Raw genomic sequence first — 50490 nt, 5'->3', positions numbered from 1 at the left:
GATCGACCTGAAGAAAAAGTCGATCACCATGGGTAAAGGATGTTAAAAAGTGTTCACCATGTCCCCGAACACCTGTCTACCATGTCCCCGGACTGTACACCCACGGGGAGAGGGAGAAAACCCACCCCGTAGGCCCGTGCAAGCGAAACGCCGCCGGGCAAACCGGCTCCCCTTCATTGATTTTTCACCCCGAAAAAGGTACGTTTTCGCCTTCATTCCAGCGTGGACATGCCAGCATTATGCCGATTATTCAGTCTGTTGAACGTGCGTTGCAGATCCTCGACCTGTTCAACGAGCAGGCCACCGAGCTTAAGATCACCGACATCAGCAAACTGATGGGGCTGAGCAAGAGCACCCTCCACTCGCTGCTGAAAACCCTCCAGCTTCACGGCTATATCGATCAGAATCCGGAAAACGGCAAATATCGCCTCGGCATGAAGTTGGTCGAGCGCGGTCATTTTGTCGTGGGCTCAATCGATATTCGCCAGAAGGCGAAAGGCTGGCTGACGGAGCTGTCCCAGCGTACCGGGCAGACCACCCATCTGGGGATCCTGGACGGGCGTGAAGGGGTCTATATCGAGAAGATTGAAGGCAAGCTGGCCGCCATCGCCTATTCGCGCATCGGCCGCCGCCTGCCGGTTCACGCCACCGCCATCGGCAAGGTGTTAATTGCCTGGCTGGGCGAGGCCGAGCTGAACGCCCTGCTGGAGGGCTATCAGTACACCACCTTTACTCCCGCGACCCTCGCCTCTCGTGAAGCCTTAATGGCCGCCCTGGAGCAGACCCGCGAGCAGGGCTATGCCCTGGACAGCGAAGAGAACGAGCAGGGCGTGCGCTGCGTGGCGGTGCCGGTGTGGAACCACGAATCCCGCGTGATTGCCGCCCTGAGCCTGTCGACGCTCACCTCCCGCGTGGACGACGTTGAGCTGGCCCGCTTCCGCGAGGAGCTTCAGCAGGCCGGGCTCGAGCTGTCACGCGCGCTGGGCTATACCGGCTCGTAGGTGAAGTAGTCGAAGTCAGCGTGACAGCCGTCGCCGCTGATGTCCTCGCAGTGCAGCCCCACAAACGCGCCGGTAAAGAAGCCGCGCCCTCCGATGTAATCGTCTGACAGCTTCCACGCTTCATAGGTCACCGGCACGGCGTGCCACGTCTCGCCGTCGAACGAGTAGCTGTAGCGGTAGACCAGCGTATCCACGTCCACCCGCAGCCAGACGCTCTCCGCATGTTCCGGCACCGGAATGGGCTGCTCGTGCAGCGGCCACGACGGCACGTTATGGTCGAGCTGGATCACCTTGATGGTTCTCCCCTGCCCCTCCTCGTAATCCATAAAGCAGTAGCTCCAGTTTTTGCTGTTGTAGTAGCAGGTCAGCCCCGCGCTCTGCTGGAAGTGGACCGGCGAGAACTGCATCCGCGTCTCGGCCCGGAAGGTGAAGTGCTGCCAGCGGCGCGCCACGGTCGACTGGGTAAAGGTCGAGTTGAGCGAGTCGTTGCCGTAGAGCCGTAAGTAACCCGGGCGGGCGGTGAGCGAGCCGAGGGTGTCATCGAACGGAATGCGCAGGGTCTGCAGCTCCGGGTCAAGCGTACTGCCGTCGAAGTCATCCCGCCAGTTACCCTGAGCGGCTGCGGGCTGTTCCACCACCTGCGGGCCTTTCACGGTCAGCTGCGCGTGCTTGCCGCCCTCCACGTACGGCCAGCCGTCGCGCCATTCAATGCGGGCGATGCCGGTCTCGCGCCCCAGCGGGCAGTAGCCGCGCCCGCCGGAGGCCAGCAGCGGCACGCCGGGCAGGCGTAGCGGGCGGCTGGTGAGGTAGGCCATATACCATTCTCCGGTGTGGGTCTGCAGCAGCGAGCCGTGGCCGCTCTTTTGCAGCGGGTTCTCCGGCAGGTGCCAGCTGGTCATCATCGTTACGTCCGGGTGCAGCTCGTACGGCCCGTCGATATTTTTTGAACGCAGTACCACGACCGCGTGCTCGTAGCTGGTGCCGCCTTCGGCAACCATCAGGTAGTACCAGCCCGCGTGGCGATAAAGATGCGCCCCTTCGGTGTAGCAGAGCGGCGTGCCGGTAAACAGCGTTTTGCGCTCGGGCGAGAGCGTGCCGGTCTGCGGGTCAAACTCCTGCATCACAATGGTGTTGTGCGGGTTGCTGTGGTGGCGCGGCCCCCACGGACGGTAGAGGTAGTATTTGCGGCCATCGTCGTCGTGGAACAGGGACGGATCGAACCCACCGTTGCCCATCGGGATCGGCTCGCTCCACGGCCCCTCAATGGACGGCGCGGTGACGAGGAAGTTGCGGCCATTTTTCCACGGTGAGTCGACAATCTTCACGTCGGTATAGAGCAGCCAGAATTTGCCGTCGGCGTAGCTCAGGCAAGGCGCCCAGATGCCGCCGGAGTCCGGATTGCCCTTCATGTCCAGCATCGACACGCGGTCCAGCGGCGTGCTGACCAGCGACCAGTTTTTCAGGTCGCGGGAGTGATAGATGCGCACGCCCGGGAACCACTCGAAGGTCGAGGTGGCGATGTAGTAGTCCTCGCCCTGACGGCAGAGGGACGGGTCCGGGTTGAAGCCGGTCAGGATCGGGTTAGTAATTTCCATGTTGCCTCCGGTTAATGGGATGCGGCTGTCGCGGCGTCGGGTACGGCCTCGCCCTGCGCCGCGCGGTGTTTGATCAGCTGCTGGCTGATGGCCTCCACGCGGTCGTCGGTGAGCTTGTAGAACGACAGCATGATGAACATGCCCGCGTAGAGCACCACCGGCACCACGCAGAACAGAATTTTGATGGTGGTGAGCACCTCAACCGGCTGCACGCTGCTGCTGGCGGAGTAGTTCACCCAGGCCAGGATCCAGCCCACCACCGCCCCGCCAATCGCCAGGCCAATCTTCAGGCTGAACAGGTAGGTGGAGAACACCAGCCCGTCGAGGCGACGCCCGCTGCGGCTCTCCTCGTAATCCACCACGTCGGAGGCCATCAGCCACTGTAGCGGCGTGGTGGTGTTAAAGACGAACAGGAACAGGATGTTGAGGGCGAAAATCAGGGCAATATGCTCTGCTGGCGTAAAGAAAATCAGCAGGCTGATGAGCGAGTAGGCGACGATGATCCACTTGAAGGCGGTGACGCGGTCGAAGCGCCCCAGCAGTCGGGAGGAGCAGAGCGACCCGAACATGGTAGCGAGGCTGCCGTAGAGTAAAAACTGGGTCGCCATCTCCGGGTGATCCATCACGTATTTCACGAAGTAGAGCGTCGCCCCGCCGCGCACCACGTTGGAACAGGTCGCCATCATCTTGAACGCGCACATGATGCGCCACTGGCCGTTGCCGAGCAGCAGCCTGAGATCTTTCGCCACCGACGAGCCAGGCTGCACCTCAAAGGTGTAGCGCTCTTTGGTGGTGAAGAAGCAGACGTAGAGCAGCACCACGCCGGTCAGCCCCAGCACGCACATGGCGCCGAAATAGCCCACCTGCTCGTCCCCCTTGCCGATGATGCTGACCAGCGGCAGCGCGATGCCGCTGATGGCGAGCGAGCCCGCCGCTGCCAGGAAGAAGCGCCAGGACTGCAGGGCGTGACGCTCTTTCGGGTCGGCGGTGATGACGCCAGGCATGGCGCAGTAGGGCACGTTAACGAAGGTGTAGACCAGGGTCAGGAGAATATAGGTCGCGCAGGCGTAGATGATTTTGCCCTGCGCGGAGAAGTCCGGCGTGTAGAAGGTCAGCATGCAGACGATGCCAAACGGGATGGCGCCCCACAGCAGGAACGGGCGGAACTGGCCGTGCCGCGTGCGGGTGCGGTCTACCAGCAGCCCCATCAGCGGGTCGGTCACGGCGTCGAGCACGCGGGAGACTAAAAACAGCGTGCCCATAATGCCCGCGGAGAGACCAAACACGTCGGTATAAAAGTAGGCCAGCAGGAACATGGTAGCCTGCCAGACGAAGCCGCAGGCGGTGTCACCCAGCCCGTAGCCAATTTTGTCTTTCATGGTTAATTGCGTCATCAGAATTACACCCTTTGGTAGTGTGCTGAATTACAACATCGTGTTAATGGAGTGTAATGAGCTGTTCAATTAACCAGCAATGGTCATATCTTATTTCTGAATTACGTTATTTTGCTTTTGTGACGCCAACGATATATCGCAACTTATTGTTTAAATTAACAAATTACAGATGCGTAAAAGCCGCCCACGGAATATTTTCCGTAGACGACAATCGCGTGAAAAATAATTAAATGCCGAGCGCTTTTTTACCGGCGTTAATTACCTCAATAATTTTATCGGTGTCATAAATACAGCCTTTCCAGGTGCCGCCGCTCACCGACTGCAATGCCGCCCACAGCCGGGTATCGTCCGGCAAAAAGTCGTGGGCGTGCAGGTCCGGGTGCGTCTGCCGCAGCGCCAGCTCGCGCGCGCCCTCTTCCGGCGTCAGCGGGTTATCCGCCGTGCCGATGAAGTTCACGCTGCCTGTTAATGTCAGGCGGTCGACGGTAATCTCAATGATGTCGTTGTCGCGCAGCTTGCCAATCGGCCCGCCCGCCAGCGCCTCCGGCGACACGTGCCCGAAGCAGGCGCCCGTCGACACGCCCGAGAAGCGCGCATCGGTGATTAACGACACCGTCTTGCCCCACGAGATATGCTTCAGCGCGGAGGTAAGCTGGTAGGTCTCTTCCATACCGGTGCCGGACGGCCCGCCGCCGATCACCACCATGATATCGCCCTGCGCAATCTCTTCCCGCTTGATGGCCTTGATGGCCTGCGCTTCCGAGACGAACACCCGCACCCGGCCGGTGTGGCGGTAAACGCCATCGTCACCCACCACCGACGGGTCGATCGCCGTGGCCTTGATCACCGAACCTTCCGGCGCGATGTTGCCCGTCGGGAAGCAGACCGTCGAGGTCAGCCCTTTCGCTTTTGCTTTCTCCGGCGGCAGGATCACGTCATCCGGCTCCACGCCGTCCTGCTCGCGCAGGCACTGGCGGAAGCGCTTACGGCGCTCGGACGTCTGCCACCAGTCGAGGTTCTCGCCCACCGTCTGGCCGGTGACGGTCATGGCGTCCAGATGCAGCAGGCCGAGATCGCGCAGGTGGAGCATCACTTCCGGCACGCCGCCTGCGAGAAACGCGCGCACGGTCGGGTGGTAGTCCGGGCCGTTGGGCAGCACGCTCACCAGACGCGGAACCCTGCGGTTGACGCGCGTCCAGTGCTCTACGTCCGGAATAGTGCAGCCCGCCGCGTGGGCGATGGCCGGGATGTGCAGCAGTAAGTTCGTGGAACCGCCGAACGCCGCGTGGATCACCATGGCGTTTTCGATGGCTTTATCGGTGAGGATATCGCGCGTGGTGATGCCGCGGTTATCCAGCTCGCTCACCGCCCGCGCCGACTGGCGGGCGATCTCCAGCCACACCGCCTGCCCGGACGGCGCCAGCGCGGAGTGCGGCAGCGCCAGCCCCAGCGCTTCCGCCACCACCTGCGAGGTGCCCGCCGTGCCGAGGAACTGGCACCCGCCGCCCGGCGACGCGCAGGCGCGACAGCCGAGCTCGGCGGCCTCCTGCAAGGAGAGCTCGTGGTTGGCAAAGCGCGCGCCGATGGTCTGCACCTTGCCCGCATCTTCCCCCACGGTCGGCGGCAGCGTCGCCCCGCCCGGCACCAGAATGGTCGGCAGGTCGTGCATGGAGGCCAGCGCAATCATGGTGGCGGGCAGCCCTTTATCGCAGGTGGCCACGCCGATCACCGCCCGGCGCGTGGGCAAGGAGCGGATCAGACGGCGAAACACGATCGCCGCGTCGTTACGATACGGCAGGGAGTCGAACATGCCGTGCGTGCCCTGCGAGCGCCCGTCGCACGGATCGCTGACGAAGGCCGCAAACGGGATCCCGCCGTTGCGGGTGATCTCCTTCGCCGCCGCCTGCATCTGCATGCCGATTTCCCAGTGCCCGGTGTGGTAGCCCAGCGCAACCGGGCGTCCGTCCCCGGCGCGAATACCGCCCTGGGTACCGATAATCAGCACCTCTTTGCCGGTCAGCTTGTTGGCGTCCCAGCCCATCCCGGCGTTCTGCGTCATGCCGAACAGGTTGCCGCTGGGGGATTCCATCAGCATCTGCGGGGTCAGCGGCAGAGCGCCCTGCGGCCCCGCCGCGTGGGTGATCACCGCATAAAACGCATCGTCCTGCGGGGTGAAAATTTTCTCAATGGTCATCGTTATCGTCCGGCTCAGCAGAGCTTGAGCTGTTGCAGCAGGGTTTTCAGCTGCGCCTTACGCGGCTCGTCCAGCGGCGTGGCGGGCGGCAGCACGTGCGTGGAGACAGGACGACCACAAAGCACGATCGCCTCTTTAATGACGTTCACAAACGGCGTATCCAGCTGATACATCTGCGGGATTTGCAGCAGGGTCTGATGATACTCAGCCGCTTTCGCCACGTCTTTATCCCGCCAGGCTTTCAGAAGATCCACCGACACCTGCGGGGCGAAGTTGCCGCTCGCCGAAATCGCCCCGTCGCCGCCGAGCAGCAGGGTATTAAACAGATGATCGTCGTAGCCGCACAGCACGGTGAAGTGCGGATGAGCGGCTTTAACGGTGAGGATCATGCTGCGCAGGTGGGCGACGGAGTCGATGGTGTCTTTGATGCCGATAATATTGCTGCGCGAATCGGCAAGGGTTTTCACCAGCGCCGGAGTCAGATCCTGCCCGGTCAGCGCCGGGAAGTTATAGAGCATCACCGGCAGCGTGACGCTGTCGGCCACCTGCTCGAAATAGCGGATCAGGTTCGCTTCCGACACCTTCCAGTAGTAGGGGTTGATCACCACGATGCCGTCCGCGCCCGCCTGCTGCGCGTGCTGGCTGAGTTCAATGGTTTCCCGGGCGTTGGTGCCGCCGGTGCCGATCAGCACCGGCACACGACGATCGACATGATCGATAGCAAAGCGGGCAATGGTTTTACGCTCTTCGGCGCTGAGCTGGGAGAACTCGCCGCCGCTGCCCAGGAAGAACAGGCCGTCAACGCCTGCTTTGATGAGATCGTCGATCAGCGCGGCGGTGCCCTGCTCATCAAGCTGGCCGTCGGCGGTAAAAATGGTGGAGACAGGGGGAATGATTCCCGTGAACAACGCGGACTGCGGCATAAGATCTCCTTGTTGAATCATTTTGTTCTACATTATAGAACAGCGTTCATTAATTTAACGATCATACTATGACGCAGAAAAAGGGGAGGTAAATGGGAGATGAGGAGGGAGTGCGGGAAGTTTAAGCTGGATCACATTATGCGTGGGTGCGGTCTGGTGCCCCAGCCCTCTCCCGGTGGGAGAGGGCTGGGGTGAGGGGAAATTACTCCACCAGCATTTTAACAACCACTTTTCTGACCTTAGCAGGCTCCCCCACCGCGCACAGCGGCTTATGCACTTCACCCGGCCAGAACACCACAAAATCCCCTTCGCTCAGCACCACGGTTTTCTCCTGCTCGCCTTCCGGCAGGAACGCGATGTCTTTATCCGCCAGCCAGTCGGTGTCCGGCGTGCCGTGCGGCAGGGTGCTGAACGTCATCCCTTCCTGGCCCTTCAGCACAATCTGGATATCCAGATAGCGCGCGTGGTACTCGGCGCGGCGCTCGGCGAACGGCTGGGCCATGTCTTCTGACACAAGATAAAACAGGCTGTTGCCGTTGATGTCATGCTTCCCGAGCGGCGTGGCGTCGGTGACATGGGCTTTAACGTGCTCAATGGCCTGGCGCAGCGCGTCAGGCAGCCAGGACTGCAGATGGTGAATGTTGCCGATAATCATGGGAAACCTCTCGATGTAAAACAACGTTTCATTTTTGTCTTTTATACGAGAGTTAAGCCTGCCATACCAGCCCTTTTTCGACGAGGCTTGCGCGAGCGCATGTTTATTGGGAAAGGTGTTAACCCGCTGTTAATCCTGCCCAGGCAATTATGCAGCGGTTATGCATAACCTCATTTCGAGCGCGCTAAAGTTCTCACATAACCCACTGAAATAAAGAGCTTAATAACAAAACCCGCTGCCGTATCACATTTTACGACTTTGATAATTTCCGTTATAAGCCCATAATTATTTATGGATTTTCCTTAAGTCAAAAATAGTTAATTATCATTATTGCATAGACATTCTTGCCATTTCATTTAATCGTTTAAAATCAAATGGATAACCAATAATTACAAAATGTATAATTCTACAAAATAATAACAACCTCAAATAATGCCACCGGATCCTGCTTAGCTATTCAACTCCCAATAATATGAAATTAATCATTATCTGATGCGAATCATGCAAATGAAAACAAACTCATTAATATCCATTTTCGCGTGAGCAATATCACATTACGGATTATTTAACTGCCTAGTATAAATCACGAAATCAATTGAGCTTAGCCGCCATGTAATTAAACACATCACATGGCGCATGCCCTTTTTATTCTGAAAAACAGTTAAAGGAATAATTATGGAAAAGCATTACGTCGGTTCTGAAATTGGTCAATTGCGTAGCGTTATGCTGCACCGCCCTAATTTAAGCCTGAAGCGGTTAACGCCCTCAAACTGTCAGGAACTGTTATTTGATGATGTACTGTCGGTTGAACGGGCGGGTGAGGAGCATGACATCTTCGCCAACACGCTGCGCGAGCAGGGGGTGGAAGTCCTGCTGTTGACCGACCTGCTCACGCAAACCCTTGATATCGCAGAAGCGAAAGCCTGGCTTCTTGAAACGCAAATCTCCGATTATCGCCTCGGGCCAACCTTTGCCGGCGACGTGCGCGGCTGGCTGGCGGATATGCCGCACCGTGAACTGGCGCGGCGATTAAGCGGGGGATTAACTTACGGCGAAATTCCGGCAGCCATTAAAAATATGGTAGTGGATACCCACACGGCGAATGATTTTATTATGAAGCCGCTGCCGAACCACTTATTTACCCGCGATACCTCCTGCTGGATTTATAACGGCGTGTCCATTAACCCGATGGCGAAACCCGCCCGCCAGCGTGAAACCAATAATCTGCGCGCGATATATCGCTGGCACACGGCATTTGCCGACGGCGATTTTATTAAGTATTTCGGCGACGAGAATATTAATTACGACCACGCCACCTTAGAAGGCGGCGACGTACTGGTGATTGGCCGCGGCGCGGTATTGATCGGCATGTCTGAACGCACGACCCCGCAGGGCGTGGAGTTCCTCGCCAACAGCCTGTTCAAACACCGCCAGGCCGAACGCGTGATCGCCGTTGAGCTGCCGAAACATCGCTCCTGCATGCACCTCGACACGGTGATGACCCACATCGACGTGGATACTTTCTCCGTCTATCCGGAAGTGGTGCGCAAAGACGCCCAGTGCTGGACGCTCACGCCGGACGGACGCGGCGGCCTGCTGCGCACGCAGGAAACCGACCTGCTGCACGCCATTGAGAAAGCCCTCGGCATTAACCAGGTCCGCCTGATCACCACCGGCGGCGACGCTTTTGAAGCGGAACGCGAGCAGTGGAACGACGCCAACAACGTCCTGACTATCCGCCCCGGCGTGGTGATCGGCTACGAGCGCAACGTCTGGACCAACGAGAAGTACGACAAAGCGGGCATCACCGTGCTGCCGATCCCCGGCGACGAGCTGGGACGCGGCCGCGGCGGCGCGCGCTGCATGAGCTGCCCACTGGAACGCGACGGAATTTAAGGAGCCATCATGGAACGAAAACCCACTCTGGTTGTGGCCCTGGGCGGCAACGCGCTGCTCAAGCGCGGCGAGCCGCTGGAAGCGGATATCCAGCGCCAGAACATCAAGCAGGCCGCCCGCATCATCGCCGGATTAACAGAACAGTGGCGCGTGGTGCTGGTGCACGGCAACGGGCCGCAGGTCGGGCTGCTGGCATTGCAGAACAGCGCCTACGACAAAGTGACGCCCTACCCGCTGGACGTTCTCGGCGCGGAAAGTCAGGGGATGATCGGCTACATGCTCCAGCAGGCGCTGAAAAACAATCTGCCACAGCGCGAGGTGAGCGTCCTGCTCACGCAGGTAGAGGTGGACGCCGCCGACCCGGCCTTCAGCAACCCGACCAAATACATCGGCCCGGTGTACAGCGAAGCGCAGGCGAAAGCGCTGGCCGCAGAAAAAGGCTGGACGTTCAGGGCCGACGGCACCTATTTCCGCCGCGTGGTGCCCTCTCCGCAACCGAAGCGCATCGTCGAGAGCGATGCCATCACGGCGCTGATCCAGCGTGACCACCTGGTGATCTGCAACGGCGGCGGCGGCGTGCCGGTAGTGGAAAACGCCAACGGCTATCACGGCGTTGAGGCGGTGATCGACAAAGACCTCTCCGCCGCCCTGCTGGCGCGTCAGATCGAGGCCGACGCCCTGCTGATCCTCACCGATGCCGACGCGGTGTACCTCGACTGGGGCAAGCCGACCCAGCGCCCGCTGGCGCAGGTGACGCCGGAATTGCTTAAAGACATGCCGTTCGACGCCGGATCGATGGGGCCGAAAGTGGCCGCCTGCCGCGAATTTGTTGAGGCCTGCAACGGCATTGCCGGGATCGGCGCGCTGGCCGACGGCGCGGAGATCCTGGCGGGCGAGAAAGGCACGCTGATTCGTAACTGATCACTCATTTTAAAAAGGATTTACCCATGACCATCAACCTGAAAAACCGCAACTTCCTCAAACTGCTGGACTACACCCCGGCGGAAATTCAGTACCTGATCGACCTCGCCATCGAGCTGAAGGCGGCCAAAAAAGCCGGGCGCGAGAAGCAAACCCTGGTCGGGAAAAACATCGCCCTGATCTTTGAAAAAACTTCCACCCGCACCCGCTGCGCTTTCGAAGTGGGCGCGTTTGACCAGGGCGCGCAGGTTACCTACCTCGGCCCAAGCGGGTCGCAGATCGGCCATAAAGAGTCGATGAAAGACACCGCCCGCGTGCTGGGCCGCATGTATGACGGCATCGAATACCGCGGCTACGGCCAGGCCATCGTCGAGGAGCTCGGAGAATACGCGGGCGTGCCGGTGTGGAACGGCCTGACCGACGAGTTTCACCCAACGCAAATTCTCGCTGACCTGATGACCATGCTGGAGCACTCCCCGGGCAAAACCCTGCCGGAGTTAAGCTTTGCCTATCTCGGCGACGCGCGGAATAACATGGGCAACTCCCTGATGGTCGGCGCGGCCAAGATGGGGATGGATATCCGCCTCGTGGCACCGAAATCCTTCTGGCCGGAAGCCGGGCTGGTTGAGCAGTGCCGCGCCATCGCCAAAGAAACGGGCGCACGCATCACCCTCACCGACGACGTGGAAGAAGGCGTGCACGGCACCGATTTCCTCTACACCGACGTGTGGGTCTCCATGGGCGAGCCGAAGGAGGCCTGGGCCGAGCGCGTCAGCCTGATGAAGCCGTATCAAATCAACGCGGACGTCATGAAGGCCACCGGCAACCCGAACGTCAAGTTCATGCACTGCCTGCCCGCGCTCCACAACGAGCACACCAAAGTGGGCCGCGAGATCGAGATGGCGTACGGCCTGAAGGGGCTGGAGGTGACGGAAGAGGTCTTTGAATCACCGAACTCCATCGTCTTTGACGAAGCAGAAAACCGCATGCACACCATTAAGGCGGTCATGGTGGCGACACTCGGCGACTAATCACCGCCCGGCGCGCCGCGGGGTGCGCCGGGTTTCAGGAGAACATCATGGGCAAGTTCAAGTTTCCCTCCGCTTACACCATTCTCTTTTTTCTGATTGCCGTGGTTGCCGTGCTGACGTGGATTGTTCCGGCCGGGCAGTACCATATGGCGATGAACGAGGCGCTCGGCAAAGAGGTGCCGGTTGCCGGCACCTATGCGCACGTGGCATCGCACCCGCAGGGGCTGGTGTCGGTGCTGATGGCCCCGATAGCCGGACTGTACGATCCGGAATCCGGCCAGGCCGGGGCGATCGACGTTGCGCTGTTTATCCTGATCATCGGGGGATTTCTCGGGATCGTCACCAAAACCGGGGCAATTGACGCCGGGATCGAGCGCGTCACCACTAAGCTGCGCGGGCGCGAAGAGTGGATGATCCCGATCCTGATGGCGCTGTTTGCCGCAGGCGGCACGATTTACGGCATGGCCGAAGAGTCGCTGCCCTTCTATACCTTACTGGTGCCGGTGATGCTGGCGGCGCGGTTCGATCCCGTGGTTGCCGCGTCCACCGTACTGCTCGGGGCGGGGATCGGCACGCTCGGCTCTACTATTAACCCGTTCGCGACGGTGATCGCAGCCAACGCCGCCGGGATCCCCTTCACCAATGGGATCATGCTGCGCATCGCGCTGCTGGTCATCGGCTGGATCATCTGCGTGGCGTGGGTGATGCGCTATGCCCGTAAGGTGCGCAAAGATCCGTCGCTGTCGATCGTGGCGGATAAACAGGAGGAGAACCTCGCCCACTTCCTCGGCAACAAGGGCGAGCAGTCGCTGGAATTTACCCCGGTGCGCAAACTCATCCTGGTGATTTTCGCCCTCGCCTTCGCGGTGATGATCTACGGCGTGGCGGTGCTGGGCTGGTGGATGGCGGAGATCTCGGCGGTGTTCCTCGCCAGCGCCATTATCGTTGGGCTTATCGCCCGCATGAGCGAAGAGGAGCTGACGTCGACGTTTATCAACGGCGCGCGAGATTTGCTGGGCGTCGCGCTGATTATCGGCATCGCGCGCGGTATCGTAGTGATTATGGATAAGGGCATGATTACCCACACCATTTTGCACAGCGCCGAGGGGATGGTCACCGGATTGTCGACGGTGGCGTTCATTAACGTGATGTACTGGCTGGAGGTGGTGCTGTCGTTTCTTGTGCCTTCTTCGTCCGGCCTGGCCGTTCTGACGATGCCGATCATGGCGCCCCTTGCCGATTTCGCTAACGTCAACCGCGACCTGGTGGTTACGGCTTACCAGTCGGCGTCCGGCATCGTTAACCTTATCACCCCCACCTCTGCCGTCGTGATGGGCGGGCTGGCTATCGCCCGCGTGCCCTACGTGCGTTATCTGAAATGGGTCGCGCCGCTGCTGGGGATTTTGACGGTGGTGATTATGGTGGCGTTAAGCCTGGGCGCGTTGTTGTGATTTGCCGGATGGCGCTGCGCTCATCCGGCCTACGGATCGGTGCGGTGCCACCGGTTATTTCGGGAACTGATATGGGAACTATGATGGATTACGAAGAGTACTCTCCCAAAGAGCAACTACAGCTAACGGTCTGCCAGCGTCTGATCGCGGAAAAGAGCTATCTCTCTCAGGAAGAGATCCGCCGCGACTTGCAGGAGCGGGGTTTTGAGACCATCAGCCAGTCCACCGTTTCACGTCTGCTCAAGCTGCTTGGCGTCATAAAAATTCGCAATGCCAAAGGGCTAAAGATTTATTCGCTGAATCCCCAGCTGCGCCCTGCCCCCGACGCCGCGCGCACCGTCTCCGAAATGGTGGTGAGCGTGGAGCACAATAGCGAATTTATCCTTATTCATACCGTTGCCGGATATGGCCGCGCGGTGGCGCGTATTCTGGATTATCACCAGTTACCGGAAATTTTAGGCGTGGTGGCGGGAAGCAGTATCGTCTGGGTCGCGCCCCGGGTGGTGAAGCGTACCGCGCTGGTGCATAAGCAAATTAATTATTTACTCAGAATGCATTAGTATTCATAAAGAACCGTTTGCATTGAGTAAAGCGTGCATTAAATCGCTTGATCCCATAAACGAGCTGCGTATAATGCCCGACAATTTGCCGGGAGGAAGCATGGTCAAGCGTGTACGACATAACGTCTTACCGCGTCTGAAATCAGACGCTGGCCTGCCGTTTTTCTTCCCGTTGCTAAACCTATTCCCAGAGCCCCTCATTTGAGGGGCTTTTTTTTGCCCGGCGTCAGGAGATAAACATGAATCCGCTTTATCAAAAACACATCATTTCCATAAACGACCTCAGCCGCGAAGAGCTGGAACTGGTTCTGGAAACCGCGGCAAAACTGAAGGCCAATCCGCAGCCGGAGCTGCTGAAGCACAAGGTGATCGCGAGCTGTTTCTTTGAAGCCTCGACGCGCACCCGCCTCTCCTTTGAAACCTCCATGCACCGCTTGGGCGCGAGCGTGGTGGGCTTCTCGGACAGCAGCAACACGTCGCTGGGCAAAAAAGGCGAAACCCTGGCGGATACCATTTCAGTGATCAGCACCTACGTTGACGCGATTGTGATGCGTCATCCGCAGGAGGGCGCGGCGCGTCTGGCGACCGAGTTTTCCGGCGGCATTCCGGTGCTGAACGCCGGTGACGGCGCCAACCAGCATCCGACGCAGACCCTGCTGGACCTGTTCACCATTCAGGAGACCCAGGGCACGCTTGAAAATCTGAACATCGCCATGGTCGGTGACCTGAAGTACGGTCGCACCGTCCACTCCCTGACCCAGGCGCTGGCGAAATTTAGCGGCAACCGCTTCTTCTTCATCGCCCCGGACGCGCTGGCGATGCCGCAGTACATCCTCGACATGCTGGACGAGAAAGGCATTACGTGGAGCCTGCACGCCAGCATCGAAGAGGTGGTGGGCAACGTGGATATTCTCTATATGACCCGCGTGCAGAAAGAGCGTCTGGATCCGTCCGAATACGCCAACGTGAAGGCGCAGTTCGTGCTGCGCGCCAGCGATCTCGACGGCGCACGCTACAACATGAAGGTGCTGCACCCGCTGCCGCGCATCGATGAGATTGCCACCGACGTGGATAAAACGCCGCACGCCTGGTACTTCCAGCAGGCCGGGAACGGCATCTTCGCTCGCCAGGCGTTACTGGCACTGGTTCTGAATCGCGAATTAGCTCTGTAAGGGGAGACGACCATGACACACGATAACAAACTCCAGGTTGAAGCCATCAAGCGTGGCACCGTGATTGACCACATCCCTGCGCAGGTGGGCTTTAAGCTGCTGACGCTGTTCAAACTGACCGAAACCGACCAGCGCATCACCATCGGGCTGAACCTGCCGTCCGGCGAAATGGGCCGTAAAGATCTTATCAAGATCGAGAACACCTTCCTGACCGACGAGCAGGTCAACCAGCTGTCGCTGTACGCGCCGGACGCCACGGTTAACCGCATCGACGATTACGACGTGGTGGGCAAATCCCGCCCGAGCCTGCCGGAGCGCATCGAAAGCGTGCTGGTCTGCCCGAACAGCAACTGCATCAGCCACGCCGAGCCGGTTTCGTCCAGCTTTGCAGTGAAAAAGCGCGCCAATGACATCGCGCTCAAATGCAAATACTGCGAAAAAGAGTTTTCCCATTATGTGGTGCTGGCCAACTAATTGAGGTTGGTAATGAAATCCCGGCTGTTATAATGGCCGGGAACATTCTTAACGCTGTAATTCTGGAGAAAAAATGAGCAAAGCACTCGCGACGGAAAATGCACCAGCGGCTATCGGCCCATACGTTCAGGGCGTTGATCTGGGCAGCATGATCATCACCTCTGGCCAGATCCCGGTAAACCCGAAAACCGGTGAAGTACCGGCCGACGTGGCGGCGCAGGCGCGTCAGTCGCTGGAAAACGTGCAGGCTATCGTTGAATCTGCAGGCCTGAAAGTGGGTGATATCGTCAAAACGACGGTGTTCGTGAAAGATCTGAACGACTTCGCCACCGTTAACGCCACTTACGAAGCGTTCTTCACCGAGCACAACGCCACCTTCCCGGCGCGCTCCTGCGTGGAAGTGGCGCGTCTGCCAAAAGACGTGAAAATTGAAATTGAAGCGATCGCCGTACGTCGTTAATACATTTCAATAAACAGAAGGCAGCTCGGGCTGCCTTTTTTATTTCGGTTATTTTTACTCTCCGGGTAAAATGACACAGAGCCAGATCCATTATTAGACTCTCCCTCGCCTAGTAATATTCTCTAATAATGGATGAGTAATGAAACTTTCAAAAATTGCACTTGCCCTCGCAACAGTGACCGTTGCATCTTCGGCATTTGCTCACGGATATATTGAATCTCCTGCCAGCCGCGCCTATATGTGTAAGCTGGGTCAAAATATTGATTGCGGCTCCGTGCAGTATGAACCGCAGAGCGTAGAGAAAACCTCCGGCTTCCCGACCGGGGCAGAGCCAGCAGACGGACACCTCGCCAGCGCGGGTATCTCTCAATATTCACAGCTGGATAAGCAGAGCCTGAATGCGTGGACTAAAAACCCGATGACCGCGGGCCCGCATGAATTTGTCTGGCACCATACTGCGCCGCATAAAACCACCAACTGGCGTTATTACATTACCAAACAAAACTGGGATCCAAATAAACCGCTAACTCGCGATCAGTTTGAATTAACCCCGTTCTGTACAATTAACGGAAATAGCCAGGCGCCAGCCGTAACTAAATCCATGACCTGTAATGTTCCTGAACGCACAGGTTATCAGGTAATTTACGGCGTATGGGAAATTGCAGATACCACAAACAGCTTCTATCAGGCTATCGACGTTGATTTCGGGAATGGCGGCAACGTTACCCCGGACGAAACGCCTGCGGTTGTGTCCGAGTGGAGCAAAACCCTGAGCGGCCAGATTGCCGGTAATAACCTGAACGTGGGCGATAAAGTTATCGCACGCTTCTTCGACGCCCACGGCGAAGTGACCGCCATGCGCACCGAGATGACCATCGGCTCTGCTGAACAAGGCGACGCTAACCAGTGGTCCTACGATCTGGCGCAGAAGATCAACACCGCGCAGCACGACGTGCGCGTCGGTGTGAAGGATGAAGCCGGTGACATCAGCCCGGTTCACGGCGCCAACAGCGTATTCGTGAAAGACGGCAGCACGCTGCAGTCCGTTGCTATCTCTTATGAAGAGCAAAAAGCGCAGGTGAATGAGACCATTGCCGTTACCGATCTGCAATACAGCAAAATCGAACATGGCAACGCGACCGTGACCTTCCACGTGAATACGCAGGGCGACGTGAATTTTGAAGCACACGTGATGAACCACCACGGTGCGGAAAAAGGCTACCTGAAGCAGGACATGAACAACAGCAATCAGGACGTCACCATGACCCTGACCGACGTGACCGCCGGCCACCACATGCTGAAATACTACGCGACCAATAAAGACGGCACCCTGTTCGCGCAGGACGTCCTGAACCTGATGCTGGAAGGCGATGCCGCTGCGGATAGCACCGGCCACCACGACTTTACCTTCCCGGACAATATCGCGTCGTACAAGGCAGGTACCGTGGTGCTTCAGCCTAAAGACGGTAAGACCTACGAATGTAAGCCTTTCCCGTACAGCGGCTTCTGCGTGCAGTACAGCCCAACCGCAAACCAGTATGAGCCAGGCGTTGGCGCACACTGGAAAGAGGCGTGGGTTCTGAAGAACTGAGTGGCCTTTATGCCCGGCGGCACTTCGTTTGCCGGGCCTACACCACGTAGGCCCGGTAAGCGCAGCGCCACCGGGCATGTGTGTTACTGATTTCGCGTGGCGCGTAGCAGCGTCTCCAGCGGATAGACCGCCGCAATCACCACCTCATCCTGCACCTTCGCCGCGCTGTCCAGTTCGCTCTGGATCGACGCGATCTCTTTGTCGTCCAGCGTCCCCTGACGCGCCACCAGATCCGTCAGCCTCAGGCCAATCGAGGCCAGCTTATCCACCTCCAGAATGACCGGCTTAATGGCCTTCAGCTGATAGCTGTTTTCGCACAAGGCCAGCACGTCGCTGGTGTTGTTCTGCCAGCGGTTAAAGACGTGGCGCAGCGCCTCGGCGCTCTCCGTGTCTTCCGCGTCGCTCACCAGGCGGTCCACCCACTTGTGCATCTGACGCACGGTAGCGCTTTCGGCGTTCAGCGCATCTGCAAGTCTGTTAAGCGGCTCAAACTGATGGTAGTTTCCGGCCTGGAACTTCAGGTGCTGGCGGGTGTAATACTGGGCCGGCTCGAGCGCCTGGGCGAGGATTTGCAGCGGCAGGGTGTCCGCACTGTTAGCGAGGCGCGTGAACTGCACCTGCTGCTGGGTATGCTGCTGCAGCCCGACGGAAACCGTCGACCAGCTGTCCATCGCCTGCAGGCGGGTATACATGTTATCGACGTCGTTGACGTCCTGCGCGGACCACAGCCGCTCCGCCACCGCAAAGGCGCGCGGCCACAGGCGGATGTCCAGCACCGGCGCGACCACGTTTTCCGCCCACAGCGCGGCTTCGCCGCCGAGCAGGTTGGCCTGATTCGCCACGTCCGGCACGACCGGAGGGGTACCTTTCGGCACGTCGTCCAGACGCGCGCCGCTAATCGGGTAGCGGGTGTTTCCCACCAGGAAATAGCCGGTGAGTTTGTCGTTATCAACGTTGACCACCGGGCGCGTTTCACCCATCCAGGTGTCGACGGTAAAGGTCACCTGGTTGTCGTCGCGCCACTGAATGTTATTCACCGCCCGACGCGATTTCCCGGCAAAATCAATAAAACCGCGCCAGCCGGCGTCGCCTTTCACCAGCGTAAAGCTGCCTTCCACCGGCTTGCCCTTCAGGCGCGGCATGGAGAAAGCCCAGCTCTGGACGCTGTCGGTGTCCGCTATCACGTCCACGCCATTCAGCCCCTGCGGCACGATTTCGTTGCGGTAGTGATAGGCGGTGGACTGGGGCTGGTCGAGGTAGAAGCCGGTTGAGAGAATGCCCTTATAGCCATTCTGCGCCAGCTGCCCCAGCGCGTCCTGTCCCTGCCAGGACTGGATCAGAATGCTTTTCGGCAGATCGGGATGGTAGATCTCGTCCCAGCCGACCATCTGCCGGTGGTGCTTCTCAAGGATCGTCTCCAGCTTGCGGTTGAAATACGCCTGCAGCGCGTGGCTATCCGCCAGTTTATTGTCGCGCATAAATCTCTGGATCGCCGCGTTTGCCTTCCACTGGCTGTCGTCCACCTCATCGCCGCCAATATGCAGATACGGATCGGGGAAGATCGCCGCCAGTTCGCTGACCATCGCGTCGGCGAAGGTGTAGGTCGCCTCTTTGGTGGGATCCAGCACAGGCTTTAGTACGCCCCAGTGGCGCTCCATAGCGTACGGCCCCGGCGCGCTCATCAGTTCTGGATAGGCGACGGCAATCGCTGAGGCGTGGCCCGGCATATCGATTTCCGGCACCACGCGTATGCCGCGTTCGGCAGCGTAACGCACAATCTCACGCATCTGCTCAGGGGTGTAGAACAGCCCGTCGCTGGCAAGTTGGGTTAATTTTGGATAACGCTTCGAGGTAAAGCGCCAGCCCTGATCGTCAGTCAGATGCCAGTGCAGGACGTTGAGCTTGGCCGCAGCCATGCCGTCGATCTGACGTTTGATATCGGGTAACGGGATGAAATGGCGCGCCGAATCGAGCAGCAGCCCGCGCCACGGGAAGCGCGGCGAATCGTCGATGGTAACCCATGGAATCGAAGTGTTTTCGGCACCGTTCTGCATCAGCTGGAGCAAGGTTTCCATTGCGCGAAATGCGCCAAAGCGGGTGTTAGCGGAGATGTTCACGCCGTTGGCATCCACTATGAGTTTGTAGCTCTCATCGCTGTCCGGCAGCGGCTGCGGCTTCACCTTTTTAGCGATGGCGATGCGGATGGTCGGCTTGTCAGGTTTTTCGGCCTGCGGCTGTAGCGTCCAGCCGGTTTGCAGCGCAATGCGCTGGCGCAGGCGGTTGACCGCGTCCCCCAGATCGTCGCCGCTGACGCTCACGGAGAGTTGATTGTTAAGCACCAGCGCGCCCTGCGTCGTCGGGCGTTCAACCTTCGCAGGCCAGGGCATCAGGGGAAGATCGCCTGCCGGCGCGGCAAAAGCGGAGGCGCCGAGCATAAGCCCGGCGGTTAAGAGACTGTACCGTAACATGAATGTTCCTTATCTGACGGGCCAAATACAGGCAAAACATTCTGTTAACATGCGTACAAATTGTCGTCAAGCGAATGCGCCGACGGAGATCACAGGTTGTTGAATTTGGGAGGAAAGCCAGATGCCGGGTGGCGGCTTCGCCTTACCCGGCCTACGTTTGGATTGTGGCAAAATGAGCTTACTGCCACCCATATCGACGCGCATAGAATCCTTTCACCATCTGCGTCAGCACCATATAGCCCGCGAGGATCGCCACCAGCCATGGGAAGTAGCTCAGCGGCAGCGCCTGCAGTTGGAGGTAACCTGCCAGCGGTGAGAACGGCAGCGCGATACCCAGCGCCATCACAATGCCCGTCATCACAATCAGCGGCCACGCGGCACGGCTCTGGATGAACGGAATGCGGCGGGTGCGGATCATATGCACAATCAGCGTCTGGGACAGCAGCCCTACCACGAACCAGCCGGACTGGAACAGCGTCTGGTGTTCCGGCGTGTTGGCGTGGAACACAAACCACATCAGGCAGAATGTCAGAATGTCGAAGATGGAGCTGATCGGCCCAAAGAACAGCATGAAGCGTCCCAGATCGGCCGGGTTCCAACGCTGCGGCTTCTGGATTTGCTCGTCATCAACGTTATCAAACGGGATCGCTACCTGAGAGACATCGTACATCAGGTTCTGGATCAGCAGGTGCAGCGGCAGCATCGGCAGGAACGGCAGAAACGCGCTCGCCACCAGCACGCTGAAGACGTTACCGAAGTTGGAGCTGGCGGTCATTTTGATGTACTTGAGCATGTTGGCGAAGGTGCGACGCCCTTCGATGACGCCCTCCTCCAGCACCATCAGGCTCTTTTCCAGCAGGATGATATCCGCCGCTTCACGGGCGATATCCACGGCGCCGTCCACGGAGATGCCAATGTCCGCCGCACGCAGCGCGGGCGCATCGTTGATGCCGTCGCCCATAAAGCCCACCACGTGCCCTTCACGACGCAGCAGCGTCACAATGCGCTCTTTGTGCATCGGCGTCAGGCGGGCAAACAGCGTCGTGCGCTGGGCAAGCTGCGCCAGTTCGTCGTCGGTGAGGTGCTCAATGTCGCTCCCCACCACCACGTCGCCCGCGTCCAGCCCCACTTCGTGACACACTTTGGCCGCCACCAGCTCGCTGTCGCCGGTGAGAATTTTGACGGTGATGCCGCTCGCCTTCAGCGCCTTCAGCGCCGGTGCGGTGGTCTCTTTCGGCGGATCGAGGAATGCGATGTAACCCTCGAGGATCAAATCGGATTCGTCGATACGCTGATAGTCCCCCTCCCGCGCGGGCAGGAATTTGCTCGCCACCGCCACCACGCGCAGCCCCTGACGGTTCAGGTTGTCGGTGACGCGCTTGATGCGGCGCAGCATGGTGTCGTCCAGCGGCACGATCTCCCCGTTATGGCGAACCTGCGTGGAGACGTTCAGGATCTCCTGCAGCGCGCCTTTGCAGATCAGCTGGTGCACGTCCGGCTGCTCGCTGACCACCACCGACATGCGGCGGCGCTCGAAGTCGAACGGGATTTCGTCCACCTTCTGCCAGCGGCCGGAGAGCGTACGGGCGGCCTCCTCGTCCACGCCTTCCAGCACCGCCACGTCGAGCAGGTTTTTCAGCCCGGTCTGGTAGTGGCTGTTCAGCCACGCGCTGTGGAGCACGCGCTCGCTGGTTTTACCGGCGATGTCGGTGTGGTTCTCCAGCACGATTTTATCCTGTGTCAGGGTGCCGGTTTTATCGGTGCAGAGAATGTCCATCGCGCCAAAGTTCTGGATGGCGTCGAGGTGTTTGACGATCACCTTTTGTTTAGAGAGTTTGACCGCCCCGCGCGCCAGCGTGGAGGTAACGATCATCGGCAGCATTTCCGGCGTCAGGCCAACGGCCACGGAGAGCGCGAACAGCGCCGCTTCCCACCAGTCGCCTTTGGTGTAGCCGTTGATCAGCAGGACAATCGGCGTCATGACCATCATAAAGCGGATCAGCAGCATGCTGACGCGGCCAATGCCTTTCTGGAACGCATTCGGCTCGCTCTCCTGCTCGCTGACGCGCCCGGCCAGCTGCCCAAACCAGGTGTTGCCGCCGGTGGCGGTGACAATTGCCTGCGCCGTGCCGCTGACCACCGTGGTGCCCATAAAGCACAGGGTGTCGCACTCGAGCGGGTTCATCTGCTGCGGGTCGCGGCTGCGCGATACCTTCTCAACGGGCAGGGACTCCCCGGTCAGGGAGGCCTGCGCCACGAACAGATCCCGCGCCTGGATGATGCGTAAATCCGCCGGGATCATGTCTCCCGCCGCCAGCTTCACCAGATCGCCCGGCACCAGCTGGTCAATAGGCAGTTCCACCCAGGCGTTTTCGCCGAGGTCGTTAATCACGCGCGAGACGGTCGCGGTGTTGCTGACCATCGCTTTCAGGGCGTCCGCCGCTTTGGTGGAGCGGGCTTCCTGAATGAAGTTCAGCAGCGTGGAGATACCCACCATCAGGGCAATCACGCCCGCGGCAAAGAGATCTTCCGTCGCGTAAGAGATAATGCCGAGTACGGTCAGCAGCAGGTTGAACGGGTTGCGGTAGCAGAGCCACAGGTGCACCCACCACGGAGAGGGCTTCTGCGCCGGGATCTGGTTATCGCCGTGCACGGCGCGGATTTTTTCCACTTCAGACGCGTTCAGCCCTTCCGGATGGCCGCCAAAGGCGCGCCAGACTTCGTTTTCATCCATCGCCGCCACGTTCAGGCAGCGTTCGGTCAGGGACGCCGGGATCGCCGCTCCCGCCATGTTTTTGGCATTGGGCAGCGGATCGCGCTGAACAAGACGGTGTGGCAGATGGCGGCTCAGCAGCGCCTGCAGCTGCCGGGTGATATTTTTAAACATAGACATTCCTCCGCATCCGCCAGGCGGACGCAGCATTCCCTTCAGGCGTGGCAAAGCCGTACCTGTCAGGCACTCAATTTTTCAAGCAGGAACGTTTGGGACGTTGCTGCCTCACATTACCGGTGAGACAGCAAAAGCTGGCTTACCGGAAAGAACAAATTCTCCCGTTCAGGAGAGGTGCGGGATCGGGATCCATAAAGCCTCCGGTAAGTAAAAAAACAGGGTGTCGCCGCGCAGTATAAAGATTTAAGCGTACCCTTTGTGACGATTCGGGCGGTATTATACGCGCCTGCAAATAAACAGTACGTAAACCAGACTTTGCCCATAGCGAAATCGCGCTATAGCATTAGGCTCAATTGACCATTTTGTCGTTGTTACAGGGAAAACAGCATGCAGAACCGCCTTACAATTAAAGACATCGCGCGTTTAAGCGGCGTGGGGAAATCAACCGTCTCACGCGTGCTGAACAACGAAAGCGGCGTCAGCGAACGCACCCGCGAGCGCGTTGAGGCGGTCATGAATCAGCACGGTTTTTCCCCTTCCCGCTCCGCGCGCGCCATGCGCGGGCAGAGCGATAAAGTGGTTGCGATCATCGTTTCGCGTCTGGATTCCCTCTCCGAAAACCTCGCCGTTCAGACCATGCTGCCTGCCTTCTACGAGCAGGGCTATGATCCGATCATGATGGAGAGCCAGTTCTCGCCACAGCTGGTGGAAGAACATCTCGGCATGCTCCAGCGCCGTAACATTGACGGCGTGGTGCTGTTTGGTTTTACCGGCATTGACGAGGAGATGCTGAAACACTGGCAGCCGTCGCTGGTGCTGCTGGCGCGCGATGCCCACGGCTTTGCCTCCGTCTGTTATGACGATGAGGGAGCGATTATTACCCTGATGCAGCGTCTGTACGAAGAAGGCCACCGCCACATCAGCTATCTGGGCGTGCCGCACGCGGACGTTACCACCGGCAAGCGCCGCCACGAGGCCTATCTGGCCTTTTGCAAAAAGCACAATCTCCCTGCCGTGGCCTCCCTGCCGGGGCTGGGCATGAAGCAGGGCTACGAGCAGGTCGCCAGCGTCCTGACGCCGCAGACCACCGCGCTGGTGTGCGCCACGGACACCCTTGCGCTGGGTGCCTGCAAGTATCTTCAGGAGCAGCGCATTGATAACCTGCAGGTGGCGAGCGTCGGCAGCACGCCGCTGATGAAGTTCCTGCACCCTGAAATTATCACCGTCGATCCGGGCTACGCCGAGTCCGGCAGGCAGGCCGCCGCGCAGCTGATCGAGCAGATCAACGGGCGGAGCGAGCCGCGCCAGATCGTTATTCCTGCCCGTCTCTCATAACCCCCCCTGAATCGTTTATTGTGATCTTCGCCCGATTTCGGGAACGTTCCCATTTTCGCCGTCACGCTGAAGGAGTAGGCTTGCGCTCAGGTCATTACCCCCCTCAACATCTGTCATGAGGTTTCATGATGAGTAAAGTCAAACAAGCAGATATCGATCGGCTGATCGTCCTGGTCGGCGGCCGCGAAAACATCGCCACCGTCAGCCATTGCATTACCCGCCTGCGCTTCGTGCTGAACGATCCAGCCAAGGCCAACCCGAAGGCGATTGAAGAGCTTTCCATGGTGAAAGGCTGCTTCACCAACGCCGGACAGTTCCAGGTGGTGATTGGTACCGAAGTGGGCGATTACTATCAGGCTCTGCTGGCGACCACCGGACACTCTTCTGCCGATAAAGAGCAGGCGAAGAAGGCGGCGCGCCAGAATATGAAGTGGCACGAGCAGCTGATTTCCCACTTTGCAGAAATCTTCTTCCCGCTGCTGCCGGCGCTGATCAGCGGGGGCTTAATTTTGGGCTTCCGTAACGTCATCGGCGATGTGCCAATGAGCGACGGTAAAACCCTGGCGCAGATGTACCCAGCGCTGCAAAGCATCTATGACTTCCTGTGGCTGATTGGCGAAGCGATTTTCTTCTATCTGCCGGTGGGGATTTGCTGGTCCGCCGTGCGCAAGATGGGCGGTACGCCAATTCTCGGTATCGTACTGGGCGTCACGCTGGTCTCTCCGCAGTTAATGAACGCTTACTTACTTGGTCAGCAGGTGCCGGAAGTGTGGAACTTCGGCCTGTTTACCATCGCCAAGGTGGGCTATCAGGCGCAGGTCATTCCGGCCCTGCTGGCGGGTCTGGCGCTGGGCTTTATTGAGACGCGTCTGAAGCGCATCGTGCCGGATTACCTCTACCTGGTGGTGGTGCCGGTCTGCTCGCTGATCCTGGCCGTCTTCCTGGCGCACGCTTTTATCGGTCCGTTTGGCCGCATGATCGGCGACGGCGTGGCCTTCGCGGTGCGTCATCTGATGACCGGCAGCTTCGCGCCAATCGGTGCCGCGCTGTTTGGCTTCCTGTATGCCCCGCTGGTGATCACCGGCGTGCACCAGACCACGCTGGCCATCGATATGCAGATGATCCAGAGCCTCGGCGGTACCCCGGTCTGGCCGATTATCGCACTCTCTAACATTGCTCAGGCCTCTGCGGTGACCGGCATCATTATCGTTAGCCGTAAGCACAACGAGCGTGAGATCTCCGTTCCGGCGGCCATCTCCGCCTATCTCGGCGTCACCGAACCGGCGATGTACGGCATCAACCTGAAGTACCGCTTCCCGATGCTCTGCGCGATGATCGGCTCCGGCCTGGCGGGCCTGTTGTGCGGCCTGAACGGCGTGATGGCGAACGGGATTGGCGTCGGCGGCCTGCCGGGGATCCTCTCCATCCAGCCTACTTTCTGGCAGGTGTTTGCCCTGGCCATGGCGGTGGCGATTATCGTCCCCATGGCGCTCACCACCGTGGTTTACCAGCGTAAGTTCCGTCAGGGCACGCTGCAGATTGTTTAACTTCATCTTTCGGGGCGCAGTTGCGCCCCTTCGCATTTGCAGGAACGCACTATGAATACCCTTCCTCACTGGTGGCAGAACGGCGTCATCTACCAGATTTACCCAAAGAGTTTTCAGGACACCACCGGCAGCGGCACCGGCGATCTGCGCGGCGTGACGCAGCGGCTGGATTACCTGAAAACCCTCGGCATCGACGCCATCTGGCTGACGCCGTTTTATATTTCCCCGCAGGTGGATAACGGCTACGACGTGGCGAATTACACCGCCATCGACCCGTCCTTTGGCACGCTGGATGACTTTGACGAGCTGGTTGCCGAAGCGCACGAACGCGGCATTCGCATCGTGCTGGATATGGTGTTTAACCATACCTCCACGCAGCACGCCTGGTTCCGCGAGTCGCTGAACAAAGCGAGCCCGTACCGCCAGTTCTACATCTGGCGCGACGGCACGCCGGAGCAGCTCCCCAACAACTGGCGCTCCAAGTTTGGCGGCAACGCCTGGCGCTGGCACGCCGAGAGCGAGCAGTATTACCTGCACTTGTTCGCCCCAGAGCAGGCGGACCTCAACTGGGAAAACCCGGCGGTGCGCGCCGAGCTGAAAAAGGTATGCGAGTTCTGGGCCGATCGCGGCGTGGACGGCTTGCGTCTGGACGTGATTAACCTCATCTCTAAAGATCAGGATTTCCCGGACGACACCATTGGCGACGGTCGCCGCTTCTACACTGACGGCCCGCGCATCCACGAATATCTTCAGGAGATGAGCCGCGACGTCTTCACCCCGCGCAACCTGATGACGGTGGGCGAGATGTCGTCAACCTCGCTGGAGAACTGCCAGCAGTACGCGTCGCTCGACGGGCGCGAGCTGTCGATGACCTTTAACTTCCACCACCTGAAGGTGGACTACCCCGGCGGCGAAAAGTGGACGAAGGCAAAGCCGGACTTCGTGGCGCTGAAAACCCTCTTCCGTCACTGGCAGCAGGGCATGCACAACAAAGCCTGGAACGCGCTGTTCTGGTGTAACCACGACCAGCCGCGCATCGTGTCGCGCTTTGGCGACGAAGGGGAACACCGCGTTCACGCTGCAAAGATGCTCGGCATGGTGCTGCACGGCATGCAGGGCACGCCGTATATCTACCAGGGTGAAGAACTGGGCATGACCAACCCGCACTTCAGCCGCATCACCGACTACCGCGACGTGGAAAGCCTGAACATGTTCGCCGAACTGCGGGCCAACGGTCGCGATCCGGATGAACTCCTGGCGATTCTGGCGAGCAAGTCCCGCGATAATGGCCGTACGCCGATGCAGTGGGATGCCTCGCACAACGCGGGCTTTAGCGAGGGCGAACCGTGGATTGGCGTGTGCGACAACTATGAGACGGTGAACGCCCGCGCGGCGCTGGACGATGCGGATTCCGTCTTCTACACCTATCAGTCGCTGATTCGCCTGCGCAAAACCCTCCCGGTGCTGACGTGGGGAGATTATGAAGATCTTCTGCCGGAACATCCTTCCCTGTGGTGTTACCGCCGTCAGTGGCAAGGGCAGACGCTGATTGTAGTCGCGAACCTGAGCCGCGAGCGCCAGCAGTGGCAACCGGACCCGGTACAGGGCGCATGGCAGGTCGCACTCAGCAACTATGAGGACGTCCCCTCTCGTCCCGATACGCTGCAACTGCGCCCGTTTGAAGCCATCTGGTGGGTGCAGGAATAAACGTCAGGAGATACAGCATGCTGTATCTCCTTTTTTTATGTTTAGCGATACGCTAAATGTACGACGATAACTTTTACATCACGGCGTACCGAAAATAAAAATAGTCCTGCCAATTAAATAACCTCGGCAGGACATGATGAAAAAGACAATTATTAAAGTAACGTGTATTAGCGCATTATTATTGAGCACACAGGGATGGTGCGGAAATACGTCCGTCGACCTTCGCTTTGGCCATAATACGCGCTCTGACGTAAATGATTCTCGTATTAAGGTTATGCATCAGGCGGATAACGGTTTTTACTTCTCCGTTGAAGCCGCACAAAACCATAACGACACTTTTTTTGGTGATACCGACCGAAATAATCCCGATGATAAAGGGTTAACGGAGGCGGCACAGGAGATTGAAACGCGCTGGCGCTTCAATCTGGGCAATGGCTTTGCCGTTGCGCCTGGCATGGTGACGGTTTTCACCCCCAGTAATACCCACTATCGCCCCTTCATTCAGGGCTGGAAAGCGTTCGATAACGGTCTGAATCTTTCCGCCCGTTACCGTTATAACACCGTCAATGACGCGCACAGCGACAAAGAACTCGACGGCAGCGGCTATACCCGCCGTCAGTCACACCAGTTCGACATTTGGTTCGCGTACAACATTGGCAAATTCGGTATGTCCTACAACCCGCGCTTCCGCTGGCAGGATAATGTCGATCAGGGAACCGGGGATGATACCTACTGGGAGCATACCGTTGCGTTCAACTACCAGCTCGACGATGGCTGGACGCCTTACGTCGAGCTGGTGTCACTGGATAAAACCTATATCAACAATGACGGCAACCATGAAAATGATTATGCCGTACGTCTGGGGATTGTGAAGCAGCTCTGACGGCCTGACTACACCGTATCGTGCTGCAGCAGCCTGCAGCCGATACGGTCCACGGCGCTTAACAGTTCAAGCTGGCCCTCCCGCTGATACAGCGATACCGCGTTAATGTCGATCGATAACGGCCAGCATAGCGTTGAGATCGACGCCAGCGTCGCCCCCTGACGGGTAATTGCAATAATCTTTAAGCCCTTGCGCAGCGCGTTTCGCGCCATTTCTATCAGCGACTGTGTCTCCCCGGATTTGCTGATCAGCACCAGCGTCCCCTTCGATACCCTTGTCAGCTGGTGCATGTCATTCAAAATAAGATGCGGCAGGCTCGCCAGCGATAAAAAGCGCGACAGGTAGTTGAGGCTGGTAAGCGAGGCGCCGCGTGCGTACAGATAGATATGGCTGGAATGGATGAGCAGCCTGGACACCTCCGCCACAATGTCGTCCGCCTGCGGACCCGCGTCGGGCACTGCAGGCGCCGGGGTAAAATGATCGCGTAAAAAACGATACCGAAGCTCGGTATAGCTTTTATACCCCATTTTTTTACACACACGATTAACGGATGTTGTCGTTGTAAAGGTATCACGGGCAATCTCTTTTGCCGAAATATTAGAAATATTACACGCGTGATGCTGAATGTATTCAAATATCAAGCGTTCACTTCCCTGGAATGAATTCATATATTACACCCTGTTTAATCCCGGCATGATATTAACACAACAGAGAAATAGTCTCTGGAAGGCGCTTCACACATTGCATTTACGCGTATCACGATACGTAATTAGTATTAGCAAACGTTAAAAACTGTTTTAGGTTCTCTTTATACTTTCCCTGTTTTCACATCCAGGGAATTATGACAATGACGAAACAGAAAGTTGTCGCGGTAACGGCCTGCCCGACGGGCATTGCACATACCTTTATGGCGGCGAATAAAATTATTGCATGGGCTAAAGAGCATAATATTGAGGTTAAGGTCGAAACGCAGGGCAGCGACGGCGTTAAAAACCGCTTAACGAAGCAGGATATCGCCTCCGCCACGGCCATTATTCTGGCAACCGACGTCCCCATTCAGGATGCCGAGCGCTTTGAAAACATTCCCCACCTTCAGACCCGCACGCAAGAGCTGATCAAGCATACCGATCGCTATCTGCGTCAGGCGCTTGCCATGGAAAAAAACGTCACGACTGTCGTACATGAAGAAGAACTCCAGCCTTCGGCTTACCAGATTTTTATTGGCCATATCATGGCGGCCATCAGCTATATGCTGCCGGTGGTGGTCATGGGCGGGCTGATGATGGCAACGGCCAAAATTACCGGCCAGTTTATTAACATCGACCATTCGCCGTTCAGCGTGCTGGATAAAGTGGGCTTTATGACCATTAAGTTCATGTATCCGGTTTTCGCCATGTATCTGGCGTTTTCCATTGCCGGCAAACCGGCGCTCATCCCCGGACTTATCGGCGGCATCATGTCAGACGAGGTCTACAAGCGCTTCTTTGATATCGAAGGCTTTATGCCGTCCGGCTTTTTCGGCGCGATCGGCATTGGCTTTTTTGTGGGCTATCTGGTGCGCTGGCTGAATGATTCCATTCACGTCCGCCAGCAGCTCACCACCATCAAGACCATGCTGGTCGTCCCGCTCATCACCGGCATTACGCTGGTGATGGTCATGGAATATTTGATTAACCCGATTTTTGGCTCGCTTAACCAGCTGATGGTGGTCTTTTTTACCTCGGCAGGTGACACCGGGCGCGGATTCTATTCCGCGATGATCGCCGCAGGCACCGCGTTCGACCTGGGCGGCCCGGTCAACAAGGCGGCAGGCTCAGTCGCGCTCGGCCTGAATGGCATGAGCGAAACGTTTGATCTCACCGCCCGCGAACTCTCCATCGTGATCCCATCTATTGGCGTCGGCTTTGCCGCGTTCCTCAACGGCCGCTTTGGACTACCGGATGTTTTTAGCCGGGAAGAGAAAACCGTTGGCAGCACCTCGTTGCTGTTGGGCGTGATTGGGATCTCCGAAGGCGCGATCCCGTTCATCCTGAAAAACCCACGTCTGATCCCGGTGTTTATGACCGGTGCCGTTGCCGGCGCGCTGGTCGCCATTGCACTCGGCGTGAAGCAGACGCTGCCGCTGCCGGCCATCTGGGGCTGGCCGCTGGCAACCAACGTGGCGGGCTACCTGGCGAGCGTCTTTATTGGCGCACTGATTTGCGCCCTGGGCGTGCTTTACGTCAGCCCAAAGAACGCCAGCTAAGGGGAAGGTCATGAATCAGATCCACGTCATTGCCCATACGCACTGGGATCAAGAGTGGTATTTCACCCGTCAGGACAGCATGGTGCTGGCGTCATATAACTTTGCGGACGTCATCGACACGCTGGAGCACGACCCGGCTTACAGCTGCTATCACCTTGATGGACAGATGGCGGTGGTAGAGGACTTTCTCGCTATCAATCCCGATTATCGCACCAGGCTGGAGACGCTGGTCAGAGCGAAAAGGATTTTTGTGGGGCCGTGGTATACCCAGACGGATACCTACAACGTGCATGGCGAATCCATTATCCGCAACCTCAAATACGGCATCTTCTCTGCCCGTAAGCTGGGGCACGCCATGCAGGTTGGGTATCTTCCGGATACCTTCGGCCACAATGCGCAGATGCCCACAATTTTACAGGGCTGCAATATCGACAACATCGTCTTCTGGCGCGGCATCGATCACGACAGACAGGCGAAAAGCAGCCAGTTCCTCTGGCGCGCGCCGTCAGGGGCGACCGTTATCGCCTGCGCGATGGCGCTCGGTTATGGCGCGGCTAAAAACATCTCTTCAGACGCGAGCCATTTGCAGGGAAAAATCTTCCCGATGGTCAATCTTCTGCGCTCGCGGGCCGGAATAAATGACCTGCTGCTACCCTGCGGCGGCGATCAGGTCAGCATCGACCCGGCGCTGCCGAAAATCCTGCAGGTCGCCAGCGCACGCTCCCCGGATAAGGACCATTACGTCATCAGTTCGCTGGAGCGCTACGTCGACATTCTGCGCGCGCAGCGTGAACAGTTTGAATTCTGGGAAGGAGAGCTGAAATCGCCGCGCTACACCCGCATCCATAAAACGATCGGCTCCGTGCGCTACGACATTAAAAAGAAAAATGATGCAGTTGAGCAGTTCATCCTGCGGCAGCTGGAGCCGACAATCGCCATGGCACGTCATCAGGGTCTGCCGGTCAACCTCTCGGTGGTCGATACGCTCTGGAAGAAGCTGTTGCGAAGCCATGCCCATGACTCCATCGGCGGCTGTAACAGCGATGCCACCAACCGCGATATTTTGCATCGACTGGAGCAAACCGAACAGCTGTGCCACAGCCTGTGGAATCTGGTGGTGAAAACCCTGGCCGCCGCCTGCGCTCGGGAAGGCGATCTGCTGATTTTTAACCCGCTGGCCACGCAAACGCAGCGCGTGGTGAAAACCACTCTCTATAGCCGCGCTGAAAATATCGCCCTGATGTATCAGGGGCAGGCCATCCCCTTCGACGTCCTGAAAAGAGACGTGTTGCCCGGCGGAACGGCGATCTCCCTTAACGCCGAAGGCGAGTGTGAAACGCCCCTTCCCCCTTATTACCGCTGGCACGTTGCTGTGAAAACACCGGTTCTGCCGCCGGTCGGCTATCTCAGCGTTAACGTTGAAGATGACCCGGCGCCTTTCCGGCAGCCTCAACAGACAACGGGCAGCGAGATAGAGAATGCACATTATCGATTAACGCTGGACGACGGAACGCTAACCCTGCACGACAAACGCAGCGGCAGATGCATCCCCTCGTTCTTTACCCTTGAAGACTGTGCGGATGCGGGCGACAGCTACGATTTCTCACCGCTTGCGGGCGATACCCCGACGCGATGCGACCATTTCACGCTCGTCGACTGCCTGAAAACGCCGCTTGTCGAAAAGCTGATCGTTGAAGCCACCCTGTTTCTTCCGCCAGATCTCGCCGGACGCCAGGATACTGCCCGAACGCCGTTATCCATTCGTCTGGAGTGTACATTACGCGAAGACGATCCGAACCTGTACGTCGAGGCTTCGCTGGAAAACAGCCACTGCGATCACCGGCTACGTTTACTGATCGGCAGCGATATTCGCACCCGTCACGCTATCGCCTCCCAGCCCTTCGCGATAATCCAGCGCGATACGGGGTGTGAGAGTGGAAACTGGCAGGAGCGCTATCGCGAGATGCCCGTGGATATCGAAACCACCGAAGGCATTATCGCTGTCGCGGAAGCGGGCAAAGCGCTGGTGGTGAATAGTCGCGGTATGAAGGAATTTCAGATTATCGGCAGCGAACCCGCGACGATTGCCCTGACGTTATTTAAAGCGACGGGCGTGCTCGGGCGCAACGATCTCGACTGGCGACCGGGCCGGGCGTCCGGCATTAATAATACGGTGGTTGAGACCCCCGATGCGCAGTTGCTGAAACCGCTGCACTTTTCATTTACCGTCGCGCTGGCCGACAGCGCCGATCATCTCACGCTTCGCCAGCTGGAAAACCAGGCTGCGGGACAGCCCTTCACCTATCAGCGGCAATCGCTACATACGCTCGATCACCGCCTTGAACGCTTTGCGTTGCGTCTGCCCGAGCATCAGCTTCCGGCACAATTCTCATTATTGACCCTGCCGGAGCCGCTAGTCCTTTCTGCCCTGCCCCATGCGCAACGGTCGAATGGCACCGTCGTCCGGGTGTTTAACGCCGGGACGCAGCCGGTTCCTGTCCCGGAAAGTCTCGCGGGGCTACGTCAGATCAACTATCTGGAAGAGCCTGTGCCGCCGGTAACGGCAATCCCCCCTTTCGCAACCTGCGATTTTTTGATGGAGGCTTAATATGAACTTGCTTGCATTGACGCATCCCGATCTGGTTTTTATCAACCCGCCGCACCGTACGCCTGAAGCGCTGATCCGCTGGCTCGCCGAACCGCTCGCCAGGCGAAAAATCATCTGCGATGAAGAAACATTCATCCAGAGCGTGTTACAGCGCGAAAGCGAAGGCCCTACCGCGCTGGGTGAAGCGCTCGCCGTTCCGCACGGTAAAACCGAGGCGGTGCAGCAGGCGGCGTTTTGTCTGGCACTCTTTGACGACCCGATACGCTGGCCGGGGCTGGACGGTGTTGAAGAGGTCAGAATGGTTTTCCTGCTCGCCATTCCGCCCGCGGAAGCAGGCAGTACCCACATGCAGCTGCTGACGACGCTGACCCGTTTATTGATGGAAGATCGAGTGCGTGAGCAGCTTCTGGCGGCGCGCACCCGGGAAGAGGCGATGTCCGCCCTGAGTGATGAAGAACCTCAAAAACAGGATGCGGCCCCTGACCGCTCCCTTCTCATTCCGGTGATACTGGGCAGTATCGCTACCGCAGCCTTTTTACAGGCAGGATTGAGCTGGGCCTGCGGGGGGAGTTAAGCGAACAGCGCTCAGCACACATCGTGCTGAGCGCTTGTTTTTGTTGAATAATTAATCAGATTTTTCCTTCGCGTCTTTACAAAGGCTGAAGCGCCCGCCGTTTGTACTCTCGTCTTTTTACTTTGTTCTGCATCAAATAAATCGCAAACATGTTTGATGCAAATCACTATATGTAGAACTTAAAATGCACGCCGACCCAACATCTTGTATTAATCGTCTACTATTCCAACAACAAGACGGCGCTGACGCTGGCCGGAATTGTGGATAACACGAGCTGGGAACGGGGGAAGTCTTTGGCCCGGCGGGGAATACGTCCGGTGAATACTTCTCCACCTCTGTGGATAACCTGTTTTTAAAAATGGAGTGATCATGACACCGCATGTGATGAAACGTGATGGCTGTAAAGTGCCGTTTAAATCAGAGCGCATCCAGGAAGCCATTCTGCGTGCAGCTAAAGCAGCGGGAGTCGATGACGCAGATTACTGCGCCACCGTCGCAGAAGTCGTTAGCAGCCAGATGACTGAACGCAGCCAGGTCGATATCAACGAGATCCAGACCGCGGTTGAAAACCAGCTGATGGCTGGCCCCTACAAACAGTTAGCCCGCGCCTACATTGAGTATCGCCACGATCGCGACGTGCAGCGTGAGAAGCGCGGTCGCCTGAACCAGGAGATCCGTGGCCTGGTGGAGCAGACCAACTCTGCCCTGCTCAATGAAAACGCCAACAAAGACAGCAAAGTGATCCCGACCCAGCGCGATCTGCTGGCCGGTATCGTCGCCAAACACTATGCCCGCCAGCATCTGCTGCCGCGCGACGTGGTCTCGGCACACGAGCGCGGCGAGATCCACTATCACGACCTCGATTACTCGCCGTTCTTCCCGATGTTCAACTGCATGCTGATCGACCTGAAAGGCATGCTGACCCAGGGCTTTAAAATGGGTAACGCCGAGATTGAACCGCCTAAGTCGATCTCCACGGCGACAGCGGTAACGGCACAGATCATCGCTCAGGTGGCGAGCCACATTTATGGCGGGACCACCATTAACCGCATTGACGAAGTGCTGGCCCCGTTCGTGACGGCGAGCTTCAACAAGCATCGGAAAACTGCCGAAGAGTGGCAGATCCCGGACGCGGACGGCTATGCGCGCTCCCGTACCGAAAAAGAGTGCTACGACGCGTTCCAGTCGCTGGAATATGAAGTGAACACGCTGCACACCGCCAACGGACAGACGCCGTTTGTGACCTTCGGTTTTGGCCTGGGTACCAGCTGGGAATCACGCCTGATCCAGCAGTCCATTCTGCGCAACCGTATTTCCGGCCTCGGTAAAAACCGCAAAACCGCGGTGTTCCCGAAACTGGTGTTTGCCATCCGCGACGGCCTGAACCACAAGTTTGGCGATCCGAACTACGACATCAAACAGCTGGCGCTGGAGTGCGCGAGCAAGCGCATGTACCCGGACATTCTGAACTACGACCAGGTGGTAAAAGTCACCGGTTCGTTTAAAACGCCTATGGGCTGCCGCAGCTTCCTCGGGGTGTACGAGGATGAAAACGGCGAGCAGATCCACGACGGGCGTAACAACCTGGGCGTCATCAGCCTGAACCTGCCGCGCATCGCGCTGGAGGCCAAAGGCAATGAAGCTGAATTCTGGAAACTGCTGGATGAACGCCTGCAGCTGGCGCGTAAGGCGCTGATGACCCGTATCGCACGCCTTGAAGGGGTGAAAGCCCGCGTGGCACCCATCCTCTATATGGAAGGGGCCTGCGGCGTGCGCCTGAAGGCGGACGATGACGTGTCCGAGATCTTCAAAAACGGGCGCGCATCGATTTCGCTGGGCTATATCGGCATCCACGAAACCATCAACGCTCTGTCTGGCGACGCGCATATGTACGATAGCGAGGCCCTGCGCGAAAAAGGCATCGCGATTGTCCAGCGCCTGCGCGACGCGGTTGACCAGTGGAAAGAGGAAACTGGTTACGGGTTTAGCCTCTACAGTACGCCGAGCGAGAACCTGTGCGATCGCTTCTGCCGTCTGGACACCGCCGAGTTCGGGATTGTGGAAGGTGTGACCGACAAAGGGTACTACACCAACAGCTTCCACCTCGACGTCGAGAAGAAGGTCAACCCGTACGACAAGATCGACTTCGAAGCGGCGTATCCGCCGATCGCCAGCGGCGGGTTCATCTGCTACGGCGAGTACCCGAACATTCAGCACAACCTGAAGGCGCTGGAGGACGTGTGGGATTACAGCTACCAGCACGTGCCGTATTACGGAACCAACACGCCAATCGACGAATGCTACGAGTGTGGCTTTACCGGTGAGTTCGAGTGTACGAGCAAAGGCTTCACCTGCCCGAAATGCGGTAACCACGATGCAGCCCGCGTCTCCGTGACCCGTCGCGTGTGCGGCTATCTCGGCAGCCCGGATGCCCGTCCGTTTAACGCCGGCAAGCAGGAAGAGGTGAAGCGCCGGGTGAAACATCTGGGGAATGGGCAGTTCGGTTGAGCCACTGCCACATTTATGCCCGGTGGCGCTACGCTTACCGGGCCTACAATCCGCACTCACACTGTACCCGGCTTGGTTAACCGCTATGAACTACCATCAGTACTACCCCGTCGATATTGTCAACGGCCCCGGCACCCGCTGCACCCTGTTCGTTTCAGGTTGCGTTCACGAGTGCCCCGGCTGCTACAACAAAAGCACCTGGCGCGTAAATTCCGGTATGCCGTTTACCGCTGAAATGGAAGACCGCATCATCGACGACCTGAACGACACGCGCATCAAACGCCAGGGGATTTCGCTCTCCGGCGGCGATCCGCTCCATCCGCAAAACGTGCCGGAGATCCTGAAGCTGGTGAAACGCATTCGCCGCGAGTGCGCGGGAAAAGATATCTGGGTCTGGACGGGATATAAGCTGGAAGAGCTGAATGCTGCTCAGAGGGAAGTCGTGGATTTGATTAACGTGCTGGTGGACGGCAAGTTCGTGCAGGATTTAAAAGACCCGGCCCTGATCTGGCGCGGCAGCAGCAACCAGGTTGTGCATCATTTGCGTTAAACGCTAAAGCCGTTTATTTGCTTCATGATAAACGGCTGATTTCGCTCTCTTTCCGATAGCGATAACAAATACCGTAACTACGTTATCCTGAACCTGATAAACCAAACGATAACCAAGAGATCTGAGTTTTATTTTGTAGCAATCCGGCAGGCCGTGCAGGCGGGCCGATTCAATTCTGGGGTTCACTAAGACGTCAGCAAGTTTCTTTTTAAACTGGCATTTCACCGTATCGCCCAGCTTATGCCACTCCTTTAAAGCCCTCGGGTCGAACTCCAGTTCATAAATCATCCAGACTAACCTTAATTCCCTTTTGTGGATTCGCCAGTCGCTCCCGGACTGTCTGTATCAGTTCATCTTCACTGTCACTGATGGTGACAGTTTTCACCGGCATACGCCCTGTTTCCGCAACGTACTGAAACAGTAACCGCACGGCTTCCGTTGGGGTAATATTGAGTTTTTCCAGCACGGCATACGCCTCATTTTTGAGTTTGTCATCCAGACGGACGTTAAGCGTGGCCATTATGCCTCCAGTAAATCGAATGTGTAATGCAGTTTAGCATTACATTCGCATTACATCGAATTCTGGATAACGCCTCTCAAAACCGGCTCAAACTCTCCATCGCCTCAGCCTTAAACGCCGCAAAATCCTCGCACTGGCACAGGCGCGTCATCGCGCGTTCTCGCAGGAAAGTGACGAAGATGTCGTAAATCGCCATCGCCTCTTCGTACTCGCTTTTGCTGATGGCGAGCAGGAAGATGACGTGCGCCGTTTCATCCCCCCACGGAATACCCTGCGGAGCCAGCACCGTATAGACCACCGTTTTCTGTGCCAGCAGGCCGAGCGAGTGCGGCAGCGCTATGCCGTCGCCGAGCATGGTGCTGACGATAGCTTCACGCTCAACGACCGAATCCAGAAACTCCGCGCCAACAAAGCCTTCGCGTTCAAGCTGGTCACACAGCTCGCGGAACAGCGTTTGCTGGTCAACAGGCTTGTCGAGAATGCGGAAATGGGCCGCGTCGAAGTATTTCTCCAGCATCCACGGGCGGGTGCGGTCCACCAGCACCAGCTTGCCGATCTGCTCCAATTGATAATCGGTCGGGAACGGGGCGATCGTCACCACCGGTTTAGATTTTTCACTCACGCGGGCGGTGGAGATGACAAAGTCTTCGCCGATGGCATCCGCCAGCTCGTATTCGCGCAGAGTGAGCGTGCGCGTCACCTCGATCTGCGGGTATTTGCGCTGGAGCACCGCCTCGATCATGCGCACCATCGCATTACCGGCGTCGCACACCAGCAGCACGCGCGGCTGGCGCTGGTAGCCGATGTTGTAGTGGCGCTCCAGCCCCACGCCGATGTGCAGCACCAGAAAACCAATCTCGTTTTCGCTGATCGCATACGGGGTGTATTTCCCCCAGCTCGATACCGCCGCGAGAGTCATATCCCACGCCATCGGATAGTGCTGCTTGATGTTGTCCAGCAGCGGATTGGGGATCATGATTTGATAGCGCACGCGGGTGATCATGGTTTTGATGTGCGTGAGCAGATCGGCGTGCAGCTGCGCGTCGCTGAGCAGGTTGTAGTTATAGTGGGTGTTGATGTAGCGCAGGATATAGTTGACCAGCGCTTCGTCGTCGTCGGCGTTAATCGCGCTGGGGGCAATCTCCTGAATCTGCCGCGCCGCGATGTGGACGCACAGCCAGCTCTCTTCCGATGGCGCAAGCGCCTTGCCCGCCAGCTCCTGAATGGCCACCGCGATATCCTTCGCCGCCTCGCGCACGTTCTCTTCCACGTCTTCCGCGTGGAATTCCGGCAGCGGATACCCCTCGCTGATGCGCCGCACCGACACCGCGCAGTACAGGCGCAGGAACAGTTCGCCTTCGTCGGTCAGACGAATGTGATGGCGGGTGAGCGCGTCGTGAAGCACGACCACCATCTGCTCCGGTACCCCGGCGTTGAGCGCGACCTCCGTCACCAGCGGGTTAAGGCTGTCCTGCTGCGCCAGCTCCCACAGAAGATCGGTCAGGCAGGCGCGGACCGACATCTCGCTGCCAAACAGCTTCATGCCGTGGCGCGGGCGGGTTTCCAGCGTCAGGTTATAGCGCTGGAACCACTCGCGCACTTCCACCATGTCGCTCTGCAAGGTGGCGCGGCTGACAAACCACTCGTCGGCCAGATCTTCAAGCTTAAGTGAAAACGCCGACGTCAGGAAACGCACCACCAGATAGTGCACGCGCTCCGGTCCCGTTCGGGGAATACGCAGCGCGCGCGGGTGCGATGCCTGCAGCTGCTGATAGCGCTCGGCATCGTCAATTTTAAGCTGGTAGCCGTTACCCCGGCTCAGAATAAACTGCGCGCCGTGGCTCGCCAGCAGCGCGTTCAGGGCGGTGATATCTGCGCGGACGGTTCGCGTGGAGACCGACAGCCGCTGCGCCAGCTCGTCCTGCGGCAGCGTCTCGTTTTGCAACAGATCGAAAAGTTGCGCTAAACGTTGGTTCGGAAATCGCACGTCGTTGTCCTCTTACTGCTCAGGGTGAAATGACCATCTGGGATGGGCTGCCGACCGGGGTATAGTCTGGCTCGGCGCTCAGCTTGCCGTCCGGCGCCACGCGGAAACGGGTAATGTTGTCGCTGCGCTGGTTCATGACGTACAGCCAGCGCCCCTGCTTATCGAGCGTCAGGGTGCGCGGGTAGTCGCCGCGCGTCCAAACATCCTCCTGATGCTTCAGCGTGCCCTCCGCTGTTACGGTAAAGTGCCCGATGCTGTTATGCAAACGGTTCGCCACATACAGCTGTTTACCATCGGCGCTTAGCGCCAGCCCGGCAGCAAAACTGGTGCCTTTGTAACCGTCCGGCAGGGCAGAGACCGTTTTACCCTCTTTCAGTCTGCCGCTGCTGTCCAGCGCATAATGGGTGAGCGTCGACGCCTCTTCGTTAATCAGCCACAGGGCATCGCCTTTCGGCGTAAAAACAAAATGACGCGGGCCGGCGCCTTTTGAGGAGGCGCTGATAAACGGCGGATCGTTCGGCGTGAGCTTTCCGGTTCGATCGTCAAAGCGGTACTGATAGATACGATCCAGCCCAAGATCGGTGGAAAAAACGTATTTCCCGCCCGGATCGGCGGCGATCATGTGCGCATGCGGGCCGTTATGATCGCTGATCGCGAAACTGCCCTCAACGGCCGCTTCCGGCTTCGCCACGCCCGGTTCGCCCTGGTCCTGATGTCTGTCCGTCGCGTCACCCAGGCTGCCGTCCGTGTTGACGGGCAAAACGGCAATCGATCCACTGACGTAGTTCGCCACCAGCAGATGCTTGCCGTTTGGCGTTAGCGAAAGATACACCGGCCCGGCGCCGCCGGAGGCCACCTGATTCAGCTCGCTCAGCTCACCGTTATCGCCGACGCGCAGCGCCTGCACCACGCCCTGCTCAACTTCGCTTGCCAGATACAGCGTTTTACCGTCTTGCGAAAGGGTCAACTGCGCCGCGTTCGGCAGTTTGCTCACCAGCGTTTTATCGTCCAGCGCGCCGGTTTGCGGGTCAACGGTAAAACGGTACAGCCCTTCACCGTTCGGATTATAGGTACCCACCCAGGCGTATTGCGTCTGGGCGATGGCGGCGGTGGCGAGCATTGAGAGTGAAGCGACAAGCAGGTTACGGGTGTGCATGGTGGCTCCTTTATATGTGTGAGTTCTACTTCACCAGCTTCTTCGTCATCGCCAGCAGCGTACGCACATCTTCGGGACGCGTATCGCCGCTGGCTTTGTCGATAATCGAGCTGTAGATGTGCGGGATGATTTTGCTCACGCCCGCGTCGAGGGCGATCTGCAGGATCGCCTCATAGTTTTCCAGATCGATACCCCCCGTCGGCTCCAGCCAGAAGTCGTGACGGGCGCAGGCTTCCGCCACCGCCTGGTATTCGTCACGGCACTTGAGGCCGCCCATCGGGAAGTACTTGATCGAGCTGCCGCCGAAGTCTTTCAGCAGGGCAATCGCCGTTTCAACCGGCACGATGCCGTCCGGCGCTTTACTGCTCAGCGGGCCGGTGGAGATTTTCACCATGCCGACGGTACCGGTCGGAGAGACCAGGCCATTGACCACCGATTCATTCTGCCCCAGCAGCGCGCGGCTCGCGGCCACGCCGGTGAAGACCTGATTAACGTGCTGCGGCTGCACCTGGCGGGAGATCTCGCTCACCATCGCCGACTGGTTCGGATCGCCCGCGCCCAGCCCCACTGAGAGCGCGTTATCAATCAGCGCCGCGTATTCACGCATATCCGCGACCGCGCTCGCCACGTCCGGGTAATTTTTGGAGAGCACGCCCACCAGCACGTGACCTTCCGCCGCCTCATAAATGGCGCTGGCGTTGGCCTTTGAGCCAGCCAGCACGTTCAGGCAGACGCGGTCACGGTAAAAATTGGGGGTCAGTTTCATGCGTTTTTCTCCTGTCCTAATACTTCGCTAATGCGGCGGTAGACGATGTTCAGCTGGTCAGCACTTACGCTGCGCACGTCCGCTTCGATAATCCCTTCGTTGGCCTTGTAGCCACGGAAATAGATGGCGTACTCGCCCTGCTTGAGCGCGTTCACCAGATCACCCGTGCCGACGCCTGTGGTAGCTTCGTCGAACTTAATTTCGGTGCGGGCGATATCGCGACCCGCGCTGTCCCAGACCACGCGGGCGGTGACGCCGTTCAGGGTGTTGAGCGCGTCGATAAACGGCGTCATTTTCGCCACCATCTCGGCACCGCTTTCCTTGGTGGCCGTCAGGTAGTGTTCAATGGCGCAGGTCAGGCCGAGGATCCCCTCTTTACCCACCTTCATGGCGCGGCCAATGCCCGCCGTCTGGCGCTTCACCCACTCGACGTACTGGGTTTTGCCGATCACCAGGCCGCTGGTTGGCCCCTCGATCGCCTTCGCGCCGCTGTAAATCACCAGATCCGCGCCGGAGCGGTAGTACACGTGCAGATCTTCTTCCGCAGCGGCATCGACGATCAGCGGCAGGGAGTGTTTACGTGCGACGACTGCCGCCTGCTCGACGCTGAGCATGCTTTTCTGCACGCAGTGGTGCGATTTGATGTAGAGGATCGCCGCCGTGCGCGGGGTGATGGCCGCCGCCAGCTGGTCGGCGGAACATTCGTTGGCGTAACCCGCTTCCACCAGCTTGCCGCCGCCCAGAGCCACCATGGTGCCGACCGGCGCGCCAAAGTTAACGTTGTGGCCTTTCGGCAGGACGATTTCATTGTTCTCGATTGGGGTGACGTGCAGGTTTTCCAGCAGCCAGTCGCTGTCTTTCACCAGCACCGCCGCCACGGACTGGGCGATGCCCGCCGACGCGCAGGAGACCACCGTCGCGCCTTCCACATCCAGCAGCTTCGCGATGTATTCCCCGGTTTTATTGACCAGATCCTTCATCTCGAAGTAATGATTCATGCCGTCCATCGCCGCCTGCACTACTTCCGGGCGCGGCGTGGAGACGCCCAGCGCCGTCATGCGGCCAGAGGTGTTGATAACCTGCTTTAAATTATACTTCTCATAAATCGAAGGCATGTTCCGTGCTCCCTTGTTCGGTCATGTAGCCCTTGCCCGCGCGGATCGCGGCAAGCGGCACCAGAATATATTCAGCCTGCAGGCTGTCGTTTTCAGCGTCCGTCAGCACCGTTGGCTGGCGTTTAATCGTGAACAGCGTCAGGTCGGCGTCGAGACCCGGCTGGATGCGGCCCTTGCGCGTCAGGCGCAGGCCGTCGGCGGCGTTCGAGGTCACGCAGTCAATCACCTGCGGCAATGACATGCCAATGGCGAGAAACTTCGACATCACGCTTGCCAGCGAGCCCACCGGACCGTTGATGCGGTTGCGGCAGTAGATATCCGAGCTGATGGTGTGCGGCAGAATGCCCATCGCGATGGCGCGTTTCGCCACCTCAAAGCTAAAGCTCGCCGTACCGTGGCCGACGTCCAGACGCACGCCACGCTTCAGGGCGGAGGTGATGGAGGCGCGCAGCTCACCGGACGGCGTCAGAATGCGGTTTGGCTTGCCGTTGTAGCAGTGGGTAATGATGTCGCCCGAACTCAAGAGTTCAGCGATTTCATCGAGGTTCGGCGGGTTATTGCCGATGTGCACCATCAGCGGCAGGTCGCCGTTCTCTTTCTGGATCGCTTTGGCGCGCTCCAGCGGCGTGATGCCGTTTTCACCGACCACGCTGCTGCTCATGCGCGCCTTCAGGCCGACAATAAAATCAGGGTGGCGCTTCACCGCCTGCTTCACCGCATCGGCGTCAATGTTTGCCATGTTGGCCAGTTCGTTCTGGGCAATCAGCCCCACGCGGGAGATATTCAGCAGGGCAAAGACGTCGGTGGAGGCTTTGCGGGTGATTTCATAAAAATCGTCCACGTCGTCGGCCCCGGTACTGCCCGCGTCCACCACGGTAGTGACGCCGGTGGTAATACCCACGCTGTCCGGCTCGTCGTGGTAAATCGGTGAGTTCGGGTAGCAGTGAACGTGGGAGTCAATCCAGCCCGCGCTAACGTACACGTCACCGTTAAGCTCAACCGTTTTACGGGCGGGAGCGTCAATTTCGCCCGTCGCGGCGATCTTCCCGTCCTGAATGGCGATATCGGTCAGGGTATCGTCGGCGAGGCGCGCACGGCGCAGGAGTAAATCAAACATGAGGATCTCCTGATAGGGCGGGCGCCGGAGCGCCCGCGGGTATTAAAGGGCGACCGGGAACAGCCAGCCCAAAATCATTGCGCCGAGGATGGCGCCACCGGTAATCGGCTTCTGCCAGATGTAGAACAGCAGCGCGCCTACCAGCGAACCGACGCCGATTGGAATGGAGGCGGTCATCGCGCTGAGGATAATCAGCGGCCCGAGGAAGCGGCCGGAGGCGTTACCCGCGCCCATCATCACGTCTGCGCCGTAGGTGGAGTTGCTCTGGTTGATGGTGAACTTACGCGCCAGGATGATGACGTAGCCAATCGCCAGACCAATCACCAAGCCGGTAATCAGCGAGGCAATGAAGTTGGTCACCGGGAACATGATCCCCGCGCCCAGCAGCAGCGCCGGTACGCCGAGGCCCACGCCGGTCTGGATCGCCCCACCGATGTCGAGAATACCCACCAGCGACCCTTCAATGATGCGGGCGAACAGGAAGCTCGCGCCGAACGCCGCCACCGCGCCGTAGACGCCGGTATCGATGCCCGCTTTCAGCATCGCCACGAAGGCCACTTCGTTAAACGCGCCGATGCCGTAGAGGTAGTACATGTGCGTCCCGGCGAAGACGCCGGAGGAGAGCAGGCCAACGAAGATCGGGAACGACCAGTCGGCATACCAAAAACCTTTATTCTGTTCCATTTAGAGGCTCCTGTTATTTACCGCTGAGCGAGTTGTGGATCATGTCGAGCCAGTTCGGCACGGTCAGATGGAAGGATTCGATCATCTTCATGTCGAAGCCGCGGAAGAAGCCGCTCAACACGAACAGCAGCACGATCGCCGCCATCATCACTTTGGTGACGTGGTTCCAGCCGCTCTCCTCAACGCCTTTACCGATCAGGATGCCGAGAACCAGACCCGGTACGGCGTTCCCCATGATCAGCTGCGCCGCGCCGCCGAAGATGGTGGCCCAGAAGCCCGATTTTTTACCCGCGTCGATGGCCGCCAGCCAGAAGATCACCGGCATCACGGTGTTAACCAGCAGGTTTGCGGCAGGCACCAGCACCTTCACGGCGGTAACCTGCAGCGCTGCCGGCACGGAGGAGGCGGTCAGGTTCAGGAAGGTGACGACGAGCATGCCAATCACGCCGCAGGCAATCGCCATTTTGCGGGGATCGTGCAGCGTTTCGCCGACGTTACGGTTTTTGATCATCAGTGCAGCAGCACCCCAGTTCGGGATGATGCGGTGGTCAACGTCCTGTGTGAAGGCACCCGCAGCCACGGAAGAGGCCCAGGCGTTAAAGAAGAAACCTAATCCAAAGGAGAAGTGGGACGCCGGATCCCCTTCACAGGAGTTCAGTTCCCCCAACGTACGAAACGCGCCCATACCCTGAGTGGTAGGCGCATGAAACATGCGTGCAGCCCCGGCTCCGACACCGACGCCAACCAGGCCGCCAATGATGAGCGATTTTATTAATATAATTAAGAACATCAGTCTGCCCTTTTATGAATAATCAGCGTTGCGTGACGAAATCCACCTGGTCGAGATTGATGGCAGTCACGTTGACGGTCACATCCAGCTCCACGCTGTAGGTGCGTCTTTCCCGGCGCAAAAAGAAGAACAGAAACGCTTCTTTACGCACCGCTTCTTGCGCCTGAACAACCTGCACATCCTGTGGCTCAATACGCAGTAAGATATGCGGTGAGGCTTTCATCACCGCGGCCTGAACGTGGTTGAGCGCGTCGGCAAAGGCGCGCGCTTTGGCGTCGCCCTTCCCCTTCACTCTCACCGTGGTTGTGAACTGTTCTTTCATGCTTATGCGCCGTATTTCTTCTGCCACGCCTGCACCAGACGCTCGCCCAGCTCTTCTTTATCCCTAGATTCTACGTCAGTACTTCAAAAAGCATAATCAAAGCCTTGATAAATATGCATTCCTTCGAAATTCAGCTTTCACCCATTGGGTGAAAGAAAAGTGCTCAAAAATATGTTAAATTATCAGCTTTTATGACTCGATATATGGTAAAATAATAGTAAGAAAAGTAGTAAAAAGGGGTTCTAATTATGATTAATAAAATTGATTTCAAAGCTAAGAATCTAACATCAAATGCAGGTCTTTTTCTGCTCCTTGAGAATGCAAAAAGCAATGGGATTTTTGATTTTATTGAAAATGACCTCGTATTTGATAATGACTCAACAAATAAAATCAAGATGAATCATATAAAGACCATGCTCTGCGGTCACTTCATTGGCATTGATAAGTTAGAACGTCTAAAGCTACTTCAAAATGATCCCCTCGTCAACGAGTTTGATATTTCCGTAAAAGAACCTGAAACAGTGTCACGGTTTCTAGGAAACTTCAACTTCAAGACAACCCAAATGTTTAGAGACATTAATTTTAAAGTCTTTAAAAAACTGCTCACTAAAAGTAAATTGACATCCATTACGATTGATATTGATAGTAGTGTAATTAACGTAGAAGGTCATCAAGAAGGTGCGTCAAAAGGATATAATCCTAAGAAACTGGGAAACCGATGCTACAATATCCAATTTGCATTTTGCGACGAATTAAAAGCATATGTTACCGGATTTGTAAGAAGTGGCAATACTTACACTGCAAACGGTGCTGCGGAAATGATCAAAGAAATTGTTGCTAACATCAAATCAGACGATTTAGAAATTTTATTTCGAATGGATAGTGGCTACTTTGATGAAAAAATTATCGAAACGATAGAATCTCTTGGATGCAAATATTTAATTAAAGCCAAAAGTTATTCTACACTCACCTCACAAGCAACGAATTCATCAATTGTATTCGTTAAAGGAGAAGAAGGTAGAGAAACTACAGAACTGTATACAAAATTAGTTAAATGGGAAAAAGACAGAAGATTTGTCGTATCTCGCGTACTGAAACCAGAAAAAGAAAGAGCACAATTATCACTTTTAGAAGGTTCCGAATACGACTACTTTTTCTTTGTAACAAATACTACCTTGCTTTCTGAAAAAGTAGTTATATACTATGAAAAGCGTGGTAATGCTGAAAACTATATCAAAGAAGCCAAATACGACATGGCGGTGGGTCATCTCTTGCTAAAGTCATTTTGGGCGAATGAAGCCGTGTTTCAAATGATGATGCTTTCATATAACCTATTTTTGTTGTTCAAGTTTGATTCCTTGGACTCTTCAGAATACAGACAGCAAATAAAGACCTTTCGTTTGAAGTATGTATTTCTTGCAGCAAAAATAATCAAAACCGCAAGATATGTAATCATGAAGTTGTCGGAAAACTATCCGTACAAGGGAGTGTATGAAAAATGTCTGGTATAATAAGAATATCATCAATAAAATTGAGTGTTGCTCTGTGGATAACTTGCAGAGTTTATTAAGTATCATTGCAGCAAAGATGAAATCAATGATTTATCAAAAATGATTGAAAGGTGGTTGTAAATAATGTTACAATGTGTGAGAAGCAGTCTAAATTCTTCGTGAAATAGTGATTTTTGAAGCTAATAAAAAACACACGTGGAATTTAGGGACTATTCATGTTGTTGTTATTTCGTATCTTCCAGAATAAGGAATCCCATGGTTAAAAAATCACTGCGCCAGTTCACGCTGATGGCGACGGCAACCGTCACGCTGTTGTTAGGAAGTGTGCCGCTGTATGCGCAAACGGCGGACGTACAGCAAAAACTTGCCGAATTAGAGCGGCAGTCGGGAGGCAGACTGGGTGTGGCATTGATTAACACAGCAGATAATTCGCAAATACTTTATCGTGCTGATGAGCGCTTTGCGATGTGCAGCACCAGTAAAGTGATGGCCGCGGCCGCGGTGCTGAAGAAAAGTGAAAGCGAACCGAATCTGTTAAATCAGCGAGTTGAGATCAAAAAATCTGACCTTGTTAACTATAATCCGATTGCGGAAAAGCACGTCAATGGGACGATGTCACTGGCTGAGCTTAGCGCGGCCGCGCTACAGTACAGCGATAACGTGGCGATGAATAAGCTGATTGCTCACGTTGGCGGCCCGGCTAGCGTCACCGCGTTCGCCCGACAGCTGGGAGACGAAACGTTCCGTCTCGACCGTACCGAGCCGACGTTAAACACCGCCATTCCGGGCGATCCGCGTGATACCACTTCACCTCGGGCAATGGCGCAAACTCTGCGGAATCTGACGCTGGGTAAAGCATTGGGCGACAGCCAACGGGCGCAGCTGGTGACATGGATGAAAGGCAATACCACCGGTGCAGCGAGCATTCAGGCTGGACTGCCTGCTTCCTGGGTTGTGGGGGATAAAACCGGCAGCGGTGGCTATGGCACCACCAACGATATCGCGGTGATCTGGCCAAAAGATCGTGCGCCGCTGATTCTGGTCACTTACTTCACCCAGCCTCAACCTAAGGCAGAAAGCCGTCGCGATGTATTAGCGTCGGCGGCTAAAATCGTCACCGACGGTTTGTAATAGCGGAAACGGAATGGGGAAACTCATTCCGTTTTTGTTTATCGCCTTAGACGGCAAAAGTGCTGTCGCCCACCTGCGCTTGCGCATACCAGGCCATAAGCTCCGTGGTTCCTGGTTCTCCTTCCGCTGGAGCCCAGTGCGCATAGTCATCGGCAGCCACGGGTTGATAGCCACCGTGTTTTACTTCAAAAATTATGCCACCGGTATCCAGCGACAGCACGGCATGCCAGGTTCCTGCGGCCATCTCCAGCACCGTACAGGTTTCCCCCAATATCGCCCGATGGGTGACGGTACCCCGATCGTCAAAATTCAGCACCACGAAACGACCCCTTAATGGCAACAGTAGCTCGAAGGTGTGAGGGTGTCGGTGCGGGCGCACGTAGGTCCCAGGTCATATTCCTTCCGGCGTCCGGCATTTTACCGCCAGACAGCTCGGGATTCGTGATATCACCGTTCTTGCAGAATACGGTCAGAGGGAAAATACCCGCCGTGAGCATGCAGCGCTGATACGTCAGCACTATCAGTATCGTGAATTTGCCTGGCCCTGGACATTTCGCCTTACCCGTCTTTTATATACCCGGAGCTGGATAAGCAACGAACGTCCTGGCCTGCTTTTCGATCTGGCGACAGGGTGGCTTATGCAACATCGTATTATTCTCCCCGGAGCCACTACGCTGACCCGGTTGATTTCAGAGGTAAGGGAAAAGGCGACGTTGCGCCTGTGGAACAAACTGGCACTGATACCGTCAGCCGAACAGCGTTCACAGCTGGAGATGCTGCTGGGGCCAACTGATTGCAGCCGCCTGTCTTTACTGGAATCACTGAAAAAGGGCCCTGTGACCATCAGTGGTCCGGCGTTTAATGAAGCAATTGAACGCTGGAAAACTCTGAACGATTTTGGCCTGCATGCTGAAAACCTGAGTACACTCCCGGCTGTGCGCCTGAAAAATCTCGCACGTTATGCTGGTATGACTTCGGTGTTCAATATTGCCAGGATGTCACCGCAGAAAAGGATGGCGGTTCTGGTTGCCTTTGTCCTTGCATGGGAAACGCTGGCGCTGGATGATGCATTGGACGTTCTGGACGCCATGCTGGCCGTTATCATCCGTGACGCCAGAAAGATTGGGCAGAAAAAACGGCTCCGCTCGCTGAAGGATCTGGATAAATCTGCATTGGCGCTCGCCAGCGCATGTTCGTACCTGCTGAAAGAAGAAACACCGGACGAATCGATTCGTGCTGAGGTGTTCAGCTACATCCCAAGGCAAAAGCTGGCTGAAATCATCACGCTTGTCCGTGAAATTGCCCGGCCCTCAGACGATAATTTTCATGAAGAAATGGTGGAGCAGTACGGGCGCGTTCGTCGTTTCCTGCCCCATCTGCTGAATACCGTTAAATTTTCATCCGCACCTGCCGGGGTTACCACTCTGAATGCCTGTGACTACCTCAGCCGGGAGTTCAGCTCACGGCGGCAGTTTTTTGACGACGCACCAACGGAAATTATCAGTCGGTCATGGAAACGGCTGGTGATTAACAAGGAAAAACATATCACCCGCAGGGGATACACGCTCTGCTTTCTCAGTAAACTGCAGGATAGTCTGAGGCGGAGGGATGTCTACGTTACCGGCAGTAACCGGTGGGGAGATCCTCGTGCAAGATTACTACAGGGTGCTGACTGGCAGGCAAACCGGATTAAGGTTTATCGTTCTTTGGGGCACCCGACAGACCCGCAGGAAGCAATAAAATCTCTGGGTCATCAGCTTGATAGTCGTTACAGACAGGTTGCTGCACGTCTTTGCGAAAATGAGGCTGTCGAACTCGATGTTTCTGGCCCGAAGCCCCGGTTGACAATTTCTCCCCTCGCCAGTCTTGATGAGCCGGACAGTCTGAAACGACTGAGCAAAATGATCAGTGATCTACTCCCTCCGGTGGATTTAACGGAGTTGCTGCTCGAAATTAACGCCCATACCGGATTTGCTGATGAGTTTTTCCATGCTAGTGAAGCCAGTGCCAGAGTTGATGATCTGCCCGTCAGCATCAGCGCCGTGCTGATGGCTGAAGCCTGCAATATCGGTCTGGAACCACTGATCAGATCAAATGTTCCTGCACTGACCCGACACCGGCTGAACTGGACAAAAGCGAACTATCTGCGGGCTGAAACTATCACCAGCGCTAATGCCAGACTGGTTGATTTTCAGGCAACGCTGCCACTGGCACAGATATGGGGTGGAGGAGAAGTGGCATCTGCAGATGGAATGCGCTTTGTTACGCCAGTCAGAACAATCAATGCCGGACCGAACCGCAAATACTTTGGTAATAACAGAGGGATCACCTGGTACAACTTTGTGTCCGATCAGTATTCCGGCTTTCATGGCATCGTTATACCGGGGACGCTGAGGGACTCTATCTTTGTGCTGGAAGGTCTTCTGGAACAGGAGACCGGGCTGAATCCAACCGAAATTATGACCGATACAGCAGGTGCCAGCGAACTTGTCTTTGGCCTTTTCTGGCTGCTGGGATACCAGTTTTCTCCACGCCTGGCTGATGCCGGTGCTTCGGTTTTCTGGCGAATGGACCATGATGCCGACTATGGCGTGCTGAATGATATTGCCAGAGGGCAATCAGATCCCCGAAAAATAGGGCACTGTTGCAAATAGTCGGTGGTGATAAACTTATCATCCCCTTTTGCTGATGGAGCTGCACATGAACCCATTCAAAGGCCGGCATTTTCAGCGTGACATCATTCTGTGGGCCGTACGCT

At 57.2% G+C, this 50490-nt stretch carries 40 protein-coding genes and 3 pseudogenes; 23 read left to right on the top strand and 20 right to left on the bottom strand.

The window, feature by feature from the left end:
• Positions 1 to 239 precede the first annotated feature (239 nt).
• Positions 240 to 1001: a DNA-binding transcriptional repressor XynR gene (gene xynR / locus ACMWL8_RS23710; protein WP_045259642.1), complete on the top strand. Its 762-nt coding sequence runs from the start codon at positions 240 to 242 to the stop codon at positions 999 to 1001.
• Here xynR and ACMWL8_RS23705 read toward each other — a convergent pair.
• The 5 genes from ACMWL8_RS23705 to ACMWL8_RS23685 form a co-directional block, all read right to left on the bottom strand.
• Positions 986 to 2596, bottom strand: a complete 1611-nt coding sequence (locus ACMWL8_RS23705; protein ID WP_045259599.1) for a glycoside hydrolase family 43 protein — start codon at positions 2594 to 2596, stop codon at positions 986 to 988. The two genes, xynR and ACMWL8_RS23705, sit on opposite strands and share 16 nt — an antisense overlap.
• A gap of 11 nt (positions 2597 to 2607) precedes the next feature.
• Positions 2608 to 3990 carry an MFS transporter gene (locus ACMWL8_RS23700; RefSeq protein WP_028015325.1) on the bottom strand — a complete coding sequence of 461 codons (1383 nt, stop codon included), beginning with the start codon at positions 3988 to 3990 and terminating at the stop codon, positions 2608 to 2610.
• A gap of 226 nt (positions 3991 to 4216) precedes the next feature.
• Positions 4217 to 6184 (bottom strand): xylonate dehydratase YagF, encoded by a 1968-nt coding sequence (gene yagF / locus ACMWL8_RS23695; protein ID WP_028015324.1) that lies wholly within the window; start codon positions 6182 to 6184, stop codon positions 4217 to 4219.
• Positions 6185 to 6198: 14 nt separating this feature from the next.
• Complete coding sequence (gene yagE, locus ACMWL8_RS23690; protein WP_028015323.1) at positions 6199 to 7107, bottom strand: 2-keto-3-deoxygluconate aldolase; 909 nt, start codon at positions 7105 to 7107, stop codon at positions 6199 to 6201.
• Between the two features lie 202 nt (positions 7108 to 7309).
• Positions 7310 to 7762 carry a YhcH/YjgK/YiaL family protein gene (locus ACMWL8_RS23685; protein ID WP_045259600.1) on the bottom strand — a complete coding sequence of 151 codons (453 nt, stop codon included), beginning with the start codon at positions 7760 to 7762 and terminating at the stop codon, positions 7310 to 7312.
• 675 nt (positions 7763 to 8437) lie between these two features.
• Here ACMWL8_RS23685 and arcA point away from each other — a divergent pair.
• The 5 genes from arcA (at position 8438) to ACMWL8_RS23660 (ending at position 13621) form a co-directional block, all read left to right on the top strand.
• Complete coding sequence (gene arcA / locus ACMWL8_RS23680) at positions 8438 to 9658, top strand: arginine deiminase (RefSeq protein ID WP_045259601.1); 1221 nt, start codon at positions 8438 to 8440, stop codon at positions 9656 to 9658.
• Between the two features lie 9 nt (positions 9659 to 9667).
• Positions 9668 to 10579, top strand: a complete 912-nt coding sequence (gene arcC / locus ACMWL8_RS23675) for a carbamate kinase (protein WP_045259602.1) — start codon at positions 9668 to 9670, stop codon at positions 10577 to 10579.
• 26 nt (positions 10580 to 10605) lie between these two features.
• Positions 10606 to 11610 carry an ornithine carbamoyltransferase gene (gene argF / locus ACMWL8_RS23670; protein WP_045259603.1) on the top strand — a complete coding sequence of 335 codons (1005 nt, stop codon included), beginning with the start codon at positions 10606 to 10608 and terminating at the stop codon, positions 11608 to 11610.
• Between the two features lie 47 nt (positions 11611 to 11657).
• Positions 11658 to 13061, top strand: a complete 1404-nt coding sequence (locus ACMWL8_RS23665; RefSeq protein ID WP_045259604.1) for a YfcC family protein — start codon at positions 11658 to 11660, stop codon at positions 13059 to 13061.
• Positions 13062 to 13141: 80 nt separating this feature from the next.
• Positions 13142 to 13621 carry an arginine repressor gene (locus tag ACMWL8_RS23660; protein ID WP_028015317.1) on the top strand — a complete coding sequence of 160 codons (480 nt, stop codon included), beginning with the start codon at positions 13142 to 13144 and terminating at the stop codon, positions 13619 to 13621.
• Between the two features lie 3 nt (positions 13622 to 13624).
• Here ACMWL8_RS23660 and ACMWL8_RS23655 read toward each other — a convergent pair.
• Positions 13625 to 13742: pseudogene (locus ACMWL8_RS23655) on the bottom strand (hypothetical protein).
• On the opposite strand from ACMWL8_RS23655, the gene ACMWL8_RS23650 reads away from it, so the two are divergent.
• The 5 genes from ACMWL8_RS23650 to gbpA all read left to right on the top strand — a co-directional run bounded on the left by ACMWL8_RS23650 (position 13722) and on the right by gbpA (position 17318).
• A complete protein-coding gene (locus tag ACMWL8_RS23650; RefSeq protein ID WP_022646880.1) occupies positions 13722 to 13826 on the top strand; it encodes a pyrBI operon leader peptide in 105 nt (34 codons plus the stop codon). The pseudogene ACMWL8_RS23655 and the gene ACMWL8_RS23650 overlap by 21 nt on opposite strands.
• 34 nt (positions 13827 to 13860) lie before the next feature.
• Positions 13861 to 14793 (top strand): aspartate carbamoyltransferase, encoded by a 933-nt coding sequence (gene pyrB, locus ACMWL8_RS23645; protein ID WP_045259605.1) that lies wholly within the window; start codon positions 13861 to 13863, stop codon positions 14791 to 14793.
• A gap of 12 nt (positions 14794 to 14805) precedes the next feature.
• Positions 14806 to 15267 carry an aspartate carbamoyltransferase regulatory subunit gene (gene pyrI, locus ACMWL8_RS23640; protein ID WP_010427352.1) on the top strand — a complete coding sequence of 154 codons (462 nt, stop codon included), beginning with the start codon at positions 14806 to 14808 and terminating at the stop codon, positions 15265 to 15267.
• Between the two features lie 73 nt (positions 15268 to 15340).
• Positions 15341 to 15727, top strand: coding sequence for a 2-iminobutanoate/2-iminopropanoate deaminase (gene ridA / locus ACMWL8_RS23635; RefSeq protein WP_023305331.1), 387 nt, complete (start codon positions 15341 to 15343; stop codon positions 15725 to 15727).
• Positions 15728 to 15866: 139 nt separating this feature from the next.
• On the top strand, positions 15867 to 17318 hold the full coding sequence (gene gbpA, locus ACMWL8_RS23630) for an N-acetylglucosamine-binding protein GbpA (protein ID WP_045259606.1): 1452 nt from the start codon (positions 15867 to 15869) through the stop codon (positions 17316 to 17318).
• 83 nt (positions 17319 to 17401) lie between these two features.
• Here gbpA and ACMWL8_RS23625 read toward each other — a convergent pair whose 3' ends face one another.
• The gene (locus tag ACMWL8_RS23625; protein WP_045259607.1) at positions 17402 to 19786 is read right to left on the bottom strand and encodes a beta-N-acetylhexosaminidase; all 2385 of its coding nucleotides are present in this window, start codon (positions 19784 to 19786) and stop codon (positions 17402 to 17404) included.
• A gap of 178 nt (positions 19787 to 19964) precedes the next feature.
• Positions 19965 to 22673, bottom strand: coding sequence for a magnesium-translocating P-type ATPase (gene mgtA, locus ACMWL8_RS23620; protein WP_045259608.1), 2709 nt, complete (start codon positions 22671 to 22673; stop codon positions 19965 to 19967).
• Positions 22674 to 23063: 390 nt separating this feature from the next.
• Here mgtA and treR point away from each other — a divergent pair, with 390 nt between their 5' ends.
• From treR to ACMWL8_RS23600, 4 genes are all read left to right on the top strand, one after another.
• A complete protein-coding gene (gene treR / locus ACMWL8_RS23615) occupies positions 23064 to 24011 on the top strand; it encodes a trehalose operon repressor TreR (RefSeq protein ID WP_045259609.1) in 948 nt (315 codons plus the stop codon).
• 128 nt (positions 24012 to 24139) lie between these two features.
• Positions 24140 to 25558, top strand: coding sequence for a PTS trehalose transporter subunit IIBC (gene treB / locus ACMWL8_RS23610; protein WP_045259643.1), 1419 nt, complete (start codon positions 24140 to 24142; stop codon positions 25556 to 25558).
• 51 nt (positions 25559 to 25609) lie between these two features.
• Positions 25610 to 27265 (top strand): alpha,alpha-phosphotrehalase, encoded by a 1656-nt coding sequence (gene treC / locus ACMWL8_RS23605; protein ID WP_045259610.1) that lies wholly within the window; start codon positions 25610 to 25612, stop codon positions 27263 to 27265.
• Between the two features lie 136 nt (positions 27266 to 27401).
• On the top strand, positions 27402 to 28148 hold the full coding sequence (locus tag ACMWL8_RS23600; RefSeq protein WP_045259644.1) for an oligogalacturonate-specific porin KdgM family protein: 747 nt from the start codon (positions 27402 to 27404) through the stop codon (positions 28146 to 28148).
• 8 nt (positions 28149 to 28156) lie between these two features.
• Here the strand turns inward: ACMWL8_RS23600 and ACMWL8_RS23595 are convergent, their stop codons facing one another.
• Positions 28157 to 28816, bottom strand: coding sequence for a MurR/RpiR family transcriptional regulator (locus ACMWL8_RS23595; RefSeq protein WP_041911449.1), 660 nt, complete (start codon positions 28814 to 28816; stop codon positions 28157 to 28159).
• Positions 28817 to 28995: 179 nt separating this feature from the next.
• Between ACMWL8_RS23595 and ACMWL8_RS23590 the strand changes: the two genes are divergently transcribed.
• The 5 genes from ACMWL8_RS23590 to nrdG all read left to right on the top strand — a co-directional run bounded on the left by ACMWL8_RS23590 (position 28996) and on the right by nrdG (position 36633).
• Positions 28996 to 30393, top strand: a complete 1398-nt coding sequence (locus ACMWL8_RS23590) for a PTS fructose transporter subunit IIC (RefSeq protein WP_072049661.1) — start codon at positions 28996 to 28998, stop codon at positions 30391 to 30393.
• Between the two features lie 10 nt (positions 30394 to 30403).
• Complete coding sequence (locus tag ACMWL8_RS23585) at positions 30404 to 33001, top strand: glycoside hydrolase family 38 C-terminal domain-containing protein (protein ID WP_045259611.1); 2598 nt, start codon at positions 30404 to 30406, stop codon at positions 32999 to 33001.
• Between the two features lies 1 nt (position 33002).
• The gene (locus tag ACMWL8_RS23580) at positions 33003 to 33575 is read left to right on the top strand and encodes a fructose PTS transporter subunit IIA (RefSeq protein ID WP_028015305.1); all 573 of its coding nucleotides are present in this window, start codon (positions 33003 to 33005) and stop codon (positions 33573 to 33575) included.
• Positions 33576 to 33944: 369 nt separating this feature from the next.
• Positions 33945 to 36083, top strand: coding sequence for an anaerobic ribonucleoside-triphosphate reductase (nrdD, locus tag ACMWL8_RS23575; protein WP_045259612.1), 2139 nt, complete (start codon positions 33945 to 33947; stop codon positions 36081 to 36083).
• An 85-nt stretch (positions 36084 to 36168) separates the two neighbouring features.
• On the top strand, positions 36169 to 36633 hold the full coding sequence (nrdG, locus tag ACMWL8_RS23570; RefSeq protein ID WP_045259613.1) for an anaerobic ribonucleoside-triphosphate reductase-activating protein: 465 nt from the start codon (positions 36169 to 36171) through the stop codon (positions 36631 to 36633).
• A 3-nt stretch (positions 36634 to 36636) separates the two neighbouring features.
• Here the strand turns inward: nrdG and ACMWL8_RS23565 are convergent, their stop codons facing one another.
• The 10 genes from ACMWL8_RS23565 to ACMWL8_RS23520 all read right to left on the bottom strand — a co-directional run bounded on the left by ACMWL8_RS23565 (position 36637) and on the right by ACMWL8_RS23520 (position 45090).
• Positions 36637 to 36921, bottom strand: a complete 285-nt coding sequence (locus ACMWL8_RS23565; RefSeq protein ID WP_045259614.1) for a type II toxin-antitoxin system RelE family toxin — start codon at positions 36919 to 36921, stop codon at positions 36637 to 36639.
• Positions 36911 to 37153, bottom strand: coding sequence for a type II toxin-antitoxin system RelB/DinJ family antitoxin (locus ACMWL8_RS23560; RefSeq protein ID WP_023331889.1), 243 nt, complete (start codon positions 37151 to 37153; stop codon positions 36911 to 36913). Before ACMWL8_RS23560 ends, ACMWL8_RS23565 begins: the two co-directional genes overlap by 11 nt.
• 76 nt (positions 37154 to 37229) lie before the next feature.
• The gene (locus ACMWL8_RS23555; RefSeq protein WP_045259615.1) at positions 37230 to 39140 is read right to left on the bottom strand and encodes a BglG family transcription antiterminator; all 1911 of its coding nucleotides are present in this window, start codon (positions 39138 to 39140) and stop codon (positions 37230 to 37232) included.
• 19 nt (positions 39141 to 39159) lie between these two features.
• Positions 39160 to 40296: a lactonase family protein gene (locus ACMWL8_RS23550; protein ID WP_045259616.1), complete on the bottom strand. Its 1137-nt coding sequence runs from the start codon at positions 40294 to 40296 to the stop codon at positions 39160 to 39162.
• Between the two features lie 25 nt (positions 40297 to 40321).
• Positions 40322 to 41062, bottom strand: coding sequence for a 2-dehydro-3-deoxy-phosphogluconate aldolase (gene dagF / locus ACMWL8_RS23545; protein WP_041911457.1), 741 nt, complete (start codon positions 41060 to 41062; stop codon positions 40322 to 40324).
• Positions 41059 to 42177 carry a DgaE family pyridoxal phosphate-dependent ammonia lyase gene (locus tag ACMWL8_RS23540; protein ID WP_028015299.1) on the bottom strand — a complete coding sequence of 373 codons (1119 nt, stop codon included), beginning with the start codon at positions 42175 to 42177 and terminating at the stop codon, positions 41059 to 41061. The genes dagF and ACMWL8_RS23540 overlap by 4 nt, the downstream gene beginning before the upstream one ends.
• Positions 42161 to 43294, bottom strand: coding sequence for an amidohydrolase/deacetylase family metallohydrolase (locus ACMWL8_RS23535; RefSeq protein WP_045259617.1), 1134 nt, complete (start codon positions 43292 to 43294; stop codon positions 42161 to 42163). The genes ACMWL8_RS23540 and ACMWL8_RS23535 overlap by 17 nt, the downstream gene beginning before the upstream one ends.
• A 42-nt stretch (positions 43295 to 43336) precedes the next feature.
• Positions 43337 to 43978 carry a DUF4310 family protein gene (locus ACMWL8_RS23530; protein WP_003856081.1) on the bottom strand — a complete coding sequence of 214 codons (642 nt, stop codon included), beginning with the start codon at positions 43976 to 43978 and terminating at the stop codon, positions 43337 to 43339.
• Positions 43979 to 43991: 13 nt separating this feature from the next.
• Positions 43992 to 44768 (bottom strand): DUF4311 domain-containing protein, encoded by a 777-nt coding sequence (locus ACMWL8_RS23525; protein ID WP_023310182.1) that lies wholly within the window; start codon positions 44766 to 44768, stop codon positions 43992 to 43994.
• A gap of 22 nt (positions 44769 to 44790) precedes the next feature.
• Positions 44791 to 45090, bottom strand: a complete 300-nt coding sequence (locus tag ACMWL8_RS23520; protein ID WP_006810338.1) for a DUF4312 family protein — start codon at positions 45088 to 45090, stop codon at positions 44791 to 44793.
• A 248-nt stretch (positions 45091 to 45338) separates the two neighbouring features.
• Here ACMWL8_RS23520 and ACMWL8_RS23515 point away from each other — a divergent pair, with 248 nt between their 5' ends.
• Both ACMWL8_RS23515 and ACMWL8_RS23510 read left to right on the top strand, forming a co-directional pair.
• Entirely contained in the window at positions 45339 to 46601 is a 1263-nt protein-coding gene (locus tag ACMWL8_RS23515) for an IS1380-like element ISEcp1 family transposase (protein ID WP_000608644.1), read from the top strand.
• 255 nt (positions 46602 to 46856) lie between these two features.
• A complete protein-coding gene (locus ACMWL8_RS23510; RefSeq protein WP_000239590.1) occupies positions 46857 to 47732 on the top strand; it encodes an extended-spectrum class A beta-lactamase CTX-M-15 in 876 nt (291 codons plus the stop codon).
• Between the two features lie 46 nt (positions 47733 to 47778).
• Here ACMWL8_RS23510 and ACMWL8_RS23505 read toward each other — a convergent pair.
• Positions 47779 to 48123: pseudogene (locus tag ACMWL8_RS23505) on the bottom strand (WbuC family cupin fold metalloprotein); the annotation flags it as partial.
• A 13-nt stretch (positions 48124 to 48136) separates the two neighbouring features.
• Here ACMWL8_RS23505 and ACMWL8_RS23500 point away from each other — a divergent pair.
• Positions 48137 to 50365: pseudogene (locus ACMWL8_RS23500) on the top strand (Tn3-like element Tn3 family transposase); the annotation flags it as partial.
• Between the last annotated feature and the right edge of the window lie 125 nt (positions 50366 to 50490).

The sequence above is a fragment of the Enterobacter sp. 04-C-12-SI-ECC genome, assembly GCF_047530715.1.
Classification (GTDB): Bacteria; Pseudomonadota; Gammaproteobacteria; order Enterobacterales; family Enterobacteriaceae; genus Enterobacter; species Enterobacter bugandensis.
The sequence above is the reverse complement of the archived record's forward strand: the minus strand, read 5'-3'. Positions and strand labels throughout refer to the sequence as shown.

What these genes read in the sequence shown, in the direction of transcription:
- xynR (WP_045259642.1), top strand. Translation starts at nt 240, where the DNA reads ATGCCGATTATTCAGTCTGTTGAACGTGCGTTGCAGATCCTCGACCTG.
- ACMWL8_RS23705 (WP_045259599.1), bottom strand. Translation starts at nt 2,596, where the DNA reads ATGGAAATTACTAACCCGATCCTGACCGGCTTCAACCCGGACCCGTCC.
- ACMWL8_RS23700 (WP_028015325.1), bottom strand. Translation starts at nt 3,990, where the DNA reads ATGACGCAATTAACCATGAAAGACAAAATTGGCTACGGGCTGGGTGAC.
- yagF (WP_028015324.1), bottom strand. Translation starts at nt 6,184, where the DNA reads ATGACCATTGAGAAAATTTTCACCCCGCAGGACGATGCGTTTTATGCG.
- yagE (WP_028015323.1), bottom strand. Translation starts at nt 7,107, where the DNA reads ATGCCGCAGTCCGCGTTGTTCACGGGAATCATTCCCCCTGTCTCCACC.
- ACMWL8_RS23685 (WP_045259600.1), bottom strand. Translation starts at nt 7,762, where the DNA reads ATGATTATCGGCAACATTCACCATCTGCAGTCCTGGCTGCCTGACGCG.
- arcA (WP_045259601.1), top strand. Translation starts at nt 8,438, where the DNA reads ATGGAAAAGCATTACGTCGGTTCTGAAATTGGTCAATTGCGTAGCGTT.
- arcC (WP_045259602.1), top strand. Translation starts at nt 9,668, where the DNA reads ATGGAACGAAAACCCACTCTGGTTGTGGCCCTGGGCGGCAACGCGCTG.
- argF (WP_045259603.1), top strand. Translation starts at nt 10,606, where the DNA reads ATGACCATCAACCTGAAAAACCGCAACTTCCTCAAACTGCTGGACTAC.
- ACMWL8_RS23665 (WP_045259604.1), top strand. Translation starts at nt 11,658, where the DNA reads ATGGGCAAGTTCAAGTTTCCCTCCGCTTACACCATTCTCTTTTTTCTG.
- ACMWL8_RS23660 (WP_028015317.1), top strand. Translation starts at nt 13,142, where the DNA reads ATGATGGATTACGAAGAGTACTCTCCCAAAGAGCAACTACAGCTAACG.
- ACMWL8_RS23650 (WP_022646880.1), top strand. Translation starts at nt 13,722, where the DNA reads ATGGTCAAGCGTGTACGACATAACGTCTTACCGCGTCTGAAATCAGAC.
- pyrB (WP_045259605.1), top strand. Translation starts at nt 13,861, where the DNA reads ATGAATCCGCTTTATCAAAAACACATCATTTCCATAAACGACCTCAGC.
- pyrI (WP_010427352.1), top strand. Translation starts at nt 14,806, where the DNA reads ATGACACACGATAACAAACTCCAGGTTGAAGCCATCAAGCGTGGCACC.
- ridA (WP_023305331.1), top strand. Translation starts at nt 15,341, where the DNA reads ATGAGCAAAGCACTCGCGACGGAAAATGCACCAGCGGCTATCGGCCCA.
- gbpA (WP_045259606.1), top strand. Translation starts at nt 15,867, where the DNA reads ATGAAACTTTCAAAAATTGCACTTGCCCTCGCAACAGTGACCGTTGCA.
- ACMWL8_RS23625 (WP_045259607.1), bottom strand. Translation starts at nt 19,786, where the DNA reads ATGTTACGGTACAGTCTCTTAACCGCCGGGCTTATGCTCGGCGCCTCC.
- mgtA (WP_045259608.1), bottom strand. Translation starts at nt 22,673, where the DNA reads ATGTTTAAAAATATCACCCGGCAGCTGCAGGCGCTGCTGAGCCGCCAT.
- treR (WP_045259609.1), top strand. Translation starts at nt 23,064, where the DNA reads ATGCAGAACCGCCTTACAATTAAAGACATCGCGCGTTTAAGCGGCGTG.
- treB (WP_045259643.1), top strand. Translation starts at nt 24,140, where the DNA reads ATGAGTAAAGTCAAACAAGCAGATATCGATCGGCTGATCGTCCTGGTC.
- treC (WP_045259610.1), top strand. Translation starts at nt 25,610, where the DNA reads ATGAATACCCTTCCTCACTGGTGGCAGAACGGCGTCATCTACCAGATT.
- ACMWL8_RS23600 (WP_045259644.1), top strand. Translation starts at nt 27,402, where the DNA reads ATGAAAAAGACAATTATTAAAGTAACGTGTATTAGCGCATTATTATTG.
- ACMWL8_RS23595 (WP_041911449.1), bottom strand. Translation starts at nt 28,816, where the DNA reads ATGAATTCATTCCAGGGAAGTGAACGCTTGATATTTGAATACATTCAG.
- ACMWL8_RS23590 (WP_072049661.1), top strand. Translation starts at nt 28,996, where the DNA reads ATGACGAAACAGAAAGTTGTCGCGGTAACGGCCTGCCCGACGGGCATT.
- ACMWL8_RS23585 (WP_045259611.1), top strand. Translation starts at nt 30,404, where the DNA reads ATGAATCAGATCCACGTCATTGCCCATACGCACTGGGATCAAGAGTGG.
- ACMWL8_RS23580 (WP_028015305.1), top strand. Translation starts at nt 33,003, where the DNA reads ATGAACTTGCTTGCATTGACGCATCCCGATCTGGTTTTTATCAACCCG.
- nrdD (WP_045259612.1), top strand. Translation starts at nt 33,945, where the DNA reads ATGACACCGCATGTGATGAAACGTGATGGCTGTAAAGTGCCGTTTAAA.
- nrdG (WP_045259613.1), top strand. Translation starts at nt 36,169, where the DNA reads ATGAACTACCATCAGTACTACCCCGTCGATATTGTCAACGGCCCCGGC.
- ACMWL8_RS23565 (WP_045259614.1), bottom strand. Translation starts at nt 36,921, where the DNA reads ATGATTTATGAACTGGAGTTCGACCCGAGGGCTTTAAAGGAGTGGCAT.
- ACMWL8_RS23560 (WP_023331889.1), bottom strand. Translation starts at nt 37,153, where the DNA reads ATGGCCACGCTTAACGTCCGTCTGGATGACAAACTCAAAAATGAGGCG.
- ACMWL8_RS23550 (WP_045259616.1), bottom strand. Translation starts at nt 40,296, where the DNA reads ATGCACACCCGTAACCTGCTTGTCGCTTCACTCTCAATGCTCGCCACC.
- dagF (WP_041911457.1), bottom strand. Translation starts at nt 41,062, where the DNA reads ATGAAACTGACCCCCAATTTTTACCGTGACCGCGTCTGCCTGAACGTG.
- ACMWL8_RS23540 (WP_028015299.1), bottom strand. Translation starts at nt 42,177, where the DNA reads ATGCCTTCGATTTATGAGAAGTATAATTTAAAGCAGGTTATCAACACC.
- ACMWL8_RS23535 (WP_045259617.1), bottom strand. Translation starts at nt 43,294, where the DNA reads ATGTTTGATTTACTCCTGCGCCGTGCGCGCCTCGCCGACGATACCCTG.
- ACMWL8_RS23530 (WP_003856081.1), bottom strand. Translation starts at nt 43,978, where the DNA reads ATGGAACAGAATAAAGGTTTTTGGTATGCCGACTGGTCGTTCCCGATC.
- ACMWL8_RS23525 (WP_023310182.1), bottom strand. Translation starts at nt 44,768, where the DNA reads ATGTTCTTAATTATATTAATAAAATCGCTCATCATTGGCGGCCTGGTT.
- ACMWL8_RS23520 (WP_006810338.1), bottom strand. Translation starts at nt 45,090, where the DNA reads ATGAAAGAACAGTTCACAACCACGGTGAGAGTGAAGGGGAAGGGCGAC.
- ACMWL8_RS23515 (WP_000608644.1), top strand. Translation starts at nt 45,339, where the DNA reads ATGATTAATAAAATTGATTTCAAAGCTAAGAATCTAACATCAAATGCA.
- ACMWL8_RS23510 (WP_000239590.1), top strand. Translation starts at nt 46,857, where the DNA reads ATGGTTAAAAAATCACTGCGCCAGTTCACGCTGATGGCGACGGCAACC.